The organism is Pseudomonas syringae (assembly GCF_021606685.1).
GTDB classification, from domain to species: Bacteria; Pseudomonadota; Gammaproteobacteria; order Pseudomonadales; family Pseudomonadaceae; genus Aquipseudomonas; species Aquipseudomonas syringae_R.
Window position 1 is genome coordinate 1 of sequence record NZ_WKCB01000032.1, and the last position, 56,947, is coordinate 56,947.

The window sequence follows — 56,947 nt, forward strand, 5'->3', positions numbered from 1 at the left end:
ATTTAGCGCCGGTGCAGGGGAGGGGAAATACAACTAATACGACATTCCGTAGGTGTCGGAATTAGGGTTTTCCGGTGTAGGAAAATTTGTGTTTTCGTAGTTGTTGTATCGCTATACAGCCATGCCTATGGATATCTAGTGCCGATAATGTGTTCTTTATTTGAGTGTGCTGAAACTGGCCTCCGAAAGGACCTTCATCGTCTATATCGATATCGAGGTGGCCATGAGGCCAAGGGGTCCTGCTCAAACATCACCCTGGGGCAGCCCTCCTGCGCATTGGTGCAACCTGAGCGTGCTGGTCGCCGAAGACCACGTTACCTACGGCGCGCTGATGGGATGGTTCCTGCAAAAGTTCGGGATCTTCCACGAGGTTGTCAGCGACGGGCAGAAGGCTGTGGCAGCCAGTGCGCGCAGGCATTTTGACCTGGTGATCAGCGACTGCCGGATGCCGGTGATGGATGGCTACGCCATGGCGCGGCAGATTCGCCTGCGCGAGCACGTCGACGGGGGCCCGCGCGTGCCGATCATTGCCCTGACTGCCCACCTCACGCCCGAGGATTTGCAGCGTGGCCTGGCGGCTGGCATGGACGCCTGGCTGCTCAAGCCCTTGTCGGCCCAACGCCTGCGCGAAGTCCTCGAGCACTGGTTGCCTGGGCCTGCAGGCTGCGCCGCGGATACCCGCGTGACGGTGGCGCAGCCCCGCTGGCCAACCCGTATCGAACTGATCGAAACCTTTGGTGATGAACAGGTGGTGAACCGACTGTTGCACAGCCTCGTGCATGAGGCCAACGTGGACTACGCAGGCCTGCTGCTGGCCTGTCGCACGTTGGACCGACAAGCCGCCATCGAATGTCTGCATCGTTTGCTGGGCAGCCTGGCCTTCCTCGCCGGCACTGAGCCCGACCCACGCTGGGGGCACTTGATCGAAGGTGTGCGTGGGGAGGGCATCGTGGCGCATCAACGGGCGCTGCAACAGTTCGAACAGGAGGTGATTGTCTACCTGCGATATTTGACGGATTTATGACGTGCGGGGTGGTTTTGTAGGTGTTTTTCCATCTGTCTGTAGCTTCGGTATGTAAGTCATTTCTTTTTATTTTGTAGGCTCAAATTCAAGCACTTAAAAACACGGGGCTCAGTGAATTTCGGGCGTGTTTGGCTGGTTGTTGGCTGCGAGGGACGGCGCTATTTTTCTTAATCAATTTGCCATCATTCGTGGTTTCCTATGCTTCGCGTAATTATTGCTGACGATCACCCCATTGTGCGTATTGGCCAGCGGGTGGTGATCGAGGCGGGCGGCAAGTGCAAGGTGGTGGGGGAGGCCGATGGGCCTGATGAATTGCTCAACGTGATGGGCCATACGCCCTGCGATATCCTGGTGACCGACTTCACCATGCCGGGTGGGCAGCAGGCCGATGGCTACGTGTTGTTGGGGTTGCTGCGGCGCCAGTATCCCGACCTGCCGGTGATCCTGGTGACGATGTTCGCCAATATCGCCACGTTGCGCGCCTCCTTCGCCTTGGGCGCCCGGGCGATTGTCGCCAAGAGCGCCTCGGCCAAGGAGCTGCCGTTGGCTATCAGGGCAGTCAGCCAGGGCAAGACGTTTGTCAGCGAGGGGTTGCGTGCGCAGATGGTCGAAGCCGGGACCAGCGATCAATCAGCCCAGCCGCAGTTGTCGAGCCGTGAGCGCGAAGTGGTGCGCATGCTCGCCAGCGGCATGACCGTGAGCGAGATTGCGGCCCAGGTCAATCGCAGCATTTCCACCATCAGCAAGCAAAAAAGCACGGCCATGAGCCGGCTCTGTATCTCCACCGATGTGGACCTGTTCGCCTATGCGCGTAGCTGCGGGATGGTGCCTTAGCTATTCCTGTCATTAATGCCGATAGTCTTGCGGCGCGCTGAGGATTATCGTATCCGGTCTCCCAACCCTTTGCGGAAAAAGCCCATGAGCGATGCCCATAACGCCCTGATCACCGAGTTCTACAGCGCCTTCCAGCGCCTGGATGCCGAGGCGATGAGCGCCTGCTACACCGAGGATGTGTTGTTCAGCGACCCGGCGTTCGGTGAGCTGCGCGGGCGCGACGCGGGTGATATGTGGCGCATGCTGACCACTCGCGCCAAGGATTTTTCCCTGACGTTCGACCATGTGCGCAGCGACGGCACTACTGGCAGCGCGCATTGGGTGGCCACCTACCTGTTCAGCGCGACTGGCAACACCGTGGTCAACGATATCGGCGCGCGCTTTGTGTTTCGCGACGGCAAGATCTGCGAGCACCACGACCACTTCGACTTGTGGCGCTGGTCGCGTCAGGCCCTGGGCCTCAAGGGCCTGTTGCTGGGCTGGTCGCCGGCCCTGAAAAACGCCGTACGCGCCCAGGCGCGCAAAGGCTTGAAGGCATTCCAGGCCAGTCGTTGATAAGCTTGGCGTCCCTCTGGTGTATTGAATGTGCCCGTGACTGATCCCGCTGAACCCAAACCCTGGTTCGTCTACCTGGTACGCGCCGCCAATGGCGCGCTGTATTGCGGGATCAGCAATGACCCGGTGCGCCGCTTTGCCTCCCATCAGAGTGGCAAGGGCGCGCGGTTTTTCCTGTCCAGCCCGGCGGTGGCGCTGGTGTACACCGAGCAATGCGCGAGTAAAGGCGAGGCGCTGCGCCAGGAGCGCCTGATCAAAAAACTGAAGAAAAGCGCCAAGGAATGCCTGGCCGCCAGTGGCTCATTGATTTGACTGATGGGTTCCCATCGATCCCAAAGGGCGTGTTGCAGGCTAATCTAGCGGCTTACCTATCGAGCGGAGCCTGGCATGTCTGAGTTGATTCTTCACCACTACCCGCAGTCCCCATTTGCTGAAAAAGCCCGCTTGCTGTTGGGCTTCAAGGGCTTGTCCTGGCGCTCGGTGCATATCCCGCCGGTGATGCCCAAGCCGGACCTGACCGCCCTCACCGGCGGCTATCGCAAGACCCCGGTGCTGCAAGTGGGCGCCGATATCTACTGCGACACGGCCTTGATCGCCCGCCGCCTGGAGCAGGAAAAAGCCGGCCCAGCGCTGTTTCCCCAAGGCCTGGAGCTGGTCATCCAAGGGTTTGCCGCCTGGGCGGATTCGGTGGTGTTTTCCCATGCTGTGGCGCTGGTGTTCCAGCCTGAATCCCTGGCGGTCAAATTCGCCAAGGTGCCGCCGGAAATGCTCCAGGTGCTGGTGGCCGACCGCAGCAAACTGTTCAGCGGTGGCACCGCGGCTCGCGTGCAATTGGACCAGGCCAAACACCAGTGGCCGGCGATCGTCAGCCGCATCGATCAGCAATTGCAGCACCAGGCGGGCGACTTCCTGTTCGGCGAGCCGTCGATTGCCGACTTTGCGTTGGCGCATCCGCTGTGGTTCCTCAAGGGGTCGTCGGTGACGGCGCCGTGGGTGGACAGCTATCCGGCGGTCGCCGCCTGGCTGGACCGCGTGCTGAGTTTCGGCCATGGCACCGCCACCCAGATGAGCGCGGAGCAAGCCCTGGAGGTGGCGCGCAACTCCGCGCCTGCCGCGTTGCCGGATGAGCTGTTCGAGGACTTGAACGGCTTCAAGCCCGGCCAGCAGGTGAGCATTTCGGCGACGGACTACGGCACCGACCCGGTGGTCGGTGAGTTGCTGTTTGCCGGGCGCGAGGAGCTGATCCTGCGGCATACCGACGAGCGCGCTGGCACCGTGCACGTGCATTTCCCGCGCATGGGTTTTCGCATTCAGGCGCAATAAATAAAAATATTTGCGAACAAAGGTGAGGTAAATCGTCGGCCCATCCGTGTAGTGCTTGAAACTGCGATCTATTCGCATTAACAGCGTTTTCTACACGGGTTCTCACAGCATGAAGTCGACGGCGGGCGGTTTGGTTAAACAGTGGCTGGGAGCCTCGGTACTGGCAGTGTCGGGGCTGGCGTTGCTGCCCCTCTGCGTGGCACAGGCGCAGGAGCAGCAAAGCGCCCAGTTCAACTTTGCCCTGGCAGCCAAACCGCTGCCCCAGGCCTTGAGCGATTTCAGCCGGGTCACTGGCATCAGCGTGATCTACACCGATGAAGCGCCCTACGGCCTCAGTGCCCCGGCGGTCAGCGGCCAGATGAGCGCGACCCAGGCCCTGCAGCGCCTGCTGGGCAGCTCCGGCTTCACCTTCCGCCAGATCGACGCCCGCACCCTGGCCCTGGAACCCGTGCCCACCGAAGGCGCGGTCAACCTGGGTGCAACCACCATCAGCGGCGATGGCCTGTCCCCGTCCCAGGACAGCACCAGTTACCAGCCACCGCCCACCAGTTCGGTCATGCGCTCCCACGGCCTGCTGCTCGAAACTCCGCAAACCGTCAACGTGGTCCCGGCCCAGGTACTGCGCGACCAGACCCCACGCAACCTGGATGACGCCTTGGGCAATATCAGCGGCATCACCCAGGCCAACACCTTGGCCAGCACCCAGGACGCGGTGATGCTGCGTGGTTTTGGCGACAACCGTAACGGCTCGATCATGCGCGACGGCATGCCGGTGGTGCAGGGCCGTGCCCTGAACGCCACGGCTGAACGGGTCGAAGTGCTCAAGGGTCCTTCGTCGCTGTTGTACGGCATCCAGGACCCGGGCGGCGTGGTCAATATCGTCAGCAAGAAGCCGCAACTGACCCAGGCCACCTCCCTGACCGTGCGCGGCTCCACCTTTGGCGACGGCAAAAACGGCAGCGGCGGCAACCTCGACACCACCGGCCCTATCGGTGATTCGGGCCTGGCCTATCGCCTGATCGTCGACCACGAAGACGAAGATTACTGGCGCAACTTTGGCACCCACCGCGAGTCGTTGGTGGCGCCGTCCCTGGCCTGGTATGGCGACACCACCAAGCTGCTGTTCGCGTACGAGCACCGCGAGTTTCTTTCGCCGTTCGACCGCGGCACCGCGATCGACAAGACCAACCACCCGCTGGATATCCCCGCCACCCGGCGCCTGGATGAGCCATTCAACAACATGGAAGGGCGCTCGGACCTGTACCGCTTTGAAGCCGACCATGATTTGAACGACGACTGGAAAGCCCATTTCGGCTACAGCTGGAACCGTGAAACCTACGATGCCAGCCAAGTACGCGTCAGCGCGGTGAATGACAACGGCACCCTGACCCGCAAGATGGACGGCACCCAGGGCGCGATCACCACCGACCGCTTTACCACCGCCAGCCTGGAAGGCAAGGTCAACGTGCTGGGCATGCAGCACGACCTGGTGTTTGGCCTGGATGACGAATACCGCAAGATCTACCGCGCCGACCTGATTCGCCAGGCTTCGCGCGGCAGCTTCAACTACAACGACCCGGTGTACGGCAACGAAGTCGCCGGCTCCACCGTGAGTGCCACCGACAGCGCCCAGACCGACCTGTTGCGAAGCGACTCGCTGTTCTTCCAGGACGCCATTCACCTGACCGACCAGTGGATCTTCGTGGCTGGCGCGCGCTACCAGATGTATGACCAGTACGCCGGCAAGGGCGTGCCGTTCAAAGCCAACACCGACGGCAATGGCCAAGCCTGGGTACCGCGTGCGGGCCTGGTGTACCGCTACACCGATGAGTTGTCGTTCTACGGCAGCTACACCGAGTCGTTCAAACCCAACTCCACCATCGCGGCCCTGGCCGATAAAAGCACGCTGACTGGCGACCTGACGCCGGAGGAATCGAAGTCCTGGGAGCTGGGCGCCAAGCTGGACATCCCAGGTCGCATCACGGCCAGCGCGGCGCTGTTCAACATCGACAAGCGCAACGTGCTGGTGTCGGTCGGTTCCGGCCTGGAAACGGTCTACAGCATCGCCGGCCAGGTGCGTTCCCGTGGCCTGGAGCTGGACGCCACTGGCCAGTTGACTGACCAATGGAGCCTGATTGGCAGCTACGCCTTCACCGACGCCCAAAACATCAAGGACAACGACCCGACGCTGCAAGGCAACCGCCTGCAGAACGTGGCCAAGCACACCGGCTCGCTGGCGGTGGCCTACGATTTCGGCAGCATTTTCGGCGGCGACCAGTTGCGCGTAGGCACCGGTGCTCGGTACGTCGGTGCACGCGCCGGCGATGCCGCCGATGACTTCACGCTGCCGGGCTACACCGTGGCGGACGCGTTCGCCACCTACAACACCAAGATCGAGGGGCAGAAGGTCAAGTTCCAGGTCAACGTAAAGAACCTGTTCGACCGTACCTACTACACCTCCGCGGCCAGCCGCTTGTTTGTCTCCATCGGCGATGCGCGGCAAGTGTCGGTGTCGAGCACCCTGGAGTTCTAACACGCACCGCACTCCTCCCGTGGCGAGCGGGCTTGCCCGCGTTGGGCAGCGAAGCGGCCCCCAAACCTGGCGACGCGGGCTGTCTGGTGGACCGAGGTGCGTGGGTTGGGAGCGCTGCGCACTCCAACGCGGGCGAGCCCGCTCGCCACAATAAGCCTGCCTGCCACAATAGGCCTGCTCGCCACAACAAGCCCGCTCGCCACAACAAGCCTGCTTGCCACAATAGGCCTGCCTGCCACAATAAGCGCGCCTGCCACAATAAGCCCGCTCGCCACAATTAGAGCGAGCTGTTAGCGTTACCAGCTTTGATGGCTTTGCGGATCACGATGCTGATGCACTTTGGACGATGGTTACACCTGCTGTGCTGGAGCTTTTTGCTGGGGGGATGCGCGAGTGTTTCGTCGACCCCCACCCCGGCGACCCTGGATCACCTGCTGGCCGACCCGGCCTTCAATGGCGCCACCGTCTCGGTGATGGTGCGCGACGCCCGCAGCGGCAGCACCCTTTATCAGCACAACCCGCGCACACGACTGATCCCGGCTTCCAATCTCAAGCTGCTCACCACCGCTGCGGCGATGGAGGTGCTGGGGCCGCAGTACCGCTTTTCTACTCAACTGTTGACTAGCGGCACCCGCCAGGGCGAGCGCCTCAGCGGTAACCTGTACCTGCGCGGCCTCGGTGACCCGACCACGCAGTTCGCCGATTACCAGGCATTGGCCGCCCAGTTGGCCAGCCAGGGCGTGCGTCAGGTGCAGGGGGGCCTGGTGTTCGACGACACCTGGTTCGACGCCGAGCGACTCGGTGTGGACTGGGCACAGGACGACGAAAGCACCTACTACGGCGCGCAGATTTCGGCGCTGACGGTGTCACCCAATTCCGATTTTGATGCAGGCACTGTGATCGTCACCGCCAAGGCTCCCGTGGCGCCTGGGCAGCCGGTGAGCGTGGCGGTGAGCCCACCCACCGACTACGTGCAATTGAGCAACCGAGCCGTCAGCGGCCCTGGAAATAGCTATGGCATCACCCGCCAGCACGGCACCAACCTGCTGCAACTCACCGGCTCACTGGCGCCGGGCAAGCAAAGCCGGCAGTGGGTGAGTGTGTGGGAGCCGACGCAACTGGTGGCCAATCTATTTGAACAGGCGCTGGCGCAACAGGGCATCCAGGTGCTGGGGCGGCGGGTGATCGGCGCCGCAAGCCCCGCGTCGGCGACGCTGGTGGCAGAGCACCAATCGGCGCCGTTGCAGGAATTGATCACGCCACTGCTCAAGCTCTCGAACAACAATATGTCCGAAGCCTTGCTCAAGGCCATGGGCCGCAAGACGGCGAATGCCGGCACGGCAGCGGCAGGCGTGGCGGCAGTGGCGGGCTTTATGCGACGCCAGGGGCTGGACCCGGCGACGTTGAGCCAGGTGGACGGCTCCGGCTTGTCGCGGCGCAACCTGGTGTCGTCGCAAAACCTCACCGACCTGCTGCTGGCCGTGTCCAAACAGCCTTGGTTCGAGGCCTGGTACGCGGCCTTGCCGATTGCCGGGAATGCCGACCGCATGACCGGCGGCAGCCTGCGCTATCGCCTGCGTGGCAGCGCCGCTGAGAACAACCTGCACGCCAAGACCGGCTCCATGTCCGGCGTGTCGTCATTGAGCGGTTACATCACCGATGCCGAGGGCCGGCGCCTGGTGTTCTCGATGATCAGCAACAACTACGTCAGCGACGCCGCGCCTATTCGCGCGCTGGAGAACCGCGTGGCGTTGGCCCTGAGCCAATGGCGCGACTAGCTCAGGGCTGATAGCCCATGCGCCAGCTCACGGCCCGGGTTGCTGCCAGCAAACGCTGGGCCGCCGGGCCATCTTCGTCGGCGTGGAACAGCGAGGTCGGCCCCACCACGGTCATCACTGCCGCCACTTGCCCGACCGCGTTGAACACCGGCGCCGACAACGCATCCACCCCCGGCATCAGCAGCCCATGCACAAAGTGCAGGCCGCGCTGGCGGATCTGCTGGCAGGCGCTGGCGTACGCCTGGTCATCTGCCAGGGCATGGGCGATACCGGCCTGGATCTCACGCTCGCGCAGTTCAACGGTTTCCCGCGCTGGCAGAAACGCGCTGAACACCAGCCCGGTAGATGAACTGAGCAACGGCAGCACCGAGCCCAACTGCGTCACTACCGTCACCGCGCGCACCGCCGGTTCGATCTGCACCACCGTCGCGCCCTGGTTGCCCCAGACCGCCAGGAAGCACGTTTCATTCAGCTCATCGCGCAGTTCCGCCAGGGGCAGGGCGCCGACTTTCAGCACGTCCATGCTGCCCAGTGCAGCCAACCCCACACGCAGCGCCTCGCGGCCCAGGCCGTAATGGTTGGTGGCGGTGTTCTGTTCGGCAAACCCCGAGGCGATCAGCGCCTGCAGGTAGCGATGCACCTTGCTCGCGGGCATCTGCACGTGCTCGGCCAGGCGCGACAGCGAGGTGGCGGGCGACAGTTCGGCCAGGGCCTTGAGGATATCGGTGCCCACTTCGGCCGAGCGGACTTTCTGTTTACCGGTGTCGCGGGGCTTTTCCATGGAGGGGCGGGAATCCGAGAGATGAATGGGCGTCTTTATAGCTTGACGGTCGATAGTGATCAAATTACGTTATGCGTAACTGGATTACGATAAAAACAACTTCCGCTCAGAGGATGATCCATGAACCTCGAATACCTGTCGGGTTTCGGCAATGAATTCGCCAGCGAAGCCTTGCCCGGCGCACTGCCCGTCGGCCAGAACGCCCCGCAAAAAGCGCCCTATGGGCTGTACACCGAACTGTTCTCCGGCACCGCGTTCACCATGGCCCGCAGTGAGGCCCGCCGCACCTGGCTGTATCGCATTCAGCCGTCGGCCAATCATCCCGCGTTCGTCAAGCTGGAACGGCAACTGGCCGGTGGGCCGTTGGGCGCGGTGACGCCGAATCGGCTGCGCTGGAACCCGCTGGATATCCCCAGCGAGCCGACCGACTTTATCGACGGGCTCGTAGGAATGGTCGCCAATTCGGGGTCGGAAAAGCCCTCAGGCATCAGCATCTACAACTACCGCGCCAACTGCTCCATGGAACGCGTGTTTTTCAACGCCGACGGCGAACTGCTGATCGTCCCCGAGCAGGGCCGCCTGCGCATCGCCACTGAGTTGGGCGTGCTGGAGGTCGAGCCGCTGGAGATCGTTGTGCTGCCGCGCGGCCTCAAATTCCGCGTCGAACTGCTGGATGCGCAAGCACGCGGTTACGTTGCGGAAAACCATGGCGCGCCGCTGCGCCTGCCGGACCTGGGGCCGATTGGCAGCAATGGCCTGGCGAACCCGCGTGACTTCCTCACCCCGGTGGCGCACTACGAAGACCTCAAGCAACCGACCACCCTGGTGCAGAAGTTCCTCGGTGAACTGTGGGCCTGCGAGCTGGACCATTCGCCGCTGAACGTCGTGGCCTGGCATGGCAACAACGTGCCGTACAAATACGACCTGCGCCGCTTCAACACCATCGGCACGGTGAGTTTCGATCACCCGGACCCGTCGATTTTCACCGTATTGACCTCGCCCACCAGCGTGCACGGCCTGGCCAACCTCGACTTCGTGATCTTCCCACCGCGCTGGATGGTGGCCGAGAACACCTTCCGGCCGCCGTGGTTCCACCGCAACCTGATGAACGAATACATGGGTCTGATCCAGGGCGCCTACGACGCCAAGGCCGAGGGCTTCCTGCCCGGTGGCGCGTCGTTGCACAGCTGCATGAGCGCCCACGGCCCCGATGGTGAAACCTGCACCAAGGCCATCAACGTGGAGCTGGCGCCGCACAAGATCGAAAACACCATGGCCTTCATGTTCGAGACCAGCCAAGTGCTGCGCCCGACCCGGTTCGCCCTGGACTGCCCGCAACTGCAACCCTCTTACGACGCGTGCTGGGCCTCGCTGCCCGCCACCTTCAACCCGAACCGGAGATAACCCATGACGCAGCCAACTTCTACCCGTAGCTGGGTGGCCTCCGCCAACGGTCACGCGGATTTCCCGCTGCAGAACCTGCCGTTGGGGGTGTTCAGCATCAACGGCTCGGCCCCGCGCAGTGGCGTGGCGATTGGTGACTGCATCCTCGACCTGCACGCCGCCTTGGATGCGTTTGACGGCGAGGCACGCCGTGCTGTCGAGGCCACCGCTGGCGGCCAGTTGAATGCCTTCTTCGAACTGGGCCGTGGCCCGCGCGTGGCCCTGCGTGAACGCCTGCTGGAGCTGCTCGGTGAAGGCAGCCCGCTGCAGGCCCGTGAGGCCCAGGTGTTGCACCGCGCCGCCGATTGCCAGATGCATGTGCCGGCCAGGATCAATGACTACACCGACTTCTACGTGGGCATCGAACACGCGCAAAACGTCGGCAAGCTGTTCCGTCCCGACAACCCCTTGCTGCCGAACTACAAGTACGTGCCGATCGGCTATCACGGCCGCGCCTCGACCATTCGCCCCTCGGGTACCGACGTGCGCCGCCCCAAAGGCCAGACCCTGCCGGCGGGCCAGACAGAACCAAGTTTCGGCCCCTGCGCGCGCCTGGACTACGAGCTGGAGCTGGGCATCTGGATCGGCCAAGGCAACGCCATGGGCGACTCGATTGCGATTGGCGATGCGGCCGAGCATATCGCCGGTTTCTGCTTGCTCAACGACTGGTCGGCGCGGGATATCCAGGCCTGGGAATATCAGCCGCTGGGGCCGTTCCTGTCGAAGAGTTTCATCACCAGCATCTCACCCTGGGTGGTCACGGCCGAAGCCCTGGAACCCTTCCGCAAGGCTCAACCGCCACGTCCTCAAGGCGACCCGCAACCGCTGCCGTACCTGCTCGATCAACGTGACCAGGCCGCCGGTGCACTGGATATCGAGCTCGAAGTGCTGCTGACCACCGCCGCCATGCGCGACCAGAATCTGCCGCCCCATCGCCTGGCCCTGAGCAACAGCCTGCATATGTACTGGACCGTCGCGCAATTGGTGGCGCATCACAGCGTCAACGGTTGCCAGTTGCAGGCCGGTGATCTGTTTGGTTCGGGCACGTTGTCGGGGCCTGAAACCGGGCAGTTCGGTAGCCTGTTGGAGATGACCGAGGGCGGCAAAAAGCCCATCGAGTTACCGTCTGGCGAAGTGCGCAAGTTCCTTGAGGACGGCGACGAAATCATCCTGCGCGCTCGCTGCAGCCGTGAGGGTTTTGCCTCCATCGGCTTTGGCGAGTGCCGTGGCACCGTGATTGCGGCGCGCTAAGAGGGCAGGGTGATGGAACTCTATACCTACTACCGTTCCACCTCGTCGTACCGGGTGCGCATCGCGCTGGCGCTCAAGGGCCTGGACTTCACGGCAGTGCCGGTCAATCTGCTGGTGCCGGCGGGCGGCGCCAATCGCCAGCCGGAATACCTGGCGATCAACCCCCAAGGCCGCGTGCCGGCCTTGCGCACCGACGACGGCGAGCTGTTGATTCAGTCGCCAGCGATCATCGAATACCTGGACGAACGTTATCCACAGGCGCCGCTGCTCAGCCAAGACCTGGCGACCCGCGCCCATGAGCGTGCGGTGGCGTCGATCATCGGCTGCGATATTCACCCGCTGCACAACTCCAGTACGCAACATCTGCTGCGCCAATGGGGGCACGACGAGGCGCAGCTGCTGGAATGGATCGGGCATTGGATCAGCCAAGGGCTGGGCGCGGTGGAGCAGTTGATCGGCGATACGGGCTTCTGCTTTGGCGAGCAGCCGGGGCTGGCGGATACCTTTCTGATTCCGCAGCTGTATGCGGCTGAGCGGTTCAAGGTGCCGCTCGTAGCGTTCCCGCGCATTGGGCGGGTGGCGGCGTTGGCGGCGCAGCACCCGGCGTTTGTGCAGGCGCATCCGGCCAATCAACCGGATACCCCATTAACACCCTGACTCACAAGGTTTGCGCCGATCTCCAGCGTGTAAAAAATATAAAAACAATACAGGTACCTTGCGATGCACACTCAGATCGCCAGCTTTCGTGCGGCACTCGACGCCCGTCCGGTGTCGCGCTATCAGTGGTTGATTCTCTTGTTACTGGCGCTGCTGCTGGTGACCGATGGCTACGACGCCCAGGTGTTGGGCTACGTGGTGCCGGCCCTGGCCAAGGACTGGGGCCTGGAAAAGGCGGCGTTCGGCCCGGTGTTCAGCGCCAACCTGCTCGGCCTCACGCTGGGCTCGCTGCTGGTGACGCCCCTGGCGGATCGATTCGGCGTGCGGCGCATCCTGCTCGGCTGTGTGCTGATCTATGCCAGCCTGACGGTGTTGATGGTATTCGCCCATTCGCTGAGCAGCCTGATGGTCGCGCGGTTTATCTGCGGCATTGGCATGGGCGGCGCGATGCCCAGCGCAATGGCGTTGATGTCGGAGTATTCCCCACCACGCATGCGCACCTTGATGGTGACCCTGGCCGCGTGCGGCTTCTCGTTCGGCGGCGCAGCGGGTGGCTTTGTGGCGGCCGGTTTTATCGACGGCTACGGTTGGCAGGCGGTGTTTCTGGCTGGCGGTGTAACGCCGTTGCTGCTGTTTCCTTTCCTCGTATGGTTGTTGCCGGAGTCCCTGCCGCGCCTGCTGCGCGATGCACCGCCCTATGTGCGGCTGCGTAAGGTCACGGCGCGCATGCTGCCCGACTGGCAACCGCCGTCGGCAAGCGACGCAGAAAACCGCCAGGCGCCAGGCAGCCAGCTCACGGTTGTCGAATTGTTCCGCAACGGCTACGCGCGCCCGACCGTGCTGATCTGGGCGACCTTTTTTGTCAGCCTGATCCTGCTGTATTTCATGATCAGTTGGTTGCCCTCGCTGTTGCTGGAAAGCGGCCTGGCGCTCAAGGAAGCCAACCTTGTGACCTCGATGTTCCTGTTTGCCGGCACCCTGGGCGCCATCGGCATGGCGTGGTTTGCCGACCGTTTGAAGAGCAAGGTTCGGCTGCTCTGCGGCGTATTGGCGGCCGCCGCGGTGTGCACCATTCTGCTGGGCTTGAATCACGATAACCCTCGTTATCTGGTGGCCTGTGTGTTCGCCGCCGGGTTCTGCATCATCGGTGGGCAGTTGACCCTCAACGCATTCGCCAGCAACTTCTACCCGGCGCATGTGCGGGCTACGGGCACGGGCTGGGCGTTGGGTGTCGGGCGGTTCGGCTCAATCCTCGGGCCGCTGTTTGGCAGCATGCTGCTGGCGATGCATATCCCGGTGCAGCAGATTTTCTTCTTTTGCGCGATCCCGGCGGTGATGGCGGCGTTGTTGATTATCCAGGTGCGTGCGCCGGTTGCGGTGGACCCCAAGCACCCACTGCACTGAATGAGCCTTTTGTGGCGAGCGGGCTTGCCCGCGTTGGGATGCGAAGCGGCCCCTAAGCCTGCCGACGCGGTGTGTCTGGTAGACCGAGGTGCTTGGGTTGGGAGCGCTGCGCACTCCAACGCGGGCAAGCCCGCTCGCCACAACAAGCCCGCTTGCCACAACAAGTCCGCTTGCCACAATAACCCCGCTCGTCATAGGGGGCGATGCTTCAGTGCACCACTGAATTGGGTGGCAGGTGCCCCAGTCGCTCGGTCAGGCGCAGGCGTTGGATCGGGTCTTCGCTGAGCAGCAGCGCATGTTCGAGGTCGAAGCGCTCGGCGTTCGGGCAATCCAGGCGCTGGTACAGGCTGGCGCGGGCGAGGTAGTCGGCGGCATTCGCATTGCCCAGTTCCAGCACGCGTTCGGCGTCGACCAGGGCGGCCAACGGGTTGTCATTGGCCAAATGCAGCTGGCGCAGGTTGCGCGACAGCCTTTGCAGGATCGCACGCGGTTCGGCGTTATGCAGGTGGTCGGCCTGCAACTTGAGGTTGGGGCCGTATTGGCGTTGCAGCAGTTCGCGGCAGTCATTGGGGTACAGGCGTCGACCGCCGCAGGGGTCCAGCAGGTGATCGGCACCGGGCACCCGCAGCAGGAAGTGGCCCGGAAAATTGACCCCGACCATGGGGATATTCAGGCGTCGCGCCAGTTCCATGGCCACTAGGCCCAATGCCAGAGGTTGCCCGCGTTTGCGTTGCAGGACCTTGTCCAGCAGGGCCGCGGCGGGGCGCAGGGGGGTGAAGTCATCCTGAGCAAAGCCCAGGTCGTTCATGCACCGCAGCAACGGTTGGCCCAGTTCATCTGCCGGTAGCATGGGCATGCCCAGGCCCACCTGGTGCTGCAGCGCCGTCAGCTCCTGCAGGATCAGCAGTGGCTGCACCGCCGGGTCGTGCTCGGCGGCAATCCACAGCGCGGCTTCAAACAGCGCTGGGGGTGAACGTTGCAGGCAGGCGAAAAAGGCTTTGCGGGGGTTCATTGCATTCTCCGGCGTATGCCCCGTTTTAGCCTTGCTGGGAATTTTCGTCCAGTGGCAGAAGAAATATCCCCGTTACTTATGTCGCAGAGCCCGCAAAATCATGCGGCTTATTCCAGCGTGCTCCAGCAGTTTCTTGCCGCACGCCTATACTTGGCGACTACAAGAAGTGATTCGGGAGCTCGACGATGTTTGCTCTCATGCACAGCACCCGCCTTGAATCGCTGCACCTGAGCATCGACCCGGTGACGGGGTTGAAGGCGGTCATAGCCATCCATAACAGCCGCCTGGGCCCCGCCTTGGGCGGCTGTCGCTACCTCTCATACCCCGACGACGAAAGTGCCGTGGCCGATGCCGCGCGCCTGGCCCAAGGCATGAGTTACAAGGCCGCATTGGCGGGGTTACCGGTCGGTGGTGGCACGGCGGTGATCTTGCGCCCCGCCCATGTGGAAAACCGCGCGGCGCTGTTTGAAGCCTTTGGCCGCTGCATCGAGCAACTCGATGGCCGCTACATCACCGCCATCGACAGCGGCACCTCGGTGGCGGACATGGACTGCATCGCCCAGCACACCCGTTTCGTCACCAGCACCAGCGCCGCCGGCGACCCTTCGCCCCACGCTGCCATGGGCGTGTTCGCCGGTATCCGCACCACCGCGATGGCGCGACTGGGCAGTGACAATCTCGAAGGGTTGCGTGTGGCCGTGCAGGGCCTGGGCAACGTCGGCTACGCCTTGGCGGAGCAATTGCACGCGGCCGGTGCCGAGCTGCTGGTGAGCGACATCGATCACGGCAAGGTGCAGTTGGCCATGGAACAACTCGGCGCACACCCCATCGCCAACGACGCGCTGCTCAGCACCCCCTGCGACATCCTCGCGCCGTGCGGGGTCGGCTCGGTATTCAATCGCCAGAGCGTCGGCCAACTGCGCTGCGCCGCCGTCGCCGGGTCTGCCAGCGCGCAATTGACCAACCTGCAAGTGGCCGATCAGCTGGAAGGGCGCGGGATCCTCTACGCGCCGGACTACGTGATCAACTCCGGCGGCCTGATCTACGTCGCCCTCAAGCACGCCGGCGCGGAACTGCCGACCATCACCGCCCACCTGGCGAACATCGGCACGCGCCTCACCGAAATCTTCGCCCACGCCCAAGCCGAAAAACGCTCCCCGGCACGGGTGGCAGACGAGCTGGCCGAGCGCCTGCTGTACAAATAATCCAGGCATTAAAAAGGCCCTGAACCAATGATTCAGGGCCTGTTCAATTCGGGCTTTATTCCGCCGCTGCGTTGAGCAACTCGGACAATGCGTCCGGCTGGCTCTTGAACGCCTTGGCAAATACATCGCGGTTCTTCGCCATGTAGATCCCGGCTTCTTCCACCTGCTGCTCGCTCAGGGACGGCACGGCTTTTTGCAACACTTCTGCCAGCAACTCAGCGAGTTCAAGCATCTTGTCATGACGGTCAGCTTCGGCTTTATCCATGAACAAACGCTCCAGATCTCGGCTGCTGCGGTATACCACTTCGACGGCCATTCACCACCTCACATGCCTTCACGATAGTTGTCTTTTGCGACTACTGTATTTATATACAGCAAAAAGAGTAAGCCAAACCATCGGGTTTGGGTAGCAGTTTTTTAATGTAGCCGGGAAATAGGGGTTTGCCACAACGCAAATTTATCTCGGCGGGTGAGCATACTTGTGGCGAGCGGGCTTGCCCGCGTTGGGCTGCGTAGCAGCCCCATTCAGGCAAAGGTGTTCTTCCAGATAAATCACGGTGGCAGGTTTTGGGCGCGCTTCGCACCCCAACGCGAGCAAGCTCGCTCGCCACAACAGCCAATCTGTGCCTCATGTCACGCGGCCACCATCTCACTCCCTAGCCCCTGGCCTTTTTTCTGCATGCAGAACAACCGTCACGTCCAACCCGCATTATCCGGTCGAGTCGACCTAAGGAAATACCCGCATGAAAATCAACTGGGCCGAAAGGCTGCGTCAGCAAGTCCACGGACTGGCCGAGTCCCTGGGCAATCTGTTTGTCGAGTCGTTTCACTACCTGGCGCTGTTCGCCATTGGTGCGGTGACCGCGTGGGCTGCGGTGATGGAGTTTCTGGGGATGCTCGAGAACGGGCACATCAAGATTGACGACATCTTGCTGCTGTTCATCTACCTGGAATTGGGCGCCATGGTCGGGATTTATTTCAAGACCAACCACATGCCGGTGCGTTTCCTGATCTACGTGGCGATCACCGCGCTGACGCGGTTGTTGATCTCTAACGTGTCGCACCATAACCCGCCAGACGTGGGAATCATCTACCTGTGCGGTGGGATTCTGCTGTTAGCATTTGCGATTCTGGTGGTGCGCTACGCGTCGTCGGCGTTCCCGTCGGTGAAGGTCGAAGGCCCGCGTCGCAAGGGCGAGGCGAGCCTGGAAACCGAGAAGGGCGAGCTTTAAAGCCCGACGCTGAAGGGCAGGGGGCGGGCAGGCGGTTGTTGCAGTAACTTGTGGCTGTCGCCGTCCGTCATCACCGCCAGGATCTCCATGGCGCTGTGGCCCTGCTCGATGGCAATGCCGAACTGGATGCTTTGCACCAGGCGTTTCAGGCGTTGCGGGTCGTTGCGTTGTTCGGCGCTGATCATGCGTTTGGCCACCACGCCATCCTCATTCGAGAGGGTGAGCATGATGCTGCCGTCCAGCCGCTGGATGCTCAGGTTGACCCGATACTTGGGGGTGAACGTGTCAGTGATGATCTGAAAAGGATTGTCCATGGTGCGTTACCGCCTGATAAGAACATGCAGTCATTGACGACCGGTATCGGGATTAGTTCGCATCTCCTGACCATCGGCCACTACGTCGTTGAGGTTTTACAAATTCCGTTTGCCTCAAGGGCTGTACAGCAAGGGCCGTGCCGTACAGCCATCCCTCTGGCAGTGACTATCCAATGTGGGAGGGGGCTTGCCCCCGATAGCGGTGTATCAGCCAATGAATGTTCAGCTGATACACCGCCATCGGGGGCAAGCCCCCTCCCACATTTGTTCCGGGGTGTGCTTGGGCTGGTGAGCTATTTCAGGGCACTACCGAGAAAACGATCGCAGACAGCGCAATCAGCCCGATCACCACCACAAACACGTTCGACACCTGGCCCGAATACTGGCGCAAAGATGGCACTCGACGGATCGCGTACATCGGCATCAGAAACAGCAGGCACGCGATGATCGGCCCGCCCATGGTTTCGATCATGCCCAGGATGCTCGGGTTGAACGTGGCCACGGCCCAGCAGGTGAGGATCATGAACAGCGCGGTGCTGCGCTCCAGCCATTTGGCCGACATAGAGCGGTTGCGCCCGCGCAGGGATTTGACGATCAGGCCCTGGAAACCTTCGCTGGCACCGATGTAGTGCCCCAGGAAGGACTTGGTAATCGCCACCAGCGCGATCAGCGGGGCGGCGTAGGCGATCACCGGGGTCTGAAAGTGGTTGGCCAGGTACGACAGGATCGAAATGTTCTGCGCCTTGGCGGCTGCCAGGTCAGCGGGCGAAAGAGCCAGTACGCAGCTGAAGCAAAAGAACATCACGGTCAGCACCATCATGCCGTGGGCGGTGGCCAGGATGCCGCTGCTTTTGCGCTCGGCAAGCGGCCCGTACACACGTTTCTGGTCAACAGCGAACGCGGAGATGATCGGCGAATGGTTGAACGAGAACACCATCACCGGGATCGCCAGCCACAGGGTCTTGAAGAATATCGGCAGCGGCATGCCCTCGCTGGCGGAGGCGAAGAAGGCGCCGTTCCAGTTGGGGATCAGGCTCAACGCCAGCAACAGCAGCGCGGCGACAAACGGGTATACCAGCATGCTCATGGCCTTGACGATCACGCCCTGGCCGCAGCGCACAATGGCCATCAGACCGAGGATCAGCACCAACGACAGGATCGCCCGGGGCGGCGGGGCCATGTGCAACTGGTGTTCCATAAAACTGCCGAGGGTGTTGGTCAGCGCCACGCTGTACACCAGCAGGATCGGGAAGATCGCGAAAAAATACAGCAGCGTGATCAGCTTGCCTGCGCCCACGCCGAAGTGTTCTTCGACCACTTCAGTGATATCGCCGGTTTTGCCTGACAGCACAAAGCGCGTCAGCCCACGGTGGGCGAAGAAGGTCATCGGGAAGGCCAGCAGCGCCAGCACGATCAGCGGCCAGAAGCCGCCGACGCCGGCGTTGATCGGCAGGAACAAGGTGCCGGCGCCGATGGCGGTGCCGTAGAGGCCGAGCATCCAGGTGGTGTCGTGTTTGGTCCAGCCGGTGGTTACGGGGTTTTCTACTTCAACAGGATTTTCGGCAGCAGGTGTACGTACATCGGTCATCGTTATTGCCTCGTTATTATTTTTGCGCGGGCTCACGTTGGGACGGTCAGGGAATGCTCCTCAGCACTCCACCCAGCTCACGGCCAGGCCGCCCCGTGAAGTTTCTTTGTATTTGTCATGCATATCGGCGCCGGTATCGCGCATGGTGCGAATCACCCGGTCGAGGGAAATGAAATGTTTGCCGTCACCGCGCAGGGCCATTTGCGTGGCGTTGATTGCCTTGACCGCCGCGATGGCGTTGCGCTCGATGCACGGCACCTGCACCAGGCCGCCCACCGGGTCGCAAGTCAGGCCAAGGTTGTGTTCCAGGCCGATTTCGGCGGCGTTTTCCAGTTGTTCGGGCGTGGCGCCGAGGATATCGGCCAGGCCAGCGGCGGCCATCGCGCAAGCCGAGCCGACTTCGCCTTGGCAGCCGACTTCGGCACCGGAGATCGAGGCGTTTTTCTTACAGAGGATGCCGACGGCGGCGGCGGCCAGGAAGAAACTCACTACATCATCGTCGGACGCGTCGGCGTTGAACTTCATGTAGTAATGCAGCACCGCCGGGATGATCCCCGCTGCGCCGTTGGTGGGTGCGGTGACCATGCGCCCGCCGGCGGCGTTCTCTTCGTTGACGGCGAGGGCGAACAGGTTGACCCATTCCATCGCCGATAAGGTCGAGGTGATGACATTCGGTTTGCCGATTTCCAACAGGCTGCGGTGCAGTTTCGCGGCGCGGCGCGGCACATCCAGGCCGCCAGGCAAGATGCCTTCATCGCGCAGGCCTTGCTCGACGCATTCGCGCATTACCGACCAGATATGCAGCAGGCCGCTACGGATCTGGTCGTCGCTGCGCCATGCGCGTTCGTTGGCCATCATCAGTTCCGAAACGCGCAGACCGTGCTTGTTGCACAGGGCCAGCAGCTCAACGGCGCTGGAAAAATCGTAGGGCAATTCCACGTCGCTGGTCGGCGCAATGCCTGATGCCGCTTCAGCTGCTTCGATGATGAAACCGCCGCCCACTGAGTAGTACGTCTGCTCGCTCAGCAGGCCGTTTTCGCCATAGGCATGCAGGGACATGGCATTGGGGTGGTAGGGCAGGCTTTCCTCCAGCAGCAGGAGGTCGGTGTGCCAGTTGAAGGCAATTTCCTGCTTGCCTGCGAGCAGCAGGCGACCGCTCTCACGCAGTTGCTGGATACGCGGGTTGATTGAGGTGGGGTCGACCTGGTCCGGCCATTCGCCCATCAGGCCCATCACGCAGGCGCGGTCGGTGGCGTGGCCGACGCCGGTGGCGGACAGCGAACCGTATAAGCGCACTTCGACACGGCGTGTATCACTGAGTAACTGTTGGTCGGTCAGGGCTTGGGCAAAGGTCGCCGCCGCCCGCATGGGGCCGACGGTATGAGAGCTGGATGGGCCGATGCCCACTTTGAATAGATCGAAAACACTGATAGCCATGCTAAAGCCTTACAAGCAATGGAGTAAAAATCGCTGCCATGTTTTGTAGGACGAGCGGAATTGGCGCGATACTGAGCCTCTGGATCGGCACTGACCAACGAATTATCCTAAGACACCCTTTAGCAGGACTAAACGCTATGACCCGACCCCTCCATGGTCAGACTTACGTCTGGTTGCACGTTTTTTCCTGCGCGGCACGGCATTTGTCGTTTACCCGTTGCGCTGAAGAACTGCACATCACGCCCGGGGCGGTGAGCCAACAGATTCGTCAATTGGAAGAGCGCCTGGGCTTCCGGCTGTTTCATCGACGGGCGCGTGGCGTGGAGCTAAGCGCCGAGGGGCAACGGTTGGCGACCACGGTGGGAGAGGCCTACGGCAGCATCGATGCGGAATTGCAGCGGCTGGACGCGGGGATGATCAGCGGCACCTTGCGCTTGCGTTCCATCCCGTCCTTTCTCGGTAAGTGGCTGACCCCGCGTTTGCCGCGCCTGCAGCAACGCTTCCCGGATATCCAGCTGCGCATGGTTGCCGAAGACAGCAGCATCGCCCTGCATGAGGGTGATTTCGACTTGGCCATCGATTTGAACGACGGCAGCTACCCCGGCCTGTTATCCACAGCCTTGCTGGATGAGCAGATTTTCCCGGTGTGTGCCCCCAGCCTGTTGCGCGGGCGCCCGCCGTTGCATGGCCCGGCCGACCTGGTGCATTTCCCGTTGTTGCACGACATCACTGCCTGGCGTGGGAGTTATGAGTACGCAGAGTGGGAGTTTTACCTGAGTGCTATTGGCTGCCATGACGCCGACGTACGCCGTGGCCACACGTTCAACCGCAACCACTTGACCATCGAAGCCGCCATCGCCGGCATGGGCGTGGCCATTGCGCGGCGGACCTTGCTCAATGATGAGCTGGAGCGCGGCACCTTGATCGTGCCGTTCGGCCTCGCGGTACCCAACCACAAACGCTACGTGCTGCTGTATGCGCCGGGCGCGTTGAGCCATCCGGGCGTGCGGGCGGTGCATGACTGGCTGGTGGAGGAAGCGGGGATATTTCGCGGATTGCACCCGTTGGGAGAGGGGCAATTGTAAGGATTGCGAGGCGTAAGAAGATGTAACTAACTCCCCACCCTACCAGCGTTTTCGCTTGTAGTCAGAGTTAATTTGTAATGTGGGATTTATCTTTGCAAAGGGGTTGAATTGTTCTTCCGAGTGCTCAATTGTGTAATCAAGAGGTCATGGTTTCACCACCCTGGTGTCGCAGTTGTGACCTCTCGCGAGCTAGCTGAAATAAGGGAAGAACTATGCAAATCCAAGTCAATAGCGATAACCATATTGAAAGCAGCATCCGACTGGAGGAGTGGGTACGTACTACCATTGAGAGCACGCTCGAACGTTATGAAGAAGACCTGACTCGTGTCGAGGTCTACCTGCGCGACGAGAACGGCGACAAGCCCGGCCCCCATGATTTGAGTTGCCGCCTGGAAGCGCGGCCAAAAGGCCATCAACCGCTGTCGGTATCTGCCAAGGGCGATACCCTGGAACAGGCGATCGATGGGGCAGCCACCAAGCTGGACCACGCGTTGGAACATCTGTTTGGCAGACTGCAAGGCAAGCCCCGCGCTGCCGCGAAAAACCAGCCAATCAACAAAGTGAATGAAGACGCGCTGGAAGAGGAATTCCTGGAAAACGAAAACGCTGCAATCAACGGCTGACCGTTTTTTAACCCCCCACAAACGGGCCTGCACATGCAGGCCCGTTTTCGTTCAGCGGCGACGGAAAAAGTACCCGCTCAGCATCGCCAGCCCGCACGCCCCGAACCCGGCAAACAGCATGGCCCACCCGGCGCCGTGGCGCAGTGCTGCCTGGGCATCGTTGAAGGCCAGCCCCGGAGAATCCAGCTTGCCGGCTGCGATAGCCTGGCTGATGGCCGGCCAGTTCTGCGCCGTGCTTGCCGGCAGAATCGCGGCCAACTGATGGCTGATCCCCAGCAACAGCACCAGGCCCATCAGGGCAATATTCAGGGCCAGGGTGATCAGCCGCGCACTGAGGTCGATGCCTGAGGCCATGCCCGCACGGTCTGCGGACACGGAGCCGGTGGTGGTGTTGGTGGTCGGCGAGTTGGTCAACGCCAACCCTGCGCCGGCGATTCCGCAACTGACCAGCACCAGCGCAATGCTCGGATGCGCGGTGCGATTGACGGCGGCCATGAGCAAAAAGCCCGCACCCATCAGGCCCAGGCCGAGGGGGATGATGCGCGCTGCGTCATAGCGCAGGGCCAGGCGTTCAGTCAAAGGCGGCACCAGCAAGGTGGGCAGGGTATAGGCGAGCAGCGCACTGCCGGTGGTCAATGTGTCGTAGCCCAGGCCGGCCTGGAAATACAACGGCAGGTAGATCATGAACGGCCAGAAGCTGAAGTTCATGCCGATCGAGCCCATCAGCGCGCCATTGAAACGCTGGATGCGGAACACCGAGAAATCGAACATCGGGTGTGTGCTGCGACGTTCGATCACGACAAACAACAGCAGTGCAGCCATCGCCAAACCTGCCCAGCCGAGCATGGCCGGGGTGTGGAAGCCGTTCTCGCTGCCTTGGGTGATGAAGTACACCAGAGCGAACACCGCCAGCGTCAACGTGAGCATGCCGGCGATGTCGAGCCGATGCCCAGCCGGGTCGCGGGACTCCTGCACACTGATGCGCAGCAGTATCAGGGTGAACAGGGTCAGCGGCACATGCACGAGAAATACCCAGCGCCAGTCCGCGACGGCCAGGATCAACGCACCCACCATCGGCCCGAAACCCAGGCCTACGCCGGCAATCACTCCCCATATCGCGAACGCGCGCGCCCGTGCCGCCGGCTCGCGGAACTGGTGCGACAGGATCGCGAACTGGCAGATCATCATCGCCCCGGCACCGATCCCCTGTGCGAACCGCGCCGCGATCAGCGTGGAGGCATCATTGGCCAACCCACAGGCCAGCGAGGCCAGGCCGAACAGCCACAGGCACATCACCAGCATGCGCTTGCGGCCAAAGCGATCCGCCAGGGTGCCCGCCGCCATCAGCACACTGGTGCAGGCCAGGGTGTAGGCGTTCATGATCCATTGGGTGTCCTGAAAGCCCGTGCCCAGTGGGTGTTCGAGGGTGGGCAGGATCACCGGTACGCTGGATATTTCCAGGCCGAACATCAGCGCCACCAGGCACACGGCGGTGAGGGCGAGGCCATCTCTGGCGGTGCGCGTGGGGTTGGCGGCCGATAACGTGGCGGCGGGTGGCATGGGATTCTCCTGTGGATGAGTGTCGGTTTAGTTTCAGGGGAATCTGGTTCTTTATTCGTGATAAGTTTTCCTTCTATCAGGGAATTCAGAGCGACAATCTTCCATGACCACTCCGCGTTTTGATGGCGTTGAACTGTTTTTGCACATCGTCGAAAGCGGCAGCCTGACCGAGGCCGCCGAGCGCCTGAACCTTACGCGCTCGGCCGTGGGCAAGGGCCTTGCGCGGTTGGAGGCGCGACTGGGCACCTGCCTGTTGCAACGCTCTACCCGTCGTCAGCGTCTGACTGAAGACGGCCAGGCCTATTACGAGCATTGCCTGCGCGCACTGGCTGAACTGGAGGCTGCCGAATCGGTATTGGAAAGTGGCCGGCAGCAGCCGCGCGGGCGGCTCAAGGCAAGCTTGCCGCTGGCCTTTGGTCACCACTATGCGGCGCCTGCGTTGTGGGGCTTGATGGATCGCTATCCAGAGCTGGAGATCGAGGTGTCGTTTTCCGATCGGTTGATCGACCTGGCCCAGGAAGGTGTGGATGTGGCTGTTCGGATCGGCCCGCTGCCCGACACTGACCGCCTGAGCGCGCGGCGCCTGGGCGAGCAGTCCGTGGCGTTGGCGGCTGCACCGGCCTACCTGCAGCGCGTCGGGCCGATCACGTCGATCGAAGACCTCGCCGGCCTGCGAGGCATCGCCTACCGCAGCAATACCCCGCACCGCGCGCGTGTGGCCTCGCCGTTGATGATGGACGACCTGCAAGCCGTGGCCGACGCCGCTGTCGCGGGTGTGGGCCTGGCCTGGTTGCCGAGCTGGCTGATCGCTCACTACGTGCTGCGCGGCCAACTGGAACCGGTGTTGCCGGGCTACCGCGAGCAGCCTTCACCGATTCATGTGATCTGGCCCACGGCGGCCCATATGCCGGCCAAGACGCGCTGTGCGATCGACGCGTTGGTGGCCGGCACGCCTTCGTGCCTAGCGGGTAGCTGATCAGAACGCGATGGAGGTCTGCACGTACACCGTGCGCGGTTCGCCGACGTATTTGCCCTTGTTGTTATCTTCGAACGAGCGGGTGAAGTACTGCATGTTGAAGATGTTTTTCACACCGACCGCCACGTTTAGGTCTGACAGTTGCGGGCCGAAGTCGTAGGCCGCGCGGCTGCTGAACAGCATGTAGCCGGGGATGCGCCCGTTGGCGCCGTTGGCGGTTTCGGCCTGGGTGTTGGCGTTGTCGGCAAACTGGCTGCTCTGGTAGCTGCTGTCCAGGTTGAGTTTCCAACTGCCTTGGGTGTAACCCACGCCCAGGGTGCCTTTGTGCTTGGACGAGAAGGGTACGCGGTTGCCCTTGTTCGGGCCGTCTTCGCGGATGGTGGCGTCCACGTAGGCGTAGGTGGCGTACACATCGAAGCCGGCCAGCGCCGGGCTCAAGCCGTCGAGGGCATAGTTGACGCTGGTTTCGATGCCCTGATGACGGGTTTCGCCACGGGCGATCACCGAATCATCGGTCTGGTTGCTTTCATACTGGTTATCGAAGTTGATCAGGAACGCGCCGATCTCGGCACGCAAGGTGCCGTCGTCATAGCGGGTGCCCAGTTCCCAGGTACGGGCTTTTTCCGGTTTCACTTCGCCGCTGGGAACACGTTTGGCCATCTGGCTGTATTGCACGCTGCCGAACGAGCCTTCGGTGTTGGCGTAGAGGTTCCAGCTGTCCGTGAGGTGATAGAGCACGTTCAGCGCGGGCAGCGCCGTGTTGTAGTCACCTTTGTAGTTGAGGTTGTTGATGGAGTCGGTTTGCTGCGATTTGATCATTTCATAGCGAATGCCCGGGGTGATGGTCCACTTGCCGATGTCAATCCGGTCATCCACGAAGAAGGCGTTGGCTTCAGTGCTGCCGCGTGTATCGCGGTCGTTGCGACTGTCAGTCGTGGGGATCTGCTGGTCGGCGCTGATCGGCGTGCGGTAGCGCAGTTCGTGCCCGGCCTCGTTGATGTAGCGGTAGCCGACGCCCACTTCATGGCTGGTCGGGCCAAGGTCGAAGCCCTGGGCAAAGCGAGTTTCGAGGCCGCGTACCCAGTATTCGCGAGGGGACAGCGAGAGGAAGGTGCCCTGGTCCAGGTAACCGCTGCGCAGGGTCTTGGTGAAGAAGCTGTTGACGGTGAATTCGCGGCGGTCCTGCTCGTAGCGATAGCCGACGTTGAACATCGTGCGGCGGCCCCAGAACTTGTCGTAGGGGCGGGTGGATTGATAGGGGTTGGCCTTGTAGTCCGCGACGTTCAAGCCACCCGGCATGTCGGCCTGGCCTTCGTAGTACTGCGCCATGGCGTTGAAGCTGTTGGCGTCGTCGAGCTGGTATTTACCTTTCAGGATCAGGTCGTCGATGCGCGTGTTGCTGTTTTCGCGCCAGTCGCCGCCACGGGTGCCGGAGTACAGGAGCGCGCCGCCCAGGCCATTGTCGGCGGTGCCGCCGGCCAGCAGGTTGCCGGTGGTCTTGAAACCGTCATGGCTGGAGGACGGGCTGGTTTCGGTCTGCACGCCGCCTTTGACGGTGGGCGCATCCGGAATCGCGCGGGTCACGAAGTTGACCACGCCGCCGACGTTCTGCGGGCCGTAGCGCACGGCGCCGCCGCCACGTACCACGTCTACCGCGTCCATGTTGCCCATGCTGATCGGGGCGAAGGACAACTGCGGCTGGCCATACGGCGCGAACGGCACCGGAATGCCATCCATGAGTACGGTGGAGCGCGACGCCAGGCGTGGGTTGAGGCCGCGGATACCGAAGTTCAGCGCCATGTCGTGGCTGCCGGTGCCGTTGTTGTCCGGGGCGTTGACGCCGGGGATGCGGTTGAGCACATCCTTGGCCTGGGTGGCGCCCTGGCGTTCGAATTCTTCACGGCGGATCACATCGCGCGCGCCGGGGTGTTCGAAGACGTTGGTCTGTTCGGCATCGCCGAGCCAGTCGCCGACCACGCTGGAAGTGGCCAGTTCGACGCTCGCAGGGGCGTTCGCCGGTTGCAGGCTGAACGCGTTGTCACCTTCGGCGCGGGCTTGCAGGCCGGTGCCTTCCAGCAACTTCCGCAGGCCTTCGGCGGCGCTGTAATGGCCGGACAGGCCACGGCTCTGCATGCCCGCCGTCACTTGGGAACCGAACGAGATCAGCACACCCGCCTCACGACCAAACTGGTTCAGCGCGGCTTCCAGTGTGGTGGGGGCGATGTGATAAGGCTTGGCGTCGGCGGCCATTACCGCAGGCAATGCGCTAAAACTGAGGCTGGCGCCCAGTAACAGGTGGCGCAAGGTGCGGGCGATCAGGGTGGGTTGCTGGGGCATGAAGAGCGGTCCTGAGAAGGAAGGATCAAGGTGGCTTTCCTTCTCTGTCACGCGAGGTGTGGAAAACGGCTCACATTATTTTAAAAAAATTCAGACGCGTGCCTGCACCGTCACCCAGTAGCGCGTAAAACGCCGGACCTTGACCGGCAGACTGACCTCCAGCAGGTCGAGGATGCGCTCGCTGTCGTCCAGCGGATAGCTGCCGGAAATCAGCAAGTTCGCGACCTGCGGGTCGCAATTGAGCTGGCCACGACGGTAGCGTCCGAGTTCGGCGAGGAAGTCTTCCAGGCGCATGTGCGCGGCCATCAGCATGCCATCGGCCCAGGCGCCGCTGTTGGCGTCGGTGGCGCGCGGGGTGTCCCAGCCTTTACGGGTGAAATTGACTTGGCGCGATGCGTCGACGCTTAACGGCAGGCCGCTGTAGTTATTGGGCATTACCTCGACGTGTCCGTCGAAGACCGCCACTTGGGTGTGGTCGTTGAACTGGCGCACATTCATGCGCGCGGCCTGGCTGGTCAGCAGGCCCTGACCGGTGAGCACCTGCAGCGGCGTAGCGCCGGCGGTGCCGGTCAGCAGAATCTCGCCTTCGAGCAGACGGATCAGGCGTTGCCGGCCATCGAAATGCACGTCTACCGCGCTGCCGGTATTGAGTTGCAACTGGCTGCCATCGGCCAATTGCACCTTGCGCCGCTGGCCGATGGGGCTGCGGTAGTCGGCGCTGAGTGGCGGCAGGATATGTTGCTGGCGCAGGCTCCAGGCGGCAGCCGAACCGGCCCCCAGGATCAGCAGCAATTTGAGCGCCTGGCGTCGGCTGCGCGATGCCGGCGCGTTGAGCGCCGCGTGGGCCAGGGGCGAGGGCATGCCGCGCAGGCGCTGGTTGACGCGCTGGATATGGTCCCACGCGCGCTGATGCTCGGTGTGCGCATTCAACCACTGCTGCCACGCGGCTTGCTGGCGCGGGTTGAGTGCGCCTTGCTGCATTTCCAGCAGCCAGTGCACGGCTTGTTCGGCAACCTGTGTCGAGAAATTCATAGGGCAAAGTAGCAGCGCATGGCGGCTTTGTTCAGGTGGCGTTTGACGGTGGCGATGGAGATGCCCAGTTCGGCGCCGATTTGTGCATAGGTCAGGCCATCGAGCTGGGCCAGCAGGAAGGCGCGTTTGACCTGGGTGGGCAGGCCGTCGAGCAGTTGGTCCAGCTCCATCAGGGTTTGCAGGATGATTGCGCGTTCTTCTTCCGAGGGCGCCACGTGCTCGGGCATTTGCGCCAGCGCATCGAGGTAGGCGCGCTCGAGGTCCTGGCGGCGGTAGAAGTTGAACAACACGCGCTTGGCAACGGTGGTGAGGAACGCGCGAGGTTCGATCAGCGTTGGCTCTTCGCGGGCGCTGAGCACACGGATAAACGTGTCTTGCGCCAGGTCGGCGGCACTTTCCGGGCAGCCGAGCTTGCGTCGCAACCAGCCGGTGAGCCAGAGGTGATGGTCGTTGTACAGCACTTCGACGGTGTTGGACGGGCTCAACGCGATCTCCCTTAGCGACATGCCTGCACGCCGGGCATGCTTTAGAGAACAAGAATTGTTCGCATTGTAGGCGGCGTGAAGGGCTTCGGCAATCAGGCAAGGCAGGTGTTTCATCTGTTCTTTTTTGCTTATGAGAATATTTATCATTAATATTGCGTGCTGATGAACCTGGCGCCTCCCGCATGAAAAGCAAAACCTCACTGCCCGCCTCCTATCGCCTCGCCGTCACCTCGCGCGTGTTGGCGGCTGTTGTCGGCGGTTATCTGATGGCCTCGCTGGCGGCCGTCTGCCTGGCGCTGTGGATGCCCACCGCCCGCGCTGATGCGGTCATCACCGGGATGATGAGTTCGTTTGTGTTCTATCTGCTGGCGGTGCTTTGGTGCTTTGCCTGCCGAACGGCATGGCGCGCGTGGTTCGGCGTGATGCTGCCCAGCGCGGCGTTCGCCACCCTGGCAGGGATTGGGTTCTGGATGGTGCGCACATGAAAGAGGGCTTTCGCCAAGCCATGGCGTGGTTGCACACCTGGGCCGGATTGATCTTTGGCTGGCTGCTGTTTGCGATTTTCCTGACGGGCACCTTGTCGTATTTCAAAGATGAAATCAGCCACTGGATGCAGCCAGAAGTGCAGGCGCACCCGGTGGACGATGCGCGCAGCCTGACCGTCGCCCAACATTACCTGCAACAGGTGGCGCCGACGGCCGCGCGTTGGTTCATCACCTTGCCGGACAGTCGCGACCCCGGCCTGTCGGTGATGTGGCAAGACAAGATCGACCCTTCCAAGCGCGGCAACTTCATCCAGAAAACCCTCGACCCGGTCAGCGGCGAGGCGGTGCAAGCCCGTGAAAGCATGGGCGGCGAATTCTTTTATCGTTTCCACTACCAATTGCAGATGCCTCATCCGTGGGGCCGCTGGCTGTCTACTCTCGCCGCGATGGTGATGCTGGTAGCGCTGATCACCGGCATCATTACCCACAAGAAAATCTTCAAGGACTTCTTCACCTTCCGCCCCCGCAAAGGCCAGCGTTCCTGGCTCGACGGGCACAACGCGGTGGGGGTGCTGGTGCTGCCTTTCCATTTGATGATCACCTACAGCAGCCTGGTGATTTTCATGAGCATGGTCATGCCCGCGCCGATTTTGGCCTCCTATGGCAACGACACGCGCGCGTTCTTCAACGAGGTGTTCCCGGCCACCAACAACGCCCCGGCGCTCGGTCAGCCAGGCACTCTGTTGCCGTTGGTGCCGATGTACGAGCAGGCGCGGGCGCACTGGGCGGGCGGCCACGTGGGGCGCATTGCGGTGAATAACCCGAGTGACGTGAACGCGTCAGTGAATGTGTTCCGGGCAGGTTCCGACCGCGTTGTGCATGATTTCGGCAGCGCCGTGTCCTTCAATGGCAACACCGGCCAATTGCTGCGGGTGAGCGGCGAGCAATCGTTACCAGCGGTCATCGGTGGCAGTTTCTACGGCCTGCACATGGGCCATTTCGCCGGCCCGGTGCTGCGCTGGCTGTACTTTATCTGCGGGCTGGCAGGCACGGCGATGATTGGGACGGGGCTGGTGATCTGGCTCGGCAAGCGCCAGCTCAAGCACGCCAAAACCGCAGTGATGCCCTTTGAGCTGCGGTTGGTGGAAGTGCTGAACATCGCCAGCATGGCGGGGCTGATGCTCGCGATTGCAGGGTTTTTCTGGGCCAACCGTTTATTGCCGGTAAGCTTCGCCGAGCGCTCCGATTGGGAAGTGCAGACCTTCTTTATCGCCTGGGGCCTGAGCCTGCTGCACGCGATGCTGCGTCGCGGCCGCCGGGGCTGGGTCGAGCAGTTGAGCCTGGGCGCGCTGCTGTTTATCGCGATTCCGCTGCTCAACGCGCTGACCACCTCCAACCACCTCGGGGTGTCACTGGTGACTGGCGACTGGGCCATGGCCGGTTTCGACCTGACCTGCCTGGCCAGCGGTGTGTTCCTCGGCTGGGCGGCCTGGAAGATGCAGCACCGCGCGGCGCCTCAGCCCAAGGCAGAGCGGGCGCGGGCGCTCAACCTCAAGCAGGGGGCGCACTGAATGCTCCTCGCCTTGCTGATGTGTTACGCCGGGTTCACCGCCTTGTGCCTCTCCACCGACCGCCATCACGGCGAGCTGCTGCACAGCAAACCCTCACCGCGGCGGCGCCTGGGGCTGCGGGTGTTGGGCTGGTTGCTGCTGAGCGTGTCGATCTGGCCGGCGGTGCAGGTTGCCGGTTGGAGCCAGGGCTTGGTGGAGTGGTGTGCGGTATTGATGCTCAGCGCCCTGTTGTTGGTGCTGTTGTTGCCGTATCGGCCACGGTTGGCCTTGATCCTCGCGGGCGTCGGCCTGCTGGCCAGTCCCGTTGCGGCCTTCGCCACACTCTGAGCCCCTGACATGATGATCAGCACCCCGCCTGAATCCCCGGACAGCCATCACGCTGATGCGCCGGGCGGGCGTGCGCATTTTCTGCAAGTGTTCCTGTCCCAGCGTTCGCAGATGGAAGCCTTGGTCAACCGGCGCGTGGGGTGTCGCGCCACGGCGGCCGACCTGGTGCAGGACCTGTTCCTGCGCTTCTGGCGCCGGCCGCTGGTGCAGGTTGAAGAACTCAGTACCTACCTGCTGCGCTGCGCCGGCAACATCGCCATCGACCACTTGCGCAGCGAAGGCGCGCGGGTGCGCAGCAGCGAAGGCTGGCTGCCCGAACAGCAAGACCACCAGGGCTCCGAACCCCAGGCCGCACTGGAAGCGGGCAATGACCTGCGTCATGTCGAGGCCGCGCTGCGCAGCTTGCCTGAGCGCACCCGGCAGATTTTCCTGCTCAACCGTATCCACGGGCGCAAGTACGCGCAAATCGCCAAGGCCATGGGGTTGTCCCAAAGTGCCGTGGAAAAACATATGATGCGTGCCCTCGAAGCCTGCAAGGCCAGCCTTCGCGAACCATCACCCCCACGCACGCCAGGGAAAGCACCGTGAACCTCACCCCCACGCCCGACCAGGAACAAGCGGCACTGGCCTGGCTGAGCCTGCTGCATGACCAGCCCAGCAGTGGCGACCAGGCCACCTTCAGCCACTGGCTGCGCGCCGACCCTGCGCACGTCGAGGCCTATGCCCGCGCCCAGGTGCTGTGGGAGTTGAGCGAAGTGCCGGCGCGCACGCTGGCGGACGAAGACGCCCTGGCGTTGCAGGGTTACCTGAATGCGATGAACCCCTCGAAACGCTCACGGGTGATGCGCGGTGCTGGCGCCCTGGCCATGGCCGCCTGCCTGCTGCTGATGGTGTCCATGGGCGCCGGCTGGCAGCCTTCACGCTGGGTCGATGACCTGGGCGCAGACTACGTGACCGCGCCGGGCGAAGTGAGAACCGTGACCCTGGCCGATCAGTCTCATGTCACCCTGGATGCCGACAGTGCCATCGCGGTGGATTTCAGCCATGGCGAGCGGCATATCCACTTGCGCCGTGGTGCAGGATTTTTCAGCGTGACCCACACCGGCGAGCCGTTCGTGGTGGAGGCGGGCAGTGGCGAAACGCGGGTGCTGGGCACCCAGTTTGAAGTGCGCCTGCAACCGGCGGGCGCCCAGGTGACGGTGTTGTCCGGTCGGGTGGGGGTGACGCCTTCCAGGCAGGGCCAGCAGCAAATTCTTACCGCGGGCCAGCAAGTGGCATACGCCGAGGGTGTCGCAGACCCTCTGCACGCGGTCGACAGTGAATCGCGCCTGGCGTGGCGCGACGGCTGGCTCAACTACTACAAGGCGCCATTGGCGGACGTGGTTGAGGACCTGGGCCGTTACTACCCGGGCCGAATCCTGTTGCTCAACAAGGCGATGGGCGCCAAGCGCGTCAGCGGCAGCTTCCCGAGCAAAGACCCGCAGGCGGTGCTGAATGCCTTGCAGGCGGTGCTGGGGTTTGAACAGCACAGCCTGCTGGGGCGGGTGATCGTGGTGCGCTGATTACTGCGCCAGCGCAGCCATGATCTGGTCGGGGCTGTAGTCGCGGATCAACGTGCCGTTCACATCCACAAACGGAATCCCGCCGCCGCCCAACGCCTCGTACGCTTTGCGCGCCTGGGCGTCTTTCTCGATATCGACGGCCTGGTAGGGGATGCCCTTCTGGTCCAGAAAACGCCGGATCTGCTTGCAGTAGCCACACCATTCGGTGGCATACAGCACCACCCGTGCCGACGTCCGCATGTGTTCGGGCGCCACCTGCGACGGGTTGAACAGCCGCTCGATCTTGCCCCAGTTCTGGATGACCACCACCACCAGCAACACCAGCAGGACTTTCTTGAGTACCCCGCCGAGCATCAGTTGCGGCGCTTGAGCTGGTCGGTCAGTTGGGTCGGCAGGCCTTTGATGATCAGCGTGCCGGCGGCCTCGTCGTACTCGATCTTGTCGCCCAGCAAGTGCGCTTCAAAGCTGATGGACAGGCCCTCGGCGCGCCCGGTGAAGCGACGGAACTGGTTGAGCGTGCGCTTATCGGCCGGGATTTCCGGCGACAGGCCGTAGTCCTTGTTGCGGATGTGGTCGTAGAACGCCTTAGGCCGATCTTCATCGATCAAACCCGACAGTTCTTCAAGGCCCATGGGTTCGCCAAGCTTGGCCTGGCTGCTGGCGTAGTCGACCAGGGTCTTGGTCTTTTCGCGGGCAGATTCGTCCGGCAGGTCTTCGCTTTCAACGAAGTCGCTGAACGCCTTGAGCAGGGTGCGGGTTTCGCCCGGACCGTCGACGCCTTCCTGGCAGCCGATAAAGTCGCGGAAGTACTCCGAGACCTTCTTGCCATTCTTGCCCTTGATAAAAGAAATGTACTGCTTGGACTGCTTGTTGTTCTGCCACTCGGAGACGTTGATGCGCGCCGCCAGGTGCAGTTGGCCCAGGTCAAGGTGGCGCGAAGGGGTCACGTCCAGCTCATCGGTTACCGCCACGCCTTCACTGTGGTGCAGCAGGGCGATGGCCAGGTAGTCGGTCATGCCTTGCTGGTAGTGGGCAAACAGCACGTGACCGCCGGTGGAGAGGTTGGACTCCTCCATCAGCTTCTGCAGGTGCTCGACCGCCGTGCGGCTGAAGGTGGTGAAGTCCTGGCCACCGTCGAAATACTCCTTCAACCAGCCGCTGAACGGGTGCGCGCCGGACTCGGCATGGAAAAAACCCCAGGCCTTGCCTTGTTTGGCGTTGTAGCTCTCGTTGAGGTCGGCAAGCATGTTCTCGATGGCGGCGGACTCGGACAGCTCCGAATCGCGGGCATGCAGAACTGCGGGTGTGCCGTCGGGTTTTTTGTCGATCAGGTGGACGATGCAGTGACGGATCGGCATAGGCTTCTCGGCTGGTTGAAGGGGAGCGGTTGGCCTCCCCGAAAAGTCGCCCAGTGTACCGCACCCATTGGCCAAGGCACGCGTCGAAGGGTGTTTTGGCTACCCTCCCACAGCCCATATGCCTTTTTTTCACGGTTTAGAGCGATAAAGCTGACCAAATGGGTAGGTAGAAGCGGATATTTCCCCGTCTCTGTGCTAGTTTTGCCCCGTCTTACGCCAAGTCTCGGCGTTAAGCGTGCATTCAGCATCTGTCAGGTCGAACCAATCCCCGTTTCAAGCATCTATAACCCCGATCTCTGTGGTTATAGCCGGGGGTGCCAGGCCATGACGGTCGGGCTCGACGGCTGACACTGCACTCTGCAATCCATATGAATTTGATAGGGAAGGAACACCACAATGGCTATTACTAAAGACCAACTGATCGCTGACCTGGCTGAAGCAGTAGACGCACCGAAAACTACCGTGCGCGCTCTGCTGGACCAACTGAGCCAAGTTGTTGCTGACCAGCTGGAAAATGGCGGCGAAATCACTCTGCCAGGCGTTGGCAAGCTGAAAGTGACCGAGCGTCCTGCCCGTACTGGCCGTAACCCTTCGACTGGCGCTGCCATCGAAATCGCTGCCAAGAAAGTTATCAAGCTGGTTGTGGCTAAAGGCCTGACCGACGCTGTTAACAAGTAAGACGCAGCAAAAAAAACCGTGCTCCGGAGCGATCCGGGCACGGTTTTTTGTTGCCTGCGATTTGTGCGGTGCTTTGTGTGGCGAGGGAGCAAGCTCCCTCGCCACAGGGTCAGTCGCGCACCCAGCGCTGGCGCCAGATCTGCTGCTCGTTTTTGGTCTGGAAAGTCCAGGCCACGAACCGGCTTTGCTTCTGGCCCTGGGACATCTCCACCACCTGGCTTTCGAGCACGCCGGCTTTTTTCAGGGCCGTTTCGATCGCGGGCAAGTTCGAGGCTTTTGACACCAGGGTGCTGAACCACAACACCTTGTGGGCAAAATGCGCGCTCTCAGCGATAAGCTGCGTCACAAACCGCACTTCGCCACCTTCACACCACAGCTCGGCCGATTGGCCACCGAAGTTCAGTACCGGCAACTTGCGCTTGGGGTCAGCCTTGCCCAGGGCGCGCCACTTGCGTTCGCTGCCTTTGGTGGCTTCGTCCATGGAGGCATGGAACGGCGGGTTGCACATGGTCAGGTCAAAGCGCTCACCCGGCTCCAGCAGGCCCAGCAGGATCTGCTTGGGGTTGGGTTGCTGGCGCAGCTGGATGACCTTGCTCAGGTCGTTGGACTGCACGATGGCCTTGGCGGCGGCTACGGCCGTAGGGTCGACCTCCGAGCCGAGGAAGTTCCAGCGGTACTCCATGTAGCCAATCAGCGGGTAGACGCAGTTGGCGCCCATGCCGATGTCGAGCACCTTGACGATCGAGCCGCGCGGGATCTTGCCGTCATTGCCGCTGGCCAGCAGGTCGGCGAGGAAGTGCACGTAGTCGGCACGCCCCGGCACCGGCGGGCACAGGTAATCCTGCGGGATGTCCCAGTGCTGGATGCCATAGAAGGATTTGAGCAGCGCCCGGTTGAACACGCGCACTGCATCCGGGCTGGCAAAGTCGATGCTTTCCTTGCCGTACGGGTTGATGATCACGAATTTCGCCAGTTCCGGCGTGGTCTTGATCAGCGCCGGGAAGTCGTAACGGCCTGTGTGGCGGTTGCGCGGATGCAGGGTGGCCTCTTTGCGCGGTGCCACGGGCTTGGCCGTGGTTGCGGTTTTAGGCTTCTTGCGTGGCGGTTTTGGCGTAGTGGGGGCGGTCATGTTGATTCTGGTGTTGGCTCAAAGTGGTGGGCATTGTCACACATCTTGAGGTCAACCCGTTCAAATGTGGCAGGGGGCTTGCTCCCGATTGCGGTGGACCAGCCAGTTCATAGGTAGCTGACACACCGCTATCGGGGGCAAGCCCCCTCCCACATTGACTGTATGGTCAGCCTGGGATTGGCAGTCTCCAGGCAAAAAAAAGAGGCCCTAAGGCCTCTTTCTTAAACGCGGTCCACCTTACAGGCTGGAAATCCGCGCATGTTGCTCCGCCAGCTTGCCCAGGGCCTGTTCAGCCTCGGCGAGTTTGGCGCGCTCTTTGTCGATTACTTCCGCCGGTGCCTTGTCAACGAACGCCGCGTTGGACAGCTTGCCGCCCACCCGCTGCACTTCGCCTTGCAGGCGCGCGATTTCCTTGTCGAGGCGGGCCAGTTCTGCGCCCTTGTCGATCAGGCCAGCCATTGGCACCAGCACTTCCATGTCGCCGACCAGTGCGGTGGCTGACAACGGTGCTTCGGCGTCGGCCGCCAATACGGTGATCGACTCCAGCTTCGCCAGCTTCTTGAGCAATGCGTCGTTCTCGGCGAGGCGACGCTGGTCTTCCGGGCTGGCGTTCTTCACGAACACGGCCAGTGGCTTGCCCGGCCCGATGTTCATCTCGGCACGGATGTTACGCGTGCCCATCATCAGGGTCTTGAGCCATTCGATATCGCTTTCGGCGGCCTCATCGATGCGTGCTTCATTGGCCACCGGCCAAGGTTGCAGCATGATGGTCTTGCCTTCGATACCGGCCAGCGGCGCGATGCGCTGCCAGATTTCTTCGGTGATGAACGGCATGAACGGGTGCGCCAGGCGCAGTGCCACTTCCAGGACGCGCACCAGGGTGCGACGGGTGCCGCGCTGGCGCTCGATCGACGAGTTTTCGTCCCACAGCACGGGCTTGGACAGCTCCAGGTACCAGTCGCAATACTGGTTCCAGATGAACTCGTACAAGGCCTGTGCGGCCAGGTCGAAACGGAACTGGTCGAGCTGACGGGTCACTTCGGCTTCAGTGCGTTGCAACTGCGAGATGATCCAGCGATCGGCCAGGCTCAGTTCGACGGCTTCGCCGTTCTGGCCGCAGTCTTCGCCTTTGTCCAGCACGTAGCGCGCAGCGTTCCAGATCTTGTTGCAGAAGTTGCGATAGCCTTCGACGCGGCCCATGTCGAACTTGATGTCGCGACCGGTGGACGCCAGCGAGCAGAAGGTGAAGCGCAGGGCGTCGGTGCCGTAGCTGGCGATGCCGCCTTCGAACTCGTCGCGGGTCTGCTTCTCGATCTTCTTCGCCAGTTTCGGCTGCATCAGGCCCGAGGTGCGTTTCTGCACCAGGGATTCCAGGTCGATGCCGTCGATGATGTCCAGCGGGTCGAGGACGTTGCCCTTGGACTTGGACATCTTCTGGCCCTGGCCATCACGTACCAGGCCGTGCACGTACACGGTCTTGAAGGGTACCTGCGGGGTGCCGTCTTCGTTTTTCACCAGGTGCATGGTGAGCATGATCATCCGGGCAACCCAGAAGAAAATGATGTCGAAGCCGGTGACCAGCACGTCGGTGGAGTGGAATTTCTTCAGGAATTCGGTCTGCTGCGGCCAGCCCAGGGTGGAGAAAGTCCACAGGCCCGAACTGAACCAGGTGTCGAGTACGTCGTTGTCCTGCTGCAGCGCGATGTCCGCGCCCAGGTTGTGCTTGGCGCGCACTTCGGCTTCGTCGCGGCCAACGTAGACCTTGCCCGACTCGTCGTACCAGGCCGGAATGCGGTGGCCCCACCACAATTGACGGCTGATGCACCAATCCTGGATGTCGCGCATCCACGAGAAGTACATGTTTTCGTACTGCTTGGGCACGAACTGGATACGGCCGTCTTCCACGGCAGCAATCGCAGGTTCTGCCAGCGGCTTGGTCGACACGTACCACTGATCGGTCAGCCACGGCTCGATGATGGTGCCGGAGCGGTCGCCTTTCGGCACTTTCAGGCCGTGGTCGTCAACGCTCACCAGCAGGCCAGCGGCGTCGAAGGCGGCCACGATCTGCTTGCGCGCTTCAAAACGGTCGAGGCCGGCGTATTCGGCCGGGATCTTGCCGTCGATGCTTTCGTTCAGCGTGCCGTCCAGGTTGAACACCTGGCAGGCCGGCAGTACGGCGGCGTTTTTGTCGAAGATGTTCAGCAGCGGCAGGTTGTGGCGCTTGCCGACTTCATAGTCGTTGAAGTCGTGGGCCGGGGTGATTTTCACGCAGCCGGTGCCGAACTCAGGGTCGCAGTAATCGTCCGCGATGATCGGGATGCGGCGGCCGACCAGCGGCAGCTCGACAAACTTGCCGATCAGCGCCTGGTAGCGCTCGTCGTTCGGGTTAACGGCCACGGCGGCGTCGCCGAGCATGGTTTCCGGACGGGTGGTGGCGACGATCAGGTAGTCATTGCCTTCAGCGGTCTTGGCGCCGTCGGCCAGCGGGTACTTGAGGTTCCACAGGAAGCCTTTCTCGTCGTGGTTTTCCACTTCGAGGTCGGAAATCGCCGTGTGCAACTTGGTGTCCCAGTTCACCAGGCGCTTGCCGCGGTAGATCAGGCCGTCTTCATGCAGGCGCACGAAAGCTTCTTTCACCGATTCCGACAGGCCGTCGTCCATGGTGAAGCGCTCACGGCTCCAGTCTACGGACGAACCCAGGCGACGGATCTGACGGCTGATGTTGCCGCCGGACTGGTCCTTCCATTCCCAGATTTTTTCCAGGAATTTCTCGCGACCCAGGTCGTGACGGTTCTGGCCGGTCGCTTCAAGTTGGCGCTCAACCAGCATCTGCGTGGCGATGCCAGCGTGGTCGGTGCCCGGCTGCCACAGGGTGTTGCGGCCCTGCATACGGCGGAAACGGATCAACGCATCCATGATCGCATTGTTGAAGCCATGGCCCATGTGCAGGCTGCCAGTGACGTTCGGTGGCGGAATCATGATGGTGTAGGACTCGCCCGCACCTTGCGGAGCGAAATAGTTCTCGGACTCCCAGGTGTTGTACCAGGAAGTTTCAATAGCGTGCGGCTGGTAGGTCTTATCCATGCGCGGCGGGACCCTAGTTGGCATTTATTCAGGAAAGCCGGCAAGTATAACGGGGGATAGGGCGCAGGGCGAGGCGAAGACAGGCTTGAGGTGTATGCGGGGTAAATGTGGGAGGGGGCTTGCTCCCGATAGCGCTGGGTCAGCTACACATTTATCAGCTGACCCACCCTCATCGGGGGCAAGCCCCCTCCTACATTGGATCTATGTGTGACTCAGGACTGGTACTGACTGAGCAAACGCTCCATCCGCGCATCCAGCCGACGCTTGATCTCGGTTTCGATATGCGGGGCAAAGTCGTCGATCACGTCTTGCATGATCAGCTGCGCAGCGGCGCGCAGTTCGTTGTCCAGGTGCAGCAGCAGGGCGTCGGCGGACTTCTCGGCGACAGGCTCGGCAATAGGGGCTGCGGGTGCAGCAACCGGTTGCGGCGCAATCGGCTTGTTGCCGACCATGTCGAACAACAGCGGGATCTGTACCTCGCCATTGACCGTTTCGGTCAGCAGCGGCGGGGTCAAGTCATCATCACCCAGCAACTGACGGATCGACTCGAGGTCGTCCAGCAGGTGGTCGTCTTTTTTTATAGGGTTGGGAGTGTCCATCATGTGCTCAAAGTCGTTGTAGCCGGTGATCTTGCAAAGGATAGCCCTGTTCGCGGTAGAAGCGGAAACTCTCCCGCGCGGCCTGACGAATAGCCGGGTCTTCCACCACCACCTCCGCCACACGGGCAAATGCCTTGGCGAAGGGTGGTACTTTCAGGTCCAGGTTGACCAGCAGGTCATGGTGCTCGCCGCAGCTTTCGCCCAAACCCAGCACCACCAGGCCTTCGGGTTCGGATTCGGCGGGGCCGTGGGGCACGAAGCTTTCGCCCTTGAAGCGCCACAGGCGCACGTCGAGGTCGTCGCGCTGGGCGGCGTCGCTGCAATGCAGGTAGATGCGGTGGCCCATGCGCCAGGCCTTTTCGGTGAGCTTGCAGGCAAAGTCCAGGCGCGCAGAGGGATCGGCGCTGGGCAATATATAGAAGTCGACTTGGGTCATTGCGGTTCCTGAGGCCGGGGCGGCGAGTGCATCACCGCCCCGGCATCTTCAGTTTCAGGCCTTGGCGCGATCCAGCAGGTACTGGGTCAGCAATGGCACCGGACGGCCAGTGGCGCCCTTGTCCTTGCCGCCGCTGGTCCAGGCCGTGCCGGCGATGTCCAGGTGCGCCCAGTTGAAGTTCTTGGCAAAGCGCGACAGGAAGCAGGCAGCGGTGATGGTGCCGGCTTTTGGCCCGCCGATGTTGGCGATGTCGGCGAACGGGCTGTCCAGCTGTTCCTGATACTCATCGAACAGCGGCAGTTGCCAGGCGCGGTCGTCGGCCGCCTTGCCGGCGCTGAGCAGTTGCTCGATCAGTTCGTCGCTGTTACCCAGCAGGCCCGAGGTGTGGGAACCCAGGGCAACGATGCAGGCACCGGTCAGGGTGGCGATGTCGATCACGGCCTGCGGCTTGAAGCGCTCGGCGTAGGTCAGGGCATCGCACAGCACCAGGCGGCCTTCGGCGTCGGTATTGAGGATCTCGACGGTCTGGCCGCTGAGGGTGGTGACGATGTCGCCCGGACGGGTCGCGCCGCCGCTCGGCATGTTCTCGGCGCAGGCCAGGATGCACACCAGGTTGATCGGCAATTTCAGTTCCAGCACGGCACGCAGGGTGCCGAATACGCTGGCGGCGCCGCCCATGTCGTATTTCATCTCGTCCATGCCGGCGCCCGGCTTGAGGCTGATGCCGCCGGTGTCGAAGGTGATGCCTTTACCCACCAGGGCGTACGGCTTCTCGGCCTTCTTGCCGCCGTTGTATTGCATCACGATCAGGCGTGGCGGCTGGTCGCTGCCCTGGCCCACGGCATAGAACGAGCCCATGCCCAGTTCCTTGATCTTCTTCTCGTCCAGCACTTCAACCTTGAGGCCCTTGAACTCTTTGCCCAGCGCCTTGGCTTGTTCGCCCAGGTAGGTAGGGTGGCAGATGTTCGGCGGCAGGTTGCCCAGGTCGCGGGTGAACGCCATGCCGTTGGCGATGGCCTGGGCGTGGGTTGCGGCGCGCTGGACTTCGGCCTGGGCGGCCTTGATGGTCAGCAGGGTGATTTTCTTGAGGGCGCGCGGTTCGGCTTTCTGGCTCTTGAACTGGTCGAAGATGTAGCCACCGTCCACCAGGGTTTCGGCCAGCAGGCGGGTCTTGCCGTAGCTGTCACGGCCTTTGACCACGATTTCGTCGAGTGCCAGTGCTGCATCGCTGCCGCCCAGGCCCTTGAGGGTCGTGAGGATGGCGCTGATGATCTTGCGGAACGGGCGGTCGCCGAGTTCGGCGTCCTTGCCCACGCCCACCAGCAGTACGCGGTCGGCCTTGAGGTTAGGCAGGCTTTGCAGCAGCAGGCTCTGGCCGACTTTGCCGGCCAGGTCGCCGCGCTTGAGCACGGCGCTGATGGCGCCGCCGCTGAGTTCGTCGAGTTGCTTGGCGGCAACGCCGAGCTTGCGGCCTTCGCCGATGGCGACCACGAGGGTGGCGGTTTTCAACGTTTCGGGGCTAACGCTTTTTACAACCAATTCCATTTTCGGGTCCCTTGATAAAGGTATGTGAGCCTGGCGTCTGTACGCAGGCTTTAAAGCTTGGCAGCCTTGTAAACCGCCAGCGACAAAGGCCGCAGTTTGAACCTCGCAGGCGAAGCCTGACAACCCTTGGCGCACGCTTTGTGTGTGCGCATGAGGTTGCGCAGTGACAGGCGCCATCAATCACAGGATAATGCGCCATCTTTTTAGCCGGCCCAGTCAAACGGGCTGACTCGGTATGCTTGCTTGTTTGGCCGCCTTAGCCTGACAACCCTGGAGTGTCTGGTTTGATCGTCTTCCGTTATCTGTCCCGCGAAGTCCTGTTGACCCTGAGTGCCGTGAGTGCGGTATTGCTGGTCATCATCATGAGTGGTCGTTTCGTCAAATACCTGGCTCAGGCGGCTTCGGGCGCCCTGGACCCAGGCTCGCTGTTCCTGATCATGGGCTTTCGTCTGCCGGGGTTCCTGCAGCTGATCCTGCCGCTGGGCCTGTTTCTCGGGATCCTGCTGGCCTATGGCCGCTTGTACCTTGAAAGCGAAATGACCGTGCTTTCGGCCACCGGCATGAGCCAGCAGCGTCTGCTGGGCATGACCATGATCCCGGCTGCCGGCGTCGCGCTGATCGTCGCCTGGCTGAGCCTGAGCCTGGCCCCGCAGGGCGCCATGCAATTCCAGCTGGTGCTGAACAAGCAGGATGCGATGACCGAGTTCGACACCCTCGAGCCGGGCCGCTTCCAGGCGCTCAATGACGGCACGCGGGTGACCTACACCGAAACCCTGACCGACGACCGCGCCAACCTGGGCGGGGTGTTCATCTCCGAGAAACGCCTGGGCCAGGACAAGAAAGACCGTGGTATTTCCGTATTGGTGGCCGACTCCGGTCGCCAGGAAGTGCGCCCGGACGGCAGTCGCTACCTGATCCTGGAAAACGGCTATCGCTATGATGGCAGCCCCGGCCAGGCCGATTACCGCGCTATCCAGTACGACACCTATGGCGTGATGCTGGCCCGCCCGGACGTGAGCGACGAAGTCACCGACCGCGACGCGATCCCGACCAGCGAGCTGTTGGGCAGCAACGACCGGCGCTCCATCGCCGAGTTGCAATGGCGTATTTCCCTGCCGTTGCTGGTGTTTATCGTGACCTTGATGGCCGTGCCGCTGTCGCGCGTCAACCCGCGCCAGGGCCGCTTCCTCAAGCTGTTGCCGGCGATCCTGCTGTACATGGCTTACCTGACGATCCTGATTTCCGCCCGCGGTGCCCTCGAGAAGGGCAAGCTGTCGACGACCCTGGGCCTGTGGTGGGTGCACGCAATCTTCCTGCTGATCGGCCTGGGGCTGCTTTATTGGGAACCTATACGCTTGAAAATGATGAGCCGTCGTGGCCAGAAGGAGTTGGCTCGTGGCTAAGCTCGATCGCTACATTGGTAGCAGCGTACTGATCGCCATCCTGGCGGTATTGGGCATCATCCTCGGGCTTGCCTCGTTGTTCGCCTTCATCGATGAAGTGGGCAACGTCAGCGATACCTACACCGTGTGGGATGTATTGAGCTACGTGGCCCTCACCGCGCCGCGCCGCTTGTACGACATGATGCCGATGGCCGCGCTGATCGGCTGCCTGATCGGCCTGGGCAGCCTGGCCAGCAACAGCGAACTGACCATCATGCGCGCCGCCGGGGTGTCTATCGGCCGCATCGTCTGGGCGGTGATGAAGCCCATGCTGCTGCTGATGCTGTGCAGCGTGTTGATCGGCGAGTACGTCGCGCCGCCGGCTGAAACCACGGCCCAGGCCAATCGTGCCCTGGCCCAGGGTTCGGGCGATGCGCAAAGCTCCAAGCATGGCCTGTGGCACCGCCAGGGTGACGAGTTTATCCACATCAACGCCGTGCAACCGGGCGGCCTGCTGGTGGGTGTGACGCGCTACACCTTCGACAAGGAACGCCACCTGCTGTCGTCGAGTTTCGCCAAACGTGCGCAGTACAGCGACGAAAAATGGCAGCTGACCGACATCACCACCACGCATTTCCGCAATGTCGGCCAAGGCACCAAGGCCAGCACTGAAGTGATCAATCTGCCGAGCGAAGAGTGGGATATCGCCCTCAAGCCGCAATTGCTCAATACCGTAGTGATGATCCCGGAAAGCCTGCCGATCTCCGGCTTGTGGGGGTATATCCACTACCTCAAGGACCAGGGCCTGAATAACGGTCGTTACTGGCTGGCGTTCTGGGTCAAGGTGTTGCAGCCGGTGGTGACGGCGGCGTTGGTGTTGATGGCAATTTCGTTCATCTTCGGCCCGCTGCGCTCCGTAACACTGGGCCAGCGCGTGTTTACCGGCGTGCTGGTCGGCTTCACCTTCCGCATTGCCCAGGACCTGCTCGGCCCGTCTAGCCTGGTGTTTGGTTTCTCGCCGCTGTTTGCGGTGCTGGTGCCGACTGCCATCTGCGCCCTGGCCGGCTTCTGGCTGTTGCGCCGAGCCGGTTGATACCGCGCTTATGCACAAAAAATGCCCCACTCGCAGGAGTGGGGCATTTTTGTTCTGGTCAGCAAAGATGACGTCTGGCCTGAGCATCAGGTACAATTCCCGGCTATTTTTCAGCGGGCAATCTGCCTGCAGCCTTTTTGAGTGTTGATCCGTGAGTGATTTGAGTCATATCCGCAATTTCTCCATCATCGCCCACATTGACCATGGCAAGTCGACGCTGGCCGATCGATTCATCCAGATGTGCGGCGGCCTCGCCGAGCGCGAAATGGAAGCCCAGGTCCTGGACTCCATGGACCTTGAGCGTGAGCGCGGTATCACCATCAAGGCTCACAGCGTCACCCTGTACTACACCGCCAAAGACGGCATCAAGTACCAGCTGAACTTCATTGACACCCCCGGCCACGTTGACTTCACCTACGAAGTCAGCCGCTCGCTGGCGGCCTGTGAAGGTGCCTTGCTGGTGGTCGATGCGGGCCAGGGCGTTGAAGCCCAATCCGTAGCCAACTGCTACACCGCGATCGAGCAGGGCCTTGAGGTCATGCCGGTACTGAACAAGATCGACCTGCCGCAGGCCGATCCAGACCGCGTAAAAGAAGAAATCGAAAAAATCATCGGCATTGACGCCACCGACGCCGTCGAGTGCAGCGCCAAGACCGGCCTGGGCGTCGACGAAGTGCTCGAGCGCCTGGTGAAAACCATTCCTGCGCCTACCGGCAACTACGACGATCCGCTGCAAGCGTTGATCATCGACTCCTGGTTTGACAACTACCTGGGCGTTGTTTCCCTGGTACGCGTGCGCCACGGCCGTGTGAAGAAGGGCGACAAGATCCTGGTCAAGTCCACCGGCAAGATCCACCTAGTGGACAGCGTCGGTGTATTCAACCCCAAGCACACCGCTACCACCGACCTCAAGGCCGGTGAAGTAGGCTTCATCATCGCCGGTATCAAGGACATTCACGGTGCGCCAGTGGGCGACACCCTGACCTTGAGTTCCACCCCCGACGTAGATGTGCTGCCGGGCTTCAAACGCATCCAGCCGCAGGTTTATGCCGGTCTGTTCCCGGTCAGCTCCGACGATTTCGAAGACTTCCGCGAAGCGCTGCAGAAGCTGACCCTCAACGACTCGTCGTTGCAGTACACACCGGAAAGCTCCGACGCGCTGGGCTTCGGCTTCCGCTGCGGGTTCCTGGGCATGCTGCACATGGAGATCATCCAGGAGCGCCTGGAGCGCGAGTACGACCTGGACCTGATCACCACCGCGCCAACGGTTATTTTTGAGCTGGCGCTGAAAACCGGTGAAACAATTTACGTAGACAACCCGTCCAAGCTTCCAGACCTGTCCTCCATCGAAGACATGCGCGAGCCGATCGTGCGGGCCAATATCCTGGTTCCGCAGGAGCACCTGGGCAACGTCATCACCCTGTGTATCGAAAAGCGTGGCGTCCAGCACGACATGCTGTTCCTCGGTACCCAGGTGCAAGTGACCTACGATTTGCCGATGAACGAAGTGGTCCTGGACTTCTTCGACCGTCTCAAATCCACCAGCCGCGGCTATGCTTCGCTGGATTACCATTTCGATCGTTACCAATCGGCTAATCTGGTGAAACTGGACGTGCTGATCAACGGCGACAAGGTCGATGCCCTGGCACTCATCGTGCACAAGGACAACGCGCACTACAAAGGTCGCCAGTTGACCGAGAAGATGAAAGAACTGATTCCGCGCCAGATGTTCGACGTCGCGATCCAGGCCGCCATTGGCGGGCAGATCATTGCGCGGACCTCCGTCAAGGCTCTCAGAAAGAACGTACTGGCCAAATGCTACGGTGGTGACGTAAGCCGTAAGCGCAAACTGCTTGAGAAGCAAAAGGCCGGTAAAAAACGCATGAAGCAAGTGGGCAACGTGGAAATTCCACAAGAAGCCTTCCTTGCGGTGCTCAGGTTGGATAGTTAGGTCCTATGTCGCTAAATTTCCCGCTGTTGCTGGTCATCGCCGTTGCCGTTTGTGGTCTCTTGGCGTTGCTCGATCTGGTGTTCTTCGCCCCGCGTCGGCGGGCTGCTATCGCGTCCTATCAGGGCAGCGTCAGCCAGCCCGATGGCGTGGTGATCGAGAAGCTGAACAAAGAACCTTTGCTGGTTGAGTACGGCAAGTCGTTCTTCCCGGTGTTGTTCATCGTGCTGGTGCTGCGTTCGTTCCTGGTGGAGCCGTTTCAGATCCCTTCGGGGTCGATGAAGCCGACCCTGGACGTGGGCGACTTCATCCTGGTGAACAAGTTTTCCTACGGGATCCGCCTGCCGGTGATCGACAAGAAAGTCATCGAGATCGGTGACCCGCAGCGTGGCGACGTGATGGTGTTCCGCTACCCGAGCGACCCGAACGTCAACTACATCAAGCGTGTGGTTGGCCTGCCGGGCGACGTGATTCGCTACACCAGCGACAAGCGCCTGTTGATCAATGGTGAGTCGGTTGCCGAAAAACTGATCGGTTCCGAACCGAACAGCCTGGGCAGCGCCGAGCTGTATCTGGAAAAACTCGGTGCGGTAGAGCACGAAATCCGTAAGGAAATGAGTCGCTATCGCGCGATGCCGGATGGCGAATGGAAAGTGCCGGCCGGGCACTATTTCATGATGGGCGACAACCGTGACAACTCCAATGACAGCCGCTACTGGGATGACCCCACTATTCCCAAGGAGCTGCTGGGCATGGTTCCCGACCAGAATATCGTCGGCAAGGCCTTTGCGGTTTGGATGAGCTGGCCGGAACCGAAACTCAGCCACCTGCCGAACTTCTCGCGGGTCGGGCTGATCAAGTAATACAAGCGGCGCTGTTAACACAGCGCCGAATGCTTTTCTGGGGCTTGGACATTTCCGGTCCCATGCAGCACTTACCAGGATTTGAATTTGAACACTGCGTCAATCGTCGATGGCCGCCGGTGCCACCAACTAGATATGGATAAACCGTGACCGTTTCTCTAGCACGTCTCGAGCGCCAGCTCGGCTACACCTTCAAGGACCAGGAATTGATGGTCCTTGCCCTCACACACCGCAGTTTTGCCGGGCGTAATAACGAACGCCTGGAATTCCTCGGTGATGCCATCCTCAATTTCGTCGCCGGCGAAGCCCTGTTCGAGCGCTTCCCCCAAGCCCGTGAAGGCCAGCTGTCGCGCTTGCGCGCCCGCCTGGTAAAGGGCGAGACCCTGGCCGTGCTGGCCCGTGGTTTCGGCCTGGGCGAGTACCTGCGCCTGGGCTCTGGCGAGTTGAAGAGCGGCGGTTTTCGCCGTGAGTCGATCCTGGCCGACGCACTCGAAGCCTTGATCGGCGCGATCTACCTCGATGCAGGCATGGAAGCGGCCAAGGAGCGGGTCACCGCCTGGCTGACGTCCGAGATCGAAAGCCTCACGCTGGTCGACACCAACAAAGATCCCAAGACCCGCCTGCAGGAATTCCTGCAGTCGCGCGGGTGCGAACTGCCACGTTACGAAGTGGTGGATATCCAGGGTGAACCCCATTGCCGCGTGTTCTTCGTGGAATGTGAAATCACCTTACTGAATGAAAAAAGCCGAGGTCAGGGTGTGAGCCGTCGTATTGCCGAACAGGTAGCGGCCGCTGCAGCACTGATTGCCCTGGGCGTGGAGAATGGCCATGACTGATTCAACCGCAACACGCTGTGGCTATGTTGCCATCGTCGGCCGCCCGAACGTGGGCAAGTCCACGCTGCTGAACCACATCCTCGGGCAGAAACTCGCGATCACTTCGCGCAAACCGCAGACCACCCGCCACAACATGCTGGGCATCAAGACTGAAGGCAACGTGCAAGCGGTCTACGTCGACACCCCGGGCATGCACAAGGGTGGCGAGAAAGCGCTTAACCGTTACATGAACAAAACCGCTTCGGCGGCGTTGAAAGACGTCGACGTGGTGATCTTCGTGGTCGACCGCACCAAGTGGACCGACGAAGACCAGATGGTTCTGGAACGCGTGCAATACGTGACCGGCCCGCTGATCGTCGCGTTGAACAAGACCGACCGTATCGAAGACAAAGCCGAGCTGATGCCGCACCTGACCTGGCTGCAGGAACAACTGCCGAACGCCCAGATCATGCCGATCTCGGCGCAGCACGGCCACAACCTCGAAGCCCTGGAACGCGTGATCGCTGGCTACCTGCCGGAGAACGAGCATTTCTTCCCGGAAGACCAGATCACCGACCGCAGCAGCCGTTTCCTCGCCGCCGAACTGGTGCGCGAGAAAATCATGCGCCAGATGGGCGCCGAGCTGCCGTACCAGATCACCGTCGAAATCGAAGAGTTCAAGCAGCAGGGCAAGACCCTGCATATCCATGCGCTGATCCTCGTCGAGCGTGACGGCCAGAAAAAAATCATCATTGGCGACAAGGGCGAGCGCATCAAGCGTATCGGCACCGAAGCGCGCAAGGACATGGAATTGCTGTTTGATTCCAAGATCATGCTCAACCTGTGGGTGAAGGTGAAGGGTGGTTGGTCCGATGACGAGCGCGCGTTGCGTTCGTTGGGTTACGGCGACCTGTAAACACGCCGCAGGGCAGAAAATGTGGGAGGGGGCTTGCCCCCGATAGCGGTGGCTCAGTTAACCAATAAGTGACTGACATACTGCCATCGGGGGCAAGCCCCCTCCCACATTAGGTTTGTGTTGTTTTCAAGATAGAGAACCCATGTCCCAATCCCAACCCCCCAGCCAACTCGCCTACGTCCTGCACAGCCGCGCCTACCGCGAGACCAGCGCCCTGGTGGATTTCCTCACGCCTCAGGGCCGCCTGCGCGCGGTGTTGCGCAGCGCCCGGGGCAAGGCGGGGACATTGGCGCGGCCATTCGTGGCCCTGGACGTGGAGTTTCGTGGCAAAGGCGAGCTGAAGAACGTCGGCCGCCTGGAAAGCGTCGGGACCTCCGCCTGGCTCAATGGCGAGGCGCTGTTCAGTGGCCTCTACCTGAATGAATTGCTGATCCGCCTGTTGCCCGCCGAAGACCCGCACCCGGCGGTCTTCGATCACTACGCCGCCACGCTCATCGCGCTGGCTGAAGGGCGCCCCCTGGAACCCCTGCTGCGCGCCTTCGAATGGCGCCTGCTGGATGACCTGGGCTACGGCTTTGAACTGAGTAACGACCTGAACGGCGACCCGGTGGCCGCCGATGGCATGTACCGTTTGCAAGTCGACGCTGGCCTGGAGCGCGTGTACCTGCTGCAACCGGGCCTGTTCCAGGGCACTGAGCTGCTGGCGATGAGTGAAGCGGATTGGACCGCCCCCGGCGCGTTGTCTGCCGCCAAGCGTCTGATGCGCCAGGCACTGGCCGTGCACCTGGGCGGAAGGCCGCTGGTCAGTCGCGAGTTGTTTCGAAAGCCCTGACATCCCCGTGTATGCTGTGCACCGATTCTTTCCCTTTTCAGGAGCGCTTTCGTGACCACCAGCAATCGCATTCTTCTTGGCGTCAATATCGACCACGTAGCCACCCTGCGCCAGGCCCGGGGCACCCGTTACCCTGACCCGGTCAAGGCCGCGCTGGACGCCGAAGAAGCGGGCGCCGACGGCATCACCGTGCACCTGCGCGAAGACCGCCGCCACATCCAGGAGCGCGACGTACTGCTGCTCAAGGACGTGCTGCAAACCCGCATGAACTTCGAGATGGGCGTTACCGAAGAAATGATGGCCTTCGCCGAGCGCATCCGCCCGGCGCACATCTGCCTGGTCCCGGAAACCCGCCAGGAACTGACCACCGAAGGTGGCCTCGATGTCGCCGGCCAGGAAGCGCGGATCAAGGCTGCCGTGGAGCGTCTGTCGAAAATCGGCAGTGAAGTCTCACTGTTCATCGATGCCGACGAGCGCCAGATCGAAGCCTCGCGCCGGGTCGGCGCGCCGGCCATCGAACTGCACACCGGGCGTTATGCCGATGCCACCACGCCGACCGACGTGGCTGACGAACTGCAGCGCATTATCGACGGCGTGAAGTGCGGCTTGAACGAAGGGCTGATCGTCAACGCCGGCCATGGTCTGCACTACCACAACGTCGAAGCCGTAGCCGCGATCAAGGGCATCAACGAGCTGAACATCGGCCATGCACTGGTGGCGCATGCACTGTTCGTCGGTTTCAAAGGCGCCGTGGCCGAAATGAAGGCCCTGATCCTGACTGCCGCCAAGCATTAAGAAAACAACGGAAATCCAATGTGGGAGGGGGCTTGCCCCCGATAGCGGTGCATCAGCCATAGATGTGGTGACTGACACACTGCCATCGGGGGCAAGCCCCCTCCCACATTTTGACCTCAGTGAATTCAGCCATGCGGCAATGCGAAGCCTTACTGTTTAGCCGATGCAGGTGTATCGTATCTGCCCTTTGCGGGCCTTGGCCTGCGGCAGATACGTGAGGTTGTTGTGTCCCGATCCTTTTCCCGTCGACAAATCCTGGGTGGTCTTGCAGGCCTGGCTGTAGTGGGTGTCGGTGCCGGTGGCGCCTACCGCTACTGGCTGGGGAAAGTCGCCGAGGCCGAAGCGGGGCACGATTACGAACTGATCGCCGCGCCGCTCGACGTTGAACTGGTGCCGGGCCACAAAACCGAGGCGTGGGCGTTCGGCCCTTCGGCGCCGGGCACCGAATTGCGCGTGCGCCAGGGCGAGTGGCTGCGGGTGCGTTTTATCAACCACCTGCCTGTCGCCACCACCATCCACTGGCATGGCATTCGTCTGCCGCTGGAAATGGACGGCGTGCCCTACGTCTCGCAATTGCCGGTGCTGCCCGGCGAATACTTCGATTACAAGTTCCGCGTGCCCGACGCCGGCAGCTACTGGTATCACCCCCATGTGAACAGCAGCGAAGAACTCGGCCGTGGCCTGGTCGGCCCGCTGATCATCGAAGAGCGCGAGCCCACCGGTTTCAAACACGAACGCACCTTGAGCCTTAAAAGCTGGCACGTGGACGAAGAGGGCGCCTTTGTCGCCTTCAGTATCCCGCGTGAGGCCGCGCGTGGCGGCACGGCCGGGCGCCTGTCGACGATCAATGGTGTGTCTCAGGCGGTGATCGATCTGCCGGCCGGGCAGATCACCCGCGTGCGTCTGCTCAACCTCGATAACACCCTGACCTACCGCCTCAACATCCCTGACGTCGAGGCGCAGATCTATGCGCTGGACGGCAACCCCATCGAACCGCGCCCACTGGGCAAGGAATATTGGCTGGGCCCGGGCATGCGCATCTGCCTGGCGATCAAGGCCCCACCGGCCGGTGAAGAACTCTCGATCCGTAATGGCCCGGTGCGCCTGGGCACCTTCCGTTCAGTCGCCAATACCGACGCGCCGACCGAATGGCCACCGGCGCTGCCGGCCAACCCGATTGCCGAGCCGGACCTGGCCAATGCCGAGAAACTCAACTTCAATTTCGAATGGGTGGGCAGCGTGTCGGTGGATGACGGCAAGCCGCCGAGCCTCTGGCAGATCAACGGCAAGGCCTGGGACATCACCGACAAGACCTGTGCCGACCGCCCGATAGCCAAGCTGGAGAAGGGCAAGAGCTACATTTTTGAATTGAAGAACATGACCCAGTACCAGCACCCGATCCACCTGCATGGCATGAGCTTCAAGGTGATCGCGTCGAACCGCCACAAGGTGATCCCATATTTCACCGACACCTACCTGCTGGGCAAGAACGAACGCGCCCGCGTGGCGTTGGTGGCGGATAACCCGGGGGTGTGGATGTTCCACTGCCACGTGATCGACCATATGGAAACCGGCCTGATGGCCGCCATCGAGGTGGCGTGATGCGTCAGATCCGCCCCGCGGCGATTATCGACCGCAGCCGTGACCAGCACTTCATGCGCGAAGCCCTGGCCCTCGCCGCCGAGGGCGCGGCACTCGGCGAAGTGCCGGTGGGCGCGGTGCTGGTGCAAAACGGTGAAATCATCGGCCGCGGCTTCAACTGCCCCATCAGCGGCAACGACCCCAGCGCGCATGCCGAAATGGTCGCCATCCGCGCCGCCGCGCAAGCCATCAGCAACTACCGCCTGGTCGGCAGCACCCTGTACGTGACCCTGGAACCGTGCAGCATGTGCGCCGGCCTGATCGTGCACTCACGGGTGGCGCGGGTGGTGTATGGCGCGCTGGAACCCAAGGCCGGAATTGTGCAGAGCCAGGGGCAGTTTTTTACCCAAGGGTTTCTGAATCATCGGGTGTTGTTTGAGGGTGGGGTGTTGGCGGAGGAGTGTGGGGCTGTTCTGAGTGCGTTCTTCAAGGCGCGTCGGGCCAAGCCTACACTTTAAGGAACACTGAGTTAAGGAACACTGGAGATCAAATGTGGGAGGGGGCTTGCTCCCGATAGCAGAGTGTCAGTCAGCCTATCTATAGCTGACCCACCGCCATCGGGAGTAAGCCCCCTCCCACACCTTTGATCTCCATTTATTCAAGGGGATCAGGGGTTACTACTTCCTGGCAATAATCACCGCCCGCATCGGCGCCGGCAGCCCTTCAATGGTTTTGCTGTGATCGTCCGGATCAAGAAAGTCACTCAGCGACTGGTACTTCATCCACTCCGTCCCGCGCTGCTCCTCGACCGTGGTCACGCTCACATCCACGCAACGCACATCGCTGAACCCCGCGCGGCGCAGCCATAGCATCAGTGCCGGCACCGACGGCAGGAACCACACGTTGCGCATCTGCGCATAGCGGTCTTCCGGCACTAGTACTTGCTGCTGGTCGCCTTCCACCACCAACGTTTCCAGGACCAGCTCGCCGCCTTTGACCAGCGTGTCTTTCAGCGCCAGCAGGTGCTCGATGGGTGAGCGGCGGTGGTAGAACACGCCCATGGAAAATACCGTGTCGAAACCTTCCAGGTTGGGTGGCAGGTCTTCGAAGGGGAAGGGCAAGTGCCAGGCTTTCGGCTCTGACAGGTAACGCTGCACCGCCTGGAACTGGCAGAAGAACAGCCAGTTCGGGTCCACGCCAATCACGCTGTGGGCCCCGGCGCCGAGCATGCGCCACATGTAATAGCCGTTGCCGCAACCGACATCAAGGATACGTTTGCCCTCGAGGTTCAGGTGCGGCGCCACCCGTGACCACTTCCAGTCCGAGCGCCATTCGGTGTCCACGTGCACGCCGAACAGGTTGAACGGGCCCTTGCGCCACGGGCTCAGGCCCATCAGCGCGGTGTGCATTTGCGCGCGCGTGGCGTCGTCGCAATCGGTGTCGAGGGTCAAGCCATTGAGCAAATCGACTTCGCTGGGCTGGATCTTTGGCAGCGCATCCAGCGCGCTCTGCCAACGCTCCAGGTCGCCATGACCCTTTTCCATCTTGCTGTCGAGTTGCGCTTGCAGGCCCTGGGCCCACACGGCCAGGGGGGTGCCGACCAAGTGGCGGGCGAGGGGGGACAAATCAATCATGGCAAGGCAATCAACGAGGCAAAGTTAAGACACTGGAACCACGGCACGACTTTCGAGAACCCGGCCGCCAGCAGGCGTTCGCGGTGTTCTTCGAGGCTGTCGGGCTTCATGACGTTTTCGATGGCGCTGCGCTTCTGGGCGATTTCCAGTTCGCTGTAGCCGTTGGCGCGTTTGAACGCGATGTGCAGGTCGGTGAGCAGCGCATGTTCTTCAAGGTCATTGAAGCGCAGCTTTTCCGAAAGAATCAACGCGCCGCCCGGCAGCAGCGCCTGGCGAATGCGCCCGAGCAACGCCAGGCGCTCCTCGGGGGCGATGAATTGCAGGGTGAAATTCAGCGCCACCACCGAGGCCGGCTGGAACTGCAGCGCGAGGATATCGCCCTCGATCACGTCGACCGGCAGCAGCTCCTGGAACATCGAGTCCTGGCCATTGAGGTATTCACGGCAGCGCTCGACCATCGCCGCCGAGTTATCCACCGCGATCACCCGGCAGCCGTCGGTGCGCACATGGCGACGCAGGGCCTGGGTCACCGCACCCAGGGATGAGCCCAGGTCGTAGAGCACGCTATGGGGTTGGGCGAATTGCGCCGCGAGCACGCCGAGGTTTTCGACGATGGTCGGGTAGCCCGGCACCGAGCGCTTGATCATGTCCGGGAACACCCGCACCACGTCCTCGTTAAAGGCGAAGTCCGGCACCTGGGGCAGGGGCTGGGCGAATAGGCGATCGGGTTCTTTGCTCACGGCTGTTCCGGCGACGAAGGGGGAAAGGCCGGCATTTTAGCCAAATTGGTCCGCCGATGCGCGGGTTGTCTGATGGAAAGCCGAGGCGGTGATGCCCCACTGGCCCAACCAGTAAGTGACGATCAGCGCATACGGCGCGGCCTCGAATGCCAGCACAAACCGATTGATGCCGATCAGCGTGTCGGAACACACAAACAACCCGGCACCCACCGCCGCCAACAGGCTTGAGCGTTTGGGCACCGCAGTGCCCAGGCGGGCCAGCGCACGCCAGAGCATCGCGCTGATCACCAGGGCATACACCACCACCGGAACCAGCAGCTCGCCCAGGCCGTGGGCAATCAGGATGCTCAACAGCACCGCGCCTACGCCCAGCGCCAGCACCAGCGGCAGCAGGGCCAAACGCCGGCAATCGCTGAAATAGGCTTTGAGGTAGGCCAGGTGCGCCAACAGGAAGGCGCCGAGCCCAAAGATAAACAGGTCGCCGGGCCAGGCCAGCAGCACATCGCCGACCAGGGAAAAAATCAGCCCCAGGCTGATCCAGCGTCGATAGTCGGTGGGCGGTGCGTCATGCAGCCAGCCCAGCAGCGCCAGTACCGGCAGCGGCTTGACCAGCAGGCACAGCAGCGCCGCATGGGTGCTCAGGCCGTAGATAAACGTGCCGGCGCCCATCAACGCGAGGATCAGCCATGGCATCTCAGTTCACCGTGATGGCGCAATCGAAGCTTTCGGCGGGTTCGGCTTCTGGCTCCCAAGGTTGCTGGGAGGTCAGGCGCAAACGACCCTGGCCGGCCGCGAAGGCCTGGAAGCGCCAGGTGGATTGGCCGCCGCCACCGATGACACCGGATTCCGAGCTGCTGTAGACCTCGGGGCTCAACGCACGCAGCACGCCGCCAGCGGAATCCTGGATGGCCCAGCGGTATCCGGTGGTGGGGTTGCTGGGCAGGGTGAGGATCAGGTTTTGCCCGAATTTAAGCTGGAGCGGGCAGGCGCTCTGGTCTTCCACGCTGATGTTTTGCTTAGGTGCACTGGCGCAGGCGGCCAGCAGGGCAAGGCTCAAGGGGAGAAGCAGGCGGGCAGCGGTCATGGGGGCTCCGTTGTTTGACGACGAAGGGCGAGCATAACCGAAGATGAGACAAGGTGTGACAAGGCGGGGTTGTGTGTTGGCAGGTCTGGCCTCATCGGGGGCAAGCCCCCTCCCACATTTTGAACTGTGAATACTTTCAAGTGTGGGAGGGGGCTTGCCCCCGATGAGGCCAGCTCAGGCACTACACAACTATCAGAACAACACCTTCGCCACATCCGCAAACCGCTTGGCAAAGTGCACCGTCATGCCCTCTTTGAGGTACTCCGGCAACTCTTCAAAGCTGCCACGGTTCGGCTCCGGCAGGATCAGCTCGTGAATCTTCTGACGCCGCGCCGCGATCACCTTCTCGCGCACCCCGCCAATCGGCAGCACATGCCCGGTCAACGTCAGCTCACCGGTCATCGCCACGCCTTTTTTCGGCGCCTGGTTGCGCGCCAGCGACAGCAACGCACTGGCCATTGTCACCCCGGCGCTCGGGCCGTCTTTCGGCGTGGCGCCTTCCGGCACGTGCAAGTGCACGAAGGCTTCGTCGAAGAACTTGGGGTCACCGCCAAACGACTTGAGGTTGGAGCTGATGTAGCTGTAAGCGATTTCGGCAGATTCCTTCATCACTTCACCCAACTGTCCGGTGAGCTTGAAGCCGCGATTGAGCGTGTGAATACGCGTCGCCTCGATCGGCAAGGTCGCGCCGCCCATGCTGGTCCAGGCCAGGCCGGTGATCACGCCGGTGCCGGACAGCACTTGCTCGTTGCGAAACACCGGCATGCCCAGGGAGCTTTCCAGGTCCTTGGTGCCGAGCTTGATCACCGAGTCCGGCTCATCCAGCAGCTTGACCACCGCCTTGCGCACCAGTTTGCCCAGCTGCTTCTCCAGTTGGCGCACCCCGGCTTCCCGCGCATAACCGTCGATCAATGCGCGCAGGGCGCCATCGCTGATGGTCAGGCTGGTTTTCGACACGCCGGCTTTTTCCAGCTGTTTGGGCCACAGGTGGCGCTTGGCGATGGCGACTTTTTCTTCGGTGATGTAGCCCGACAGGCGAATCACTTCCATGCGGTCCAGCAACGGGCCGGGGATCGAGTCCAGGGTGTTGGCGGTGCACACGAAGAGTACCTTGGACAGGTCCAGGCGCAGGTCCAGGTAGTGGTCGAGGAATTCGACGTTCTGCTCCGGGTCGAGGGTTTCGAGCAGGGCCGAGGCGGGGTCGCCCTGGAAGCTCTGGCCCATCTTGTCGATCTCGTCGAGCATGATCACCGGGTTCATCACTTCCACATCTTTTAGCGCCTGCACCAGCTTGCCCGGCAGGGCGCCGATGTAAGTGCGGCGATGGCCCTTGATCTCGGCCTCGTCGCGCATGCCGCCGACGCTGAAACGGTAGAACGGCCGGCCCAGCGACTCGGCGATGGATTTACCCACGCTGGTCTTGCCCACGCCCGGCGGGCCCACCAGCAGCACAATGGAGCCGGCGACTTCGCCTTTGTAGGCGCCCACCGCCAGGAACTCGAGGATGCGACTCTTGATGTCGTCCAGCCCCGCGTGGTGTTTGTCCAGGACCTTGCGCGCGTGTTTCAGGTCGAGCTTGTCCTCGCCATACACGCCCCACGGCACCGAGGTGGCCCAGTCCAGGTAGTTGCGCGTCACCGCGTATTCCGGCGAGCCGGTTTCGAGGATCGACAGTTTGTTCAATTCTTCATCAATGCGTTTTTTCGCCTGGGGCGGCAGCACCTTGCCTTCCAGGCGCTGCTCGAACTGCTCGACGTCCGCGCTGCGGTCGTCCTTGGTCAGGCCCAGCTCTTGCTGGATGACCTTGAGTTGTTCCTTGAGAAAGAACTCGCGCTGGTGCTCGCCGATCTTGCGGTTCACTTCGGCGGAGAGTTCTTTTTGCAGGCGCGCAACTTCCACCTCTTTGCGCAGCATCGGCAGGACTTTTTCCATGCGCTTGAGCATCGGCACGCAGTCCAGCACTTCCTGCAGCTCGTTACCGGTGGCCGACGTCAGCGCGGCGGCGAAGTCGGTAAGCGGTG

54 protein-coding genes (1 of these 54 cut by a window edge) are annotated in these 56,947 nt (G+C 62.0%); 32 read left to right on the forward strand and 22 right to left on the reverse strand.

The features are described 5' to 3' along the window. Positions 1-292 precede the first annotated feature (292 nt). The 7 genes from GIW02_RS14105 to dacB all read left to right on the forward strand — a co-directional run bounded on the left by GIW02_RS14105 (position 293) and on the right by dacB (position 8,047). Positions 293-1,024, forward strand: a complete 732-nt coding sequence (locus tag GIW02_RS14105; protein ID WP_236419378.1) for a response regulator — start codon at positions 293-295, stop codon at positions 1,022-1,024. Positions 1,025-1,222: 198 nt separating this feature from the next. Further along, positions 1,223-1,858: a response regulator transcription factor gene (locus GIW02_RS14110; protein WP_236419379.1), complete on the forward strand. Its 636-nt coding sequence runs from the start codon at positions 1,223-1,225 to the stop codon at positions 1,856-1,858. Between the two features lie 84 nt (positions 1,859-1,942). Next, positions 1,943-2,413: a nuclear transport factor 2 family protein gene (locus tag GIW02_RS14115; RefSeq protein ID WP_236419380.1), complete on the forward strand. Its 471-nt coding sequence runs from the start codon at positions 1,943-1,945 to the stop codon at positions 2,411-2,413. A 36-nt stretch (positions 2,414-2,449) separates the two neighbouring features. Beyond that, a complete protein-coding gene (locus GIW02_RS14120; RefSeq protein WP_078823354.1) occupies positions 2,450-2,725 on the forward strand; it encodes a GIY-YIG nuclease family protein in 276 nt (91 codons plus the stop codon). 75 nt (positions 2,726-2,800) lie between these two features. After that, the gene (locus GIW02_RS14125) at positions 2,801-3,736 is read left to right on the forward strand and encodes a glutathione S-transferase family protein (RefSeq protein WP_236419381.1); all 936 of its coding nucleotides are present in this window, start codon (positions 2,801-2,803) and stop codon (positions 3,734-3,736) included. 109 nt (positions 3,737-3,845) lie between these two features. Further along, a complete protein-coding gene (locus tag GIW02_RS14130; protein ID WP_236421902.1) occupies positions 3,846-6,269 on the forward strand; it encodes a TonB-dependent receptor in 2,424 nt (807 codons plus the stop codon). Between the two features lie 332 nt (positions 6,270-6,601). Beyond that, a complete protein-coding gene (gene dacB / locus GIW02_RS14135; protein ID WP_236418934.1) occupies positions 6,602-8,047 on the forward strand; it encodes a D-alanyl-D-alanine carboxypeptidase/D-alanyl-D-alanine endopeptidase in 1,446 nt (481 codons plus the stop codon). A gap of 1 nt (position 8,048) precedes the next feature. Here dacB and GIW02_RS14140 read toward each other — a convergent pair whose 3' ends face one another. Further along, complete coding sequence (locus tag GIW02_RS14140) at positions 8,049-8,828, reverse strand: IclR family transcriptional regulator (protein ID WP_236418935.1); 780 nt, start codon at positions 8,826-8,828, stop codon at positions 8,049-8,051. Between the two features lie 120 nt (positions 8,829-8,948). Here GIW02_RS14140 and hmgA point away from each other — a divergent pair, with 120 nt between their 5' ends. From hmgA to GIW02_RS14160, 4 genes are all read left to right on the forward strand, one after another. Further along, the gene (hmgA, locus tag GIW02_RS14145; RefSeq protein ID WP_236418936.1) at positions 8,949-10,232 is read left to right on the forward strand and encodes a homogentisate 1,2-dioxygenase; all 1,284 of its coding nucleotides are present in this window, start codon (positions 8,949-8,951) and stop codon (positions 10,230-10,232) included. Positions 10,233-10,235: 3 nt separating this feature from the next. Then, complete coding sequence (gene fahA, locus GIW02_RS14150; RefSeq protein ID WP_236418938.1) at positions 10,236-11,522, forward strand: fumarylacetoacetase; 1,287 nt, start codon at positions 10,236-10,238, stop codon at positions 11,520-11,522. A gap of 12 nt (positions 11,523-11,534) precedes the next feature. Next, complete coding sequence (gene maiA, locus GIW02_RS14155; protein ID WP_236418940.1) at positions 11,535-12,179, forward strand: maleylacetoacetate isomerase; 645 nt, start codon at positions 11,535-11,537, stop codon at positions 12,177-12,179. Between the two features lie 63 nt (positions 12,180-12,242). Then, on the forward strand, positions 12,243-13,583 hold the full coding sequence (locus GIW02_RS14160; RefSeq protein ID WP_236418942.1) for an MFS transporter: 1,341 nt from the start codon (positions 12,243-12,245) through the stop codon (positions 13,581-13,583). A 208-nt stretch (positions 13,584-13,791) separates the two neighbouring features. Here GIW02_RS14160 and GIW02_RS14165 read toward each other — a convergent pair whose 3' ends face one another. Further along, a complete protein-coding gene (locus GIW02_RS14165) occupies positions 13,792-14,595 on the reverse strand; it encodes a transglutaminase family protein (RefSeq protein WP_236411722.1) in 804 nt (267 codons plus the stop codon). A 185-nt stretch (positions 14,596-14,780) separates the two neighbouring features. On the opposite strand from GIW02_RS14165, the gene GIW02_RS14170 reads away from it, so the two are divergent. After that, a complete protein-coding gene (locus GIW02_RS14170) occupies positions 14,781-15,800 on the forward strand; it encodes a Glu/Leu/Phe/Val dehydrogenase dimerization domain-containing protein (protein WP_236411723.1) in 1,020 nt (339 codons plus the stop codon). Positions 15,801-15,855: 55 nt separating this feature from the next. On the opposite strand, the gene GIW02_RS14175 is transcribed toward GIW02_RS14170, so the two are convergent. Next, positions 15,856-16,116, reverse strand: a complete 261-nt coding sequence (locus tag GIW02_RS14175; protein ID WP_003171979.1) for a YebG family protein — start codon at positions 16,114-16,116, stop codon at positions 15,856-15,858. 427 nt (positions 16,117-16,543) lie between these two features. Here GIW02_RS14175 and GIW02_RS14180 point away from each other — a divergent pair, with 427 nt between their 5' ends. Next, entirely contained in the window at positions 16,544-17,032 is a 489-nt protein-coding gene (locus tag GIW02_RS14180) for a phosphate-starvation-inducible protein PsiE (protein WP_016978246.1), read from the forward strand. Here the strand turns inward: GIW02_RS14180 and GIW02_RS14185 are convergent. The 3 genes from GIW02_RS14185 to GIW02_RS14195 form a co-directional block, all read right to left on the reverse strand. Next, on the reverse strand, positions 17,029-17,346 hold the full coding sequence (locus GIW02_RS14185; RefSeq protein WP_236411724.1) for a DUF3509 domain-containing protein: 318 nt from the start codon (positions 17,344-17,346) through the stop codon (positions 17,029-17,031). The genes GIW02_RS14180 and GIW02_RS14185 overlap by 4 nt on opposite strands. 298 nt (positions 17,347-17,644) lie before the next feature. Further along, entirely contained in the window at positions 17,645-18,934 is a 1,290-nt protein-coding gene (locus tag GIW02_RS14190; protein ID WP_236411725.1) for a serine/threonine transporter, read from the reverse strand. Between the two features lie 60 nt (positions 18,935-18,994). Next, the gene (locus GIW02_RS14195) at positions 18,995-20,371 is read right to left on the reverse strand and encodes an L-serine ammonia-lyase (RefSeq protein ID WP_236411726.1); all 1,377 of its coding nucleotides are present in this window, start codon (positions 20,369-20,371) and stop codon (positions 18,995-18,997) included. Between the two features lie 137 nt (positions 20,372-20,508). Between GIW02_RS14195 and GIW02_RS14200 the strand changes: the two genes are divergently transcribed. After that, positions 20,509-21,456: a LysR substrate-binding domain-containing protein gene (locus GIW02_RS14200; protein WP_236411727.1), complete on the forward strand. Its 948-nt coding sequence runs from the start codon at positions 20,509-20,511 to the stop codon at positions 21,454-21,456. Between the two features lie 212 nt (positions 21,457-21,668). Next, positions 21,669-22,079 (forward strand): HPF/RaiA family ribosome-associated protein, encoded by a 411-nt coding sequence (locus tag GIW02_RS14205; RefSeq protein WP_236411728.1) that lies wholly within the window; start codon positions 21,669-21,671, stop codon positions 22,077-22,079. A gap of 51 nt (positions 22,080-22,130) precedes the next feature. Here GIW02_RS14205 and GIW02_RS14210 read toward each other — a convergent pair whose 3' ends face one another. Then, complete coding sequence (locus GIW02_RS14210) at positions 22,131-23,639, reverse strand: MFS transporter (RefSeq protein ID WP_236411729.1); 1,509 nt, start codon at positions 23,637-23,639, stop codon at positions 22,131-22,133. Between the two features lie 103 nt (positions 23,640-23,742). Between GIW02_RS14210 and GIW02_RS14215 the strand changes: the two genes are divergently transcribed. Next, positions 23,743-24,615 carry a LysR family transcriptional regulator gene (locus GIW02_RS14215; RefSeq protein WP_236411730.1) on the forward strand — a complete coding sequence of 291 codons (873 nt, stop codon included), beginning with the start codon at positions 23,743-23,745 and terminating at the stop codon, positions 24,613-24,615. Here GIW02_RS14215 and fecA read toward each other — a convergent pair whose 3' ends face one another. The 3 genes from fecA to GIW02_RS14230 all read right to left on the reverse strand — a co-directional run bounded on the left by fecA (position 24,616) and on the right by GIW02_RS14230 (position 28,469). Further along, the gene (fecA, locus tag GIW02_RS14220; RefSeq protein ID WP_236411731.1) at positions 24,616-26,952 is read right to left on the reverse strand and encodes a TonB-dependent Fe(3+) dicitrate receptor FecA; all 2,337 of its coding nucleotides are present in this window, start codon (positions 26,950-26,952) and stop codon (positions 24,616-24,618) included. Between the two features lie 90 nt (positions 26,953-27,042). Then, complete coding sequence (locus GIW02_RS14225) at positions 27,043-27,984, reverse strand: FecR domain-containing protein (RefSeq protein WP_236411732.1); 942 nt, start codon at positions 27,982-27,984, stop codon at positions 27,043-27,045. Beyond that, positions 27,981-28,469 carry a sigma-70 family RNA polymerase sigma factor gene (locus GIW02_RS14230; RefSeq protein WP_456361644.1) on the reverse strand — a complete coding sequence of 163 codons (489 nt, stop codon included), beginning with the start codon at positions 28,467-28,469 and terminating at the stop codon, positions 27,981-27,983. Before GIW02_RS14230 ends, GIW02_RS14225 begins: the two co-directional genes overlap by 4 nt. A gap of 182 nt (positions 28,470-28,651) precedes the next feature. Here GIW02_RS14230 and GIW02_RS14235 point away from each other — a divergent pair, with 182 nt between their 5' ends. From GIW02_RS14235 to GIW02_RS14255, 5 genes are read left to right on the forward strand one after another with little or no spacing between them, the layout of a single operon-like run. Next, positions 28,652-28,954: a DUF3649 domain-containing protein gene (locus GIW02_RS14235; protein WP_236411734.1), complete on the forward strand. Its 303-nt coding sequence runs from the start codon at positions 28,652-28,654 to the stop codon at positions 28,952-28,954. Further along, entirely contained in the window at positions 28,951-30,525 is a 1,575-nt protein-coding gene (locus GIW02_RS14240; RefSeq protein WP_236411735.1) for a PepSY-associated TM helix domain-containing protein, read from the forward strand. Before GIW02_RS14235 ends, GIW02_RS14240 begins: the two co-directional genes overlap by 4 nt. Then, positions 30,526-30,852 (forward strand): DUF3325 domain-containing protein, encoded by a 327-nt coding sequence (locus GIW02_RS14245; RefSeq protein WP_236411736.1) that lies wholly within the window; start codon positions 30,526-30,528, stop codon positions 30,850-30,852. A 9-nt stretch (positions 30,853-30,861) separates the two neighbouring features. Then, a complete protein-coding gene (locus tag GIW02_RS14250; protein ID WP_456361645.1) occupies positions 30,862-31,440 on the forward strand; it encodes an RNA polymerase sigma factor in 579 nt (192 codons plus the stop codon). Continuing rightward, positions 31,437-32,414, forward strand: coding sequence for a FecR family protein (locus GIW02_RS14255; protein WP_236411737.1), 978 nt, complete (start codon positions 31,437-31,439; stop codon positions 32,412-32,414). The genes GIW02_RS14250 and GIW02_RS14255 overlap by 4 nt, the downstream gene beginning before the upstream one ends. Here the strand turns inward: GIW02_RS14255 and GIW02_RS14260 are convergent, their stop codons facing one another. Both GIW02_RS14260 and yejK read right to left on the reverse strand, forming a co-directional pair. Continuing rightward, positions 32,415-32,768, reverse strand: coding sequence for a glutaredoxin family protein (locus GIW02_RS14260; protein ID WP_236411738.1), 354 nt, complete (start codon positions 32,766-32,768; stop codon positions 32,415-32,417). Next, positions 32,768-33,772, reverse strand: coding sequence for a nucleoid-associated protein YejK (yejK, locus tag GIW02_RS14265; protein ID WP_003171997.1), 1,005 nt, complete (start codon positions 33,770-33,772; stop codon positions 32,768-32,770). Before yejK ends, GIW02_RS14260 begins: the two co-directional genes overlap by 1 nt. A gap of 396 nt (positions 33,773-34,168) precedes the next feature. Between yejK and GIW02_RS14270 the strand changes: the two genes are divergently transcribed. Then, positions 34,169-34,450: an HU family DNA-binding protein gene (locus tag GIW02_RS14270; RefSeq protein ID WP_003188840.1), complete on the forward strand. Its 282-nt coding sequence runs from the start codon at positions 34,169-34,171 to the stop codon at positions 34,448-34,450. Positions 34,451-34,559: 109 nt separating this feature from the next. On the opposite strand, the gene rlmF is transcribed toward GIW02_RS14270, so the two are convergent. From rlmF to GIW02_RS14295, 5 genes are all read right to left on the reverse strand, one after another. Beyond that, positions 34,560-35,579: a 23S rRNA (adenine(1618)-N(6))-methyltransferase RlmF gene (rlmF, locus tag GIW02_RS14275; protein ID WP_236411739.1), complete on the reverse strand. Its 1,020-nt coding sequence runs from the start codon at positions 35,577-35,579 to the stop codon at positions 34,560-34,562. 237 nt (positions 35,580-35,816) lie between these two features. After that, positions 35,817-38,663, reverse strand: coding sequence for a valine--tRNA ligase (locus GIW02_RS14280; RefSeq protein ID WP_236411740.1), 2,847 nt, complete (start codon positions 38,661-38,663; stop codon positions 35,817-35,819). Between the two features lie 212 nt (positions 38,664-38,875). Beyond that, positions 38,876-39,262 (reverse strand): DNA polymerase III subunit chi, encoded by a 387-nt coding sequence (locus GIW02_RS14285; RefSeq protein WP_236411741.1) that lies wholly within the window; start codon positions 39,260-39,262, stop codon positions 38,876-38,878. A 7-nt stretch (positions 39,263-39,269) separates the two neighbouring features. Then, entirely contained in the window at positions 39,270-39,698 is a 429-nt protein-coding gene (locus tag GIW02_RS14290; RefSeq protein WP_236411742.1) for a DNA polymerase III subunit chi, read from the reverse strand. Positions 39,699-39,752: 54 nt separating this feature from the next. Beyond that, on the reverse strand, positions 39,753-41,243 hold the full coding sequence (locus GIW02_RS14295) for a leucyl aminopeptidase (RefSeq protein ID WP_236411743.1): 1,491 nt from the start codon (positions 41,241-41,243) through the stop codon (positions 39,753-39,755). Between the two features lie 284 nt (positions 41,244-41,527). On the opposite strand from GIW02_RS14295, the gene lptF reads away from it, so the two are divergent. From lptF to tadA, 10 genes are all read left to right on the forward strand, one after another. Beyond that, positions 41,528-42,646, forward strand: a complete 1,119-nt coding sequence (lptF, locus tag GIW02_RS14300; protein WP_236411744.1) for an LPS export ABC transporter permease LptF — start codon at positions 41,528-41,530, stop codon at positions 42,644-42,646. Then, entirely contained in the window at positions 42,639-43,718 is a 1,080-nt protein-coding gene (gene lptG / locus GIW02_RS14305; protein WP_236411745.1) for an LPS export ABC transporter permease LptG, read from the forward strand. Before lptF ends, lptG begins: the two co-directional genes overlap by 8 nt. Before the next feature lie 151 nt (positions 43,719-43,869). Continuing rightward, positions 43,870-45,669 carry a translation elongation factor 4 gene (gene lepA / locus GIW02_RS14310; RefSeq protein ID WP_065951745.1) on the forward strand — a complete coding sequence of 600 codons (1,800 nt, stop codon included), beginning with the start codon at positions 43,870-43,872 and terminating at the stop codon, positions 45,667-45,669. A gap of 5 nt (positions 45,670-45,674) precedes the next feature. Beyond that, the gene (gene lepB, locus GIW02_RS14315) at positions 45,675-46,529 is read left to right on the forward strand and encodes a signal peptidase I (RefSeq protein ID WP_236411746.1); all 855 of its coding nucleotides are present in this window, start codon (positions 45,675-45,677) and stop codon (positions 46,527-46,529) included. Between the two features lie 146 nt (positions 46,530-46,675). Beyond that, the gene (gene rnc / locus GIW02_RS14320; protein WP_012722401.1) at positions 46,676-47,365 is read left to right on the forward strand and encodes a ribonuclease III; all 690 of its coding nucleotides are present in this window, start codon (positions 46,676-46,678) and stop codon (positions 47,363-47,365) included. Further along, positions 47,358-48,260, forward strand: a complete 903-nt coding sequence (era, locus tag GIW02_RS14325) for a GTPase Era (protein ID WP_005785147.1) — start codon at positions 47,358-47,360, stop codon at positions 48,258-48,260. The genes rnc and era overlap by 8 nt, the downstream gene beginning before the upstream one ends. Before the next feature lie 142 nt (positions 48,261-48,402). Further along, the gene (recO, locus tag GIW02_RS14330) at positions 48,403-49,092 is read left to right on the forward strand and encodes a DNA repair protein RecO (RefSeq protein WP_236411747.1); all 690 of its coding nucleotides are present in this window, start codon (positions 48,403-48,405) and stop codon (positions 49,090-49,092) included. A 51-nt stretch (positions 49,093-49,143) separates the two neighbouring features. Next, entirely contained in the window at positions 49,144-49,887 is a 744-nt protein-coding gene (pdxJ, locus tag GIW02_RS14335) for a pyridoxine 5'-phosphate synthase (protein WP_236411748.1), read from the forward strand. A gap of 225 nt (positions 49,888-50,112) precedes the next feature. Further along, entirely contained in the window at positions 50,113-51,489 is a 1,377-nt protein-coding gene (locus tag GIW02_RS14340; RefSeq protein WP_236411749.1) for a multicopper oxidase family protein, read from the forward strand. After that, positions 51,489-51,986 (forward strand): tRNA adenosine(34) deaminase TadA, encoded by a 498-nt coding sequence (tadA, locus tag GIW02_RS14345; protein WP_236411750.1) that lies wholly within the window; start codon positions 51,489-51,491, stop codon positions 51,984-51,986. Before GIW02_RS14340 ends, tadA begins: the two co-directional genes overlap by 1 nt. A 159-nt stretch (positions 51,987-52,145) precedes the next feature. On the opposite strand, the gene cmoB is transcribed toward tadA, so the two are convergent. The 5 genes from cmoB to lon form a co-directional block, all read right to left on the reverse strand. After that, positions 52,146-53,102 (reverse strand): tRNA 5-methoxyuridine(34)/uridine 5-oxyacetic acid(34) synthase CmoB, encoded by a 957-nt coding sequence (gene cmoB, locus GIW02_RS14350; protein WP_236411751.1) that lies wholly within the window; start codon positions 53,100-53,102, stop codon positions 52,146-52,148. After that, positions 53,099-53,842, reverse strand: coding sequence for a carboxy-S-adenosyl-L-methionine synthase CmoA (gene cmoA, locus GIW02_RS14355; RefSeq protein WP_236411752.1), 744 nt, complete (start codon positions 53,840-53,842; stop codon positions 53,099-53,101). Before cmoA ends, cmoB begins: the two co-directional genes overlap by 4 nt. 36 nt (positions 53,843-53,878) lie before the next feature. Continuing rightward, complete coding sequence (locus tag GIW02_RS14360; protein WP_236411753.1) at positions 53,879-54,535, reverse strand: lysoplasmalogenase; 657 nt, start codon at positions 54,533-54,535, stop codon at positions 53,879-53,881. A gap of 1 nt (position 54,536) precedes the next feature. After that, entirely contained in the window at positions 54,537-54,926 is a 390-nt protein-coding gene (locus GIW02_RS14365) for a protease inhibitor I42 family protein (RefSeq protein ID WP_236411754.1), read from the reverse strand. Positions 54,927-55,118: 192 nt separating this feature from the next. Then, a protein-coding gene (gene lon / locus GIW02_RS14370; RefSeq protein WP_236421903.1) for an endopeptidase La crosses the window boundary here: on the reverse strand, positions 55,119-56,947 show its 3' portion. 592 nt of this gene lie beyond the right edge of the window; 1,829 of the gene's 2,421 nt are visible here — the last part of the coding sequence; its start codon lies off the right edge, out of view — the gene reads right to left on this strand; its stop codon occupies positions 55,119-55,121.

Bases quoted from the DNA above. Each gene is read 5' to 3' on its own strand.
- GIW02_RS14110 (WP_236419379.1), top strand. From the start codon at position 1,223: ATGCTTCGCGTAATTATTGCTGACGATCACCCCATTGTGCGTATTGGC.
- GIW02_RS14115 (WP_236419380.1), top strand. From the start codon at position 1,943: ATGAGCGATGCCCATAACGCCCTGATCACCGAGTTCTACAGCGCCTTC.
- GIW02_RS14125 (WP_236419381.1), top strand. From the start codon at position 2,801: ATGTCTGAGTTGATTCTTCACCACTACCCGCAGTCCCCATTTGCTGAA.
- GIW02_RS14130 (WP_236421902.1), top strand. From the start codon at position 3,846: ATGAAGTCGACGGCGGGCGGTTTGGTTAAACAGTGGCTGGGAGCCTCG.
- dacB (WP_236418934.1), top strand. From the start codon at position 6,602: ATGCACTTTGGACGATGGTTACACCTGCTGTGCTGGAGCTTTTTGCTG.
- GIW02_RS14140 (WP_236418935.1), bottom strand. From the start codon at position 8,828: ATGGAAAAGCCCCGCGACACCGGTAAACAGAAAGTCCGCTCGGCCGAA.
- hmgA (WP_236418936.1), top strand. From the start codon at position 8,949: ATGAACCTCGAATACCTGTCGGGTTTCGGCAATGAATTCGCCAGCGAA.
- fahA (WP_236418938.1), top strand. From the start codon at position 10,236: ATGACGCAGCCAACTTCTACCCGTAGCTGGGTGGCCTCCGCCAACGGT.
- maiA (WP_236418940.1), top strand. From the start codon at position 11,535: ATGGAACTCTATACCTACTACCGTTCCACCTCGTCGTACCGGGTGCGC.
- GIW02_RS14160 (WP_236418942.1), top strand. From the start codon at position 12,243: ATGCACACTCAGATCGCCAGCTTTCGTGCGGCACTCGACGCCCGTCCG.
- GIW02_RS14165 (WP_236411722.1), bottom strand. From the start codon at position 14,595: ATGAACCCCCGCAAAGCCTTTTTCGCCTGCCTGCAACGTTCACCCCCA.
- GIW02_RS14170 (WP_236411723.1), top strand. From the start codon at position 14,781: ATGTTTGCTCTCATGCACAGCACCCGCCTTGAATCGCTGCACCTGAGC.
- GIW02_RS14175 (WP_003171979.1), bottom strand. From the start codon at position 16,116: ATGGCCGTCGAAGTGGTATACCGCAGCAGCCGAGATCTGGAGCGTTTG.
- GIW02_RS14180 (WP_016978246.1), top strand. From the start codon at position 16,544: ATGAAAATCAACTGGGCCGAAAGGCTGCGTCAGCAAGTCCACGGACTG.
- GIW02_RS14185 (WP_236411724.1), bottom strand. From the start codon at position 17,346: ATGGACAATCCTTTTCAGATCATCACTGACACGTTCACCCCCAAGTAT.
- GIW02_RS14190 (WP_236411725.1), bottom strand. From the start codon at position 18,934: ATGACCGATGTACGTACACCTGCTGCCGAAAATCCTGTTGAAGTAGAA.
- GIW02_RS14195 (WP_236411726.1), bottom strand. From the start codon at position 20,371: ATGGCTATCAGTGTTTTCGATCTATTCAAAGTGGGCATCGGCCCATCC.
- GIW02_RS14200 (WP_236411727.1), top strand. From the start codon at position 20,509: ATGACCCGACCCCTCCATGGTCAGACTTACGTCTGGTTGCACGTTTTT.
- GIW02_RS14205 (WP_236411728.1), top strand. From the start codon at position 21,669: ATGCAAATCCAAGTCAATAGCGATAACCATATTGAAAGCAGCATCCGA.
- GIW02_RS14210 (WP_236411729.1), bottom strand. From the start codon at position 23,639: ATGCCACCCGCCGCCACGTTATCGGCCGCCAACCCCACGCGCACCGCC.
- GIW02_RS14215 (WP_236411730.1), top strand. From the start codon at position 23,743: ATGACCACTCCGCGTTTTGATGGCGTTGAACTGTTTTTGCACATCGTC.
- fecA (WP_236411731.1), bottom strand. From the start codon at position 26,952: ATGCCCCAGCAACCCACCCTGATCGCCCGCACCTTGCGCCACCTGTTA.
- GIW02_RS14225 (WP_236411732.1), bottom strand. From the start codon at position 27,984: ATGAATTTCTCGACACAGGTTGCCGAACAAGCCGTGCACTGGCTGCTG.
- GIW02_RS14235 (WP_236411734.1), top strand. From the start codon at position 28,652: ATGAAAAGCAAAACCTCACTGCCCGCCTCCTATCGCCTCGCCGTCACC.
- GIW02_RS14240 (WP_236411735.1), top strand. From the start codon at position 28,951: ATGAAAGAGGGCTTTCGCCAAGCCATGGCGTGGTTGCACACCTGGGCC.
- GIW02_RS14245 (WP_236411736.1), top strand. From the start codon at position 30,526: ATGCTCCTCGCCTTGCTGATGTGTTACGCCGGGTTCACCGCCTTGTGC.
- GIW02_RS14250 (WP_456361645.1), top strand. From the start codon at position 30,862: ATGATGATCAGCACCCCGCCTGAATCCCCGGACAGCCATCACGCTGAT.
- GIW02_RS14260 (WP_236411738.1), bottom strand. From the start codon at position 32,768: ATGCTCGGCGGGGTACTCAAGAAAGTCCTGCTGGTGTTGCTGGTGGTG.
- yejK (WP_003171997.1), bottom strand. From the start codon at position 33,772: ATGCCGATCCGTCACTGCATCGTCCACCTGATCGACAAAAAACCCGAC.
- GIW02_RS14270 (WP_003188840.1), top strand. From the start codon at position 34,169: ATGGCTATTACTAAAGACCAACTGATCGCTGACCTGGCTGAAGCAGTA.
- rlmF (WP_236411739.1), bottom strand. From the start codon at position 35,579: ATGACCGCCCCCACTACGCCAAAACCGCCACGCAAGAAGCCTAAAACC.
- GIW02_RS14280 (WP_236411740.1), bottom strand. From the start codon at position 38,663: ATGGATAAGACCTACCAGCCGCACGCTATTGAAACTTCCTGGTACAAC.
- GIW02_RS14285 (WP_236411741.1), bottom strand. From the start codon at position 39,262: ATGGACACTCCCAACCCTATAAAAAAAGACGACCACCTGCTGGACGAC.
- GIW02_RS14290 (WP_236411742.1), bottom strand. From the start codon at position 39,698: ATGACCCAAGTCGACTTCTATATATTGCCCAGCGCCGATCCCTCTGCG.
- GIW02_RS14295 (WP_236411743.1), bottom strand. From the start codon at position 41,243: ATGGAATTGGTTGTAAAAAGCGTTAGCCCCGAAACGTTGAAAACCGCC.
- lepB (WP_236411746.1), top strand. From the start codon at position 45,675: ATGTCGCTAAATTTCCCGCTGTTGCTGGTCATCGCCGTTGCCGTTTGT.
- era (WP_005785147.1), top strand. From the start codon at position 47,358: ATGACTGATTCAACCGCAACACGCTGTGGCTATGTTGCCATCGTCGGC.
- recO (WP_236411747.1), top strand. From the start codon at position 48,403: ATGTCCCAATCCCAACCCCCCAGCCAACTCGCCTACGTCCTGCACAGC.
- tadA (WP_236411750.1), top strand. From the start codon at position 51,489: ATGCGTCAGATCCGCCCCGCGGCGATTATCGACCGCAGCCGTGACCAG.
- cmoB (WP_236411751.1), bottom strand. From the start codon at position 53,102: ATGATTGATTTGTCCCCCCTCGCCCGCCACTTGGTCGGCACCCCCCTG.
- GIW02_RS14360 (WP_236411753.1), bottom strand. From the start codon at position 54,535: ATGCCATGGCTGATCCTCGCGTTGATGGGCGCCGGCACGTTTATCTAC.
- GIW02_RS14365 (WP_236411754.1), bottom strand. From the start codon at position 54,926: ATGACCGCTGCCCGCCTGCTTCTCCCCTTGAGCCTTGCCCTGCTGGCC.